Genomic DNA, 57,153 nt, shown 5'->3' with positions numbered 1-57,153 from the left:
CCTGAGCGTGCTGGGCGGCACCGGTCTGACGGCGTACGTCGCGCTGACCCGGATCGCCCGGCTGCGCGCGGGCGAGGACGTGTTCGTCTCCGGCGCGGCGGGCGGGGTCGGCACGGCGGCCGGACGCTTCGCCCGGCTGCTCGGCGCGGGCCGGGTGATCGGCAGCGCGGGCGGCCCGGAGAAGGTGAGGCACCTGACGGAGCAGGTCGGTTACGACGCGGCCTTCGACTACCACGGCGCTCCGGTCGCCGAGCTGCTGGCCGAGGCGGCCCCCCGCGGCGTCGACGTCTTCGTGGACAACGTCGGCGGCGACCACCTGGGCGCGGCGATCGGCGCGCTGCGCGAGCGGGGCCGGGTGGTGCGGGTCGGCACGATCAGCCAGTACAACACCCCGGACGCCCCGCCCGTCCTGTTCGATCACGCCGCTGTCGTGGAGAAGAGCCTGCGCATCGAGGGCTTCCTGGTGAAGGACCACCGGGACGCGCAGGAGGAGCTGTACGACTTCGCCGTACCGCATCTGCGCAGCGGAGCGCTGACGGCGGACGAGACGGTGGTGGACGGCTTCGAGCGGATCGTGGAGGCGTTCCTGCTGATGCTGCGCGGCGGCAACACGGGCAAGACACTGGTCCGAGCAATCTGACGATCCGTCAGGCGACGTCTCCGTCGCGCCAGTCCAGGACGAACTCCGCGGCGGGGTCGAGCGCCCCGGAGTGCGCGGGCCACACGTAGATGTCGCCTTCCTCCTCCGGCAGCCGTACGATCCCGTCCGGCGACAGGCCGTGCACCCGGCCTCCCCACTGCCGCCAGCCCCGGGCGGTGTAGAGCAGGGCGCCCTGCGGGCTCGCCGAGAGCGCGCCGAGGTCGTACGCCCGCTCGATCACCCGCTCCAGCTCGCCGAGCACCCGCCCGCCGAGTCCCTGGCGCCGGGCGTCGGGGCGCACGGCGACGGCCTCGACGTATCCGGCGCGCAGCCAGCGCCCCCGGTGCCGGACGCGCCGCATCACGACGGCCCCGTGTGCGGCGAGTCCGGCGTCGTCGTGGACGAGGGCGTGCAGACCGCCGAGCCCGTGGTCCCAGTCCTCGTCACCGAAGCCACCGTCGAACGCCGCGTCCAACAGGGCGCGGGCTGCGCGGAGTTCGCACGGATCGAGGTCGGCGGTGTGGGCGAGACGCAGTCCGATGGTCATGGCCCAACTATCCGTCATGAACCCGGTGGGACGGACGGAGACTGGCGACGGGCCGGGAAGCCCGCTCGTGCGGCGCGCTTCCCGGCCCGTGTTCGTGGGGGCTGGTCAGCCCATGTGCGGGTAGCCGTAGTCGGTCGGCGCGACCAGGGTCTCCTTGATGGCACGGGTCAGCGTCCAGCGCATGAGGTTCTGCGGGGCGCCGGCCTTGTCGTTGGTGCCGGAGGCACGGCCGCCGCCGAAGGGCTGCTGGCCGACGACGGCGCCGGTGGACTTGTCGTTGATGTAGAAGTTGCCGGCCGCGTAGCGCAGCTTCTCCATCGTGTACGCCGCCGCGGCGCGGTCGCCCGAGATGACCGAGCCGGTCAGGGCGTAGTCGGAGACCGACTCCATCTGCTCCAGCATCTCGTCGTAACTGTCGTCCTCGTAGACGTGGACGCCGAGGACGGGGCCGAAGTACTCGGTGCGGAAGACCTCGTTCTCCGGGTCGGTGGAGACGATGACGGTCGGGCGGACGAAGTAGCCCACCGAGTCGTCGTAGCTGCCGCCCGCGATGATCTCGCAGGTCGGGTCCGCCTTGGCGCGGTCGATCGCGGCCTTGTTCTTGGCGAAGGCACGGTCGTCGATGACGGCGCCGATGAAGTTCGACAGGTCGGTGACGTCACCCATGGTGAGGTAGTCGACCTCGGCGGCGAACTCCTCCTTGAAGCCCGAGTTCCAGATGGAGGCCGGGATGTAGGCGCGGGAGGTGGCGGAGCACTTCTGGCCCTGGTACTCGAAGGCACCGCGGGTCAGGGCGGTCTTCAGCACCGCGCGGTCGGCGCTCGGGTGGGCGACGAGGAAGTCCTTGCCGCCGGTCTCGCCGACCAGGCGCGGGTAGGAGCGGTACTTCTCGATGTTGGCGCCGACCGTCTTCCACAGGTACTGGAAGGTCTTGGTCGAGCCGGTGAAGTGGATGCCGGCGAGGTCGCGGTGGTGCAGGGCGACCTCGGAGACCTCGATGCCGTCACCGGTGACGAGGTTGATGACGCCCTTGGGCAGGCCCGCCTCCTCCAGCAGCTGCATGAGGAGGACGGCGGCGTGGGTCTGGGTGGGGGACGGCTTCCAGACCACCACGTTGCCCATGAGGGCGGGCGCGGTGGGCAGGTTGCCCGCGATGGCGCTGAAGTTGAACGGCGTGATCGCGTAGACGAAGCCCTCCAGCGGGCGGTGGTCCATGCGGTTCCACACGCCCGGGGAGTTCGCCGGGGGCTGCTCGGCGAGGATCTGGCGGGCGTAGTGGACGTTGAAGCGCCAGAAGTCGACCAGCTCGCAGGGGGTGTCGATCTCGGCCTGCTGGGCGGTCTTGGACTGCCCCAGCATGGTGGAGGCGGCGATCGTCTCGCGCCACGGGCCGGCGAGCAGCTCGGCGGCGCGCAGGATGATCGCGGCACGGTCGTCGAAGGACATCGCGCGCCAGGCCGGCGCGGCGGCGAGGGCCGCGTCCACGGCGTCCTGGGCGTCCTGCCGGGTGGCGTTGCGGAGCGTGCCGATGACGGACTTGTGGTTGTGCGGCTGCACCACCTGGAACGGCTCGCCACCGCCCATGCGCTTCTCGCCGCCGATGGTCATCGGCAGCTCGACCGGGTTCTCTGCCAGCTCCTTGAGCTTGGCCTCCAGACGGGCGCGCTCGGGCGAACCGGGGGCGTAGCCGTGCACCGGCTCGTTGACGGGGGTGGGGACCTGGGTCACAGCGTCCATGAGATCCTTGACTCCTTGATCTTGAGCGGGTGTTCGGTTCAGCCCTTGGTGATCATGCTGCGGACGAAGAAGCGCAGGTTGGCCGGCTTCTCGGCGAGGCGGCGCATGAAGTAGCCGTACCAGTCGGTGCCGTAGGCGGTGTAGACGCGCATGCGGTGGCCCTCGGCGGCCAGCCGCAGGTGCTCGTCGCCGCGGATGCCGTACAGCATCTGGAACTCGTACTCGTCGAGCTTGCGGCCGGCCTTGTGGGCCAGCTCCTGGGCGATGGCGATCAGGCGCGGGTCGTGGGACCCGATCATCGGGTACCCCTCGCCCTCCATGAGGATGCGCAGGACACGGACGTACGCCTTGTCTATCTCGTGCTTCTGCTGGTAGGCGACCTCGGCGGGCTCCTTGTAGGCGCCCTTCACCAGGCGCACGCGGCTGCCGGCGGCGGCGAGGCGGCGGGCGTCGGCCTCGGTGCGGAAGAGGTAGGCCTGGATCACGCAGCCGGTCTGCGGGAAGTCCTTCCGCAGCTCCTCGTGGATGGCGAACATCGAGTCGAGGGTGGTGTGGTCCTCGGCGTCCAGCGTCACGGTCGTACCGATGGCGGCGGCCGCCTCGACGACCGGGCGGACGTTGGCGAGGGCCAGCTCGTGGCCGCCGTCCAGCGCCTGGCCGAACATGGACAGCTTGACCGACATCTCGACCTTCTCGCCGAGCCGGAGCTGCTCGAGGTGGTCGATCAGCGCCAGGTAGGCGTCGCGGGCGGTGGTGGCCTGCTCGGGGGTGGTGATGTCCTCGCCGACGACGTCCATCGTCAGCTCCAGGCCCTTGGCCGTGAGGTCCTGGATGATCGGCACGATGTCGGCGACCGTCTCACCGGGGATGAAGCGGTCGACGACCTGCTTCGTCACCGGGGCCGCCGAGATCAGGCGTCGCATCCGGTCGCTGCGCGACGCGGCGAGAATCACGGGACCCAGCACGGGGCACCTCCACAGACAAGCACCGAATTCGGCCGTCACCCGACGATTCGGGTACGGCACGGAGAACCACCGTGAAACCTAAGGATCTCTCCGATCCTGAGCCATCGACAGCTGTCACGCATCCGTGCCCTGGATCTCAGACAGATGTATGAAGACGCCCGGAAAATGAGGGAGAATGCCCGAGTGGCGGCGGATTTCAAGGCTTTCAAGGGTGACTACCAAGAGCTGGTCGACGAGATCTCGGAGTTGCTGGGCGTACCGGCGACCCTGGAGAACCGCGACTTCGAGCTGATCGCCTTCGGTGCGTACGACAGCGAGGACGAGCTGGATCCCATGGCCCTGGACCCGGTGCGCACCCGCTCGATCCTGACCCGGCGCTCCACGGCGACGGTCCGGGCCTGGTTCGAGGGCTTCGGCATCACCCGCGCGAGCGGCCCGGTGCGGATCCCGCCGAGCCTTGAGGCCGGGGTCTACCGCGGCCGGATCTGCCTCCCGGTACGCCATCGGGGTGTGGTGCTCGGCTACGTCTGGCTGCTGGACGGCGATCCGGGGCCGACGGACGCCCAGCTGGCCGCCGCGCTGGAGGTGGCCGGCCGGATCGGCGCGCTGCTCGCGGACGAGGCGGAGGCCGGGGCCGGACTGAGCCGGGAGCTGCGGGCGGTGCTCACCGCGGAGCGCGGCTGGCAGCGGGACATGGCGGTGGCCGAACTGCGTGTCGCGCTCGGCCCGCGCGCCGACGGCCCCCTCACCCTGGTGTGCGTCGCCCCCTGGCCGTCGGCCGACCCGGACGACGCCCCGGCCGCCCGGACGATCCCCCATGCCGCGGCGCTGTGCACGCTTCCGTGGACGGCGGGCACCTCCACCGCTCCTCGAACGGTGGAGGATTCGGGGCAGAGCCTCGCGCTGCTGGTGCGACTGCGGTCCACGGAGGTGAGCGCCCCCGCACAGGCGGCGGCGCTGCGACTGCTGAAGGCGGCCGAGGGTGCGCGGACGGGCGCGACGCGCGGCGCCGGGGCCCGCGTGGCCGCGGCGGCCGCCGCGGGACTGACCGAGCCCGGCCGGGCCGCCGCCGTCGCGCACGCCGCCGGAGTCGGCGAGCCTCGCGCGGGTCTCGCCGATCTGGGGACGGTGTGGCAGGAGGCGTCCGCCGCCGCGCGGGCCGCGCTGGCCGAGCCGCGGCTCGGGCCGGTCGCCCAGTGGGCGGGCATCGGACCGTACCGGCTGCTGACCGCGCTGCCGCCGCGGGCCGCGCACGATCCCGTGGTCGGCGCGCTCCTCTCCCCCACCCATCGGGAGCTGGCCCGCACCGCCGAGGTCTACCTCGACCGCGCGGGGCAGGCCGGCCGCGCGGCCGCCGAACTCGGCATCCACCGGCAGACCCTGTACTACCGGCTCTCCCGGGTCGAGCAGCTGACCGGCCTGGACCTCGACGACGGCGAGGACCGCCTGCTGCTGCACATGGCGCTGAAGCGGGCGCGGCTGTAGGGCCTCGGCCTCCGCGCTCGGGGTCAGTCGGCGGGCCGGCCGGTGAGCGCGGCGAGGGCGTCGGGGAGGGTCGTGGCGGCCGGCGGGGCACCGGGCCAGCGGGCGGCGATGTGACCGTCCGGCCGGACGAGCAGGGCACCGCCCGGGCCGAGGCCGTAGGGCTCGGTGTGTTCGCGGGCCAGCGGTTCGACGCGCAGCGGCACGGGCACGGCGGCGCCGGGCACCCAGGCGGCGGGGTCCGGGGTGAGCAGGGTGAACCATGCGCCGACGGCGTCCAGCGTGGAGCGGTCGTCGGCGAGCCGGCGGTGGGGGAGGCGGTGGCCCGGCGCCACGGTGGGCACGTAGTCGGTGCCGGGGGCGGGCGGCTCGGGCGGGTCGTCGTCCCCGAGGAGCACGGCGGCGGAGCGGTAGACGACGCCCAGCGCCAGGCCGAGTTGGGCGAAGTACCGGTCCGTCCACGGCAGTTCGACCTGCTCCGGCGCCGACTCGCCCGCCCGCAGCTGTTCGAGCCTGCGACGCTGGACCCCGCGCAGCAGCTGGGCGTTGGCCACCGCCTGGCGGAGTGTCTCGCGGGCGACGGGGTGCCGCTCCGGCTCGTAGGTGGCCGGCAGTCCCGGTCCGGCCCAGCCCTGGAGCACGCCCGCCAGTTTCCAGCACAGGTTGTGCACGTCGGCCACGCCGGCGTTCATGCCGAGTCCGCCGATGACGGGAACCGCGTGCGCGGCATCGCCGGCCAGCAGGATCCGGCCGTGCCGCAGGCGTTCGGCGACGAAGGCGTCCATCACCCAGTGCTGGACGCGCAGCACATCGGGCCGTACACCGGCACCGGGGCCGAGGGCGTGCGCGACGACGTCGCCCCAGTCGGCGCCCTCGGCGTCCTCGGGCGTGGGGCCGAACCACGCCCAGCCGCCCTCGGGGTAGAGCGGCATGAAGGAGCCGTGCGCGGTGAAGTAGACCCCGGCGGGCTGCGGGGCGCACCAGCGGTCGAGGTCGGCGTCGAACACCACGGTGGTGACACCCCCGAGCGCGCCCGGACCCGTGGTGCCGATGCCCAGCAGCCGCCGCACGGTGGAGTGCGCGCCGTCGGCGGCGAGGACGTACCGGGCGCGGATCCGCCGCTCGGCACCGGTCCGGTGGTCGGCGAGCCGCGCGACGACCGCGTCGTCCTCCTCGGCCAGCGCGACGAGTTCGGCCCCGAACCGCACCGGCGCGTCCGCCGCGTCCAGCAGGACGGGTTCCAGCCGGTCCTGCGAGGTGACCACGCCGAGCGCGGGGCTCTCCGGCACGGGCGCGTGCACCCCGACCATCGACGCCGAGGCGAAGTCGGCGCCGTTCAGGGTGTCGCGGAAGCGGACGCGGGCGTACCGGGGCGCGAACGCGCGGGCGGTGATGCGGTCGGCGAGCCCGAGCCCGCGGAAGATCTCCATCGAGCGCACGTTGACCAGCCGGGACCGGGGGAAGGGCGACAACTCCCCGTGTTTCTCGACCAGCAGGGCCCGTACGCCCCACTGCTCCAGCAGGGCCCGCGCGGTGAGCCCGACCGGGCCGCCGCCGACGATCAGTACCGCCACCTCGGCGTCGGACATGAAGCCAATCTCCCCCGCCCCACCGCCGACCGCAATCCGCTCGTCGACGTACCCGGGAGCGATCCGGGGGCATGGGCACACACGGGGGGCGCCGGCCCTGATCAGCTCTTCGCGGCCCCCTGCGCATGCGCCGCGGCGCCTTCGACGATCTGCCGCAGCCCCTCGGTGAGCGCGTCGCCGTCCGGGGCGGTCTTCGCGTCGAACGTCCACTGTGCGATGAGGCCGGTCATCAGCGTCATGTAGAAGCGGCCGAGGGTGTCGGCCGTCTCGTCGGAGACCTCCTCCTCGGGCACGCCCTGGAGGATGGCGACGAGCCCGCGCCCGCCCTCGCGCTGGGCCTGGGCCAGATGCCCGCGCACCTCGGGCATGTCGATGGTCATGACCTCCATGCTGAGGCGCCACATCGAGTTCGGCTCCCGCATGGTGCCGACGATGTTGGACCACACCTGACGGAAGCGCTCCAGCGAACCGGGGGCGCCCTCGATCACGGCGGCGCCGCCCCCGTCGAAGGCGTCGGACATGTTCTCCACCATCGCGATGTAGGCCTGCGCGAGGAGCGCGTCCTTCGACCCGTAGTGGTAGCCGATGGAGGCCAGGTTGGTCCCCGAGGCCTTGACGATGTCGCGCGCGGTGGTGCGCGCGAAGCCCTTCTCCAGCAGGCAGCGTTTGGCGCCTTCGAGCAGATCCTCACGGTGTCCCATGTCCGTCACCCTACCCCGCGATCCATACGAGCGTCCTAGACGCATGGCTTATACAGTCGTTCTAGACAAGCGTTTAAGACGCGCGTACATTTCCCGGCATGACGAACTCGACGAGCACCACCGACTCCGTCGGCGCCGACCGCGCCGTCCCCACCCGCGCCGGGCGCCGCGAGTGGACCGCACTCGGCGTGCTGATGCTGCCGCTGATGCTGGTCTCGATGGACGTCTCCGTCCTGTACTTCGCGACGCCCGCGATCAGCACGGACCTGCACCCGAGCGGCACCCAGCAGCTGTGGATCTACGACATCTACGCCTTCGTGCTGGCCGGCCTCCTGATGACGATGGGCTCGCTCGGCGACCGCATCGGCCGCCGCAAGCTGCTGATCATGGGCGCCGTCGCCTTCGGCGGAGCCTCGCTCCTCGCGGCCTACGCGGACAGCGCCGGCACCCTGATCGCGGCCCGCGCGGTCCTCGGCATCGGCGGCGCGACCCTGATGCCCTCCACGATGGCGCTGCTGCGCACGATGTTCACCGACCCCTCCCAGCGGACGAAGGCGATCGGCCTGTGGTCCGGTGTGATGACCGGCGGTCTGGCGCTCGGCTCCGTGATGAGCGGCATCCTCGTCGAGCACTTCTGGTGGGGCTCGGTCTTCCTGGTCAACCTGCCCGCGATGGCGCTGCTGCTGCTCCTCGGCCCGGTGCTGCTGCCGGAGTCGAAGGACCCGAACCCGGGCCGCTTCGACTGGCTGAGCGTCCCGCTGTCGATGGCCGCCGTGCTCCCCGTGATCTACGGCCTGAAGGAGATCCCGTCCGAGGGCTGGCACCCGCTGTACGTCGTCTCGATCGCCGTCGGCCTGCTCTTCGCGGTCCTGTTCGTGCAGCGCCAGCGCACCGCGGCCTCCCCGCTGATCCCGCCGGCCCTGGTGAAGGGCCGCGGCTTCGCCCCGGCGCTGGTGCTGAACCTCGTCGCCGCCCTCGGCATGATGGGTTCGGCCATCTACACCACGCAGTATCTGCAGTCGGTCCTCGGCAAGAGCCCGCTGTCGGCAGCCCTGTGGAGCCTGCTGCCCTCGGTGTTCATCGGCCTCGCCGGCCCGATCACCGCACAGCTCGTCCAGCGGGGCGCCAACCGGGGGTACGTCGTCGCCGGCGGCTTCGCGGCCATGGCGGGCGGCTTCTCGATGCTCGCCCTCCTCGGCACCGACTCGCTGTGGCTGCTGCTGGCCGGGGCCGGCGTCCTCGCCTGCGGGATGGTCGCCATCTCGTCCCAGCTGGTGGACCTGGCGATGAGCAACGCCCCGGTGGAGCGGGCGGGCACGGCCGGCTCGCTGATCGAGACCAGCACCGAGTTCGGCGGCGCCTTCGGCATGGCGGTCCTGGGCTCCGTCGGTACGGCGCTCTACCGCCACGAGATGCCGGCCACCGCCCCGGCCGGGGCCCGCGAGACCCTCGGCGGCGCTCTCGCCACGGCCGACCGGCTGCCCGCCGGGGCGAGCCGGTCCCTCCTCGTCACGGCCCGGGAGGCGTTCACCACCGGGATGAACGGCGCGGCGATCGCCGGGGCGGTCATCCTCGCGGTGGCCGCGGTGGGCGCGGCGCTGACCCTGCGCAGGATCGAGGTCAGGGACGCGTAGCAGGGCGCAGAAGAACGCCGGACGGGCTGACGAAAGTCAGCCCGTCCGGCGTTGTCCCCCTCTGGGGGAGTTCGAGCAGGGGCCCAGCCCTTCAGCCGACCGAGCCGGGTGGGCTGAAGGGCTGAAGGGCGATCAGACCAGGTTGACCGAGCGGGCGGACGTCGCACCGATCTCGGAGGCGACCTCGGCCAGCACAGCGGCGGCCACCGTGTCGTCGACGGTGAGCACGGCCAGCGCCTCGCCACCCACGTCCGCGCGAGCGACCTGCATGCCGGCGATGTTGATGCCCGCCTCGCCGAGGATGCGGCCGACGGTGCCGACGACACCGGGACGGTCCTCGTAGCGCAGGACGACCATGTGGTCGGCGAGCGCGAGGTCGACGTCGTAGTCACCGACCGCGACGATCTTCTGGACGTGCTTCGGTCCGGCCAGCGTGCCGGAGACCGACACCTCCTCGCCGCCCGCGAGCGTGCCGCGCACGGTGACCACGTTGCGGTGCTCGCCCGACTCGGAGCTGGTGGTCAGCCGCACCTCGACGCCGCGCTCCTGCGCGAACAGCGGGGCGTTGACGTACGACACCGTCTCGGCGACGACGTCCTCGAAGACGCCCTTGAGCGCGGACAGTTCCAGCACCTTCACATCGTGCTGGGTGATCTCGCCGTAGACCTCGACGTCGAGACGGTGCGCGACCTCGCCCGCGAGCGCCGTGAAGATACGGCCGAGGCGCTCGGCGAGCGGCAGACCGGGCTTGACGTCCTCGGCGATGACACCGCCCTGGACGTTGACGGCGTCCGGGACCAGCTCGCCGGCGAGGGCGAGGCGCACGGACTTGGCGACCGCGATGCCGGCCTTCTCCTGGGCCTCGTCGGTGGAGGCGCCGAGGTGCGGGGTGCACACGACCTCGTCCAGCTCGAACAGCGGGGAGTCGGTGCACGGCTCCTGCGCGTACACGTCGAGACCGGCGCCGGCGACCCGGCCCTCCTTCAGCGCCGCGTACAGCGCCTCCTCGTCGACGATGCCGCCGCGGGCGGCGTTGACGACGCGCACGTTCGGCTTGACCTTGCGCAGCGCCTCGTCGCCGATCAGGCCGAGGGTCTCGGGGGTCTTGGGCAGGTGGACGGTGATGAAGTCGGAGACCTCGAGCAGCTCGTCCAGGGACAGCACCTTCACGCCCATCTGCGCGGCCCGCGCGGGCTGGACATAGGGGTCGTAGGCGACGACCTTCATGCCGAAGGCGGACATCCGCTGGGCGACCAGGGCGCCGATACGGCCGAGGCCGACGACACCGAGGGTCTTCTCGGCCAGCTCGACGCCCGTGTACTTGCTGCGCTTCCACTCGCCGTTCTTCAGCGCGGCGTTGGCCTGCGGGATGTTGCGGGCGGTGGCGAGGATCAGACCGCAGGCCAGCTCGGCGGCGGTCACGATGTTGGAGGTCGGCGCGTTCACGACCATCACGCCGGCCTTGGTGGCGGCGGAGACGTCGACGTTGTCCAGGCCGACGCCGGCGCGCGCGACGACCTTGAGCTTCTTGGCGGCGGCGATGGCCTCGGCGTCGACCTTGGTGGCCGATCGGATCAGGATCGCGTCGACATCGGCGAGGGCGGGGAGCAGTTCGGCTCGGTCCGCTCCGTTGGTGTGCCGGATCTCGAAGTCCGGGCCGAGTGCGTCCACGGTCGCGGGCGACAGCTCTTCAGCGATGAGTACGACGGGTTTCGAGCTCACGTGAGGTCCTCACAAGTCCAGTGCATGCGGACGGCCGTCCCGACGGCCGCAGGCGGAGGAGGGGGGCTAGCCGCGGAAGACGCACGACGCTGTGGGCCTGACGCGTGTTGTGCAGCAGTGTAGTGGCGCGGTGGGCGCCGTCCTGCTCCACTGCGGAAGGATCACCCGTCCGGTGCTGGACGAGGTGGACAACAGACGGGCGTCGGGGGCCGGAGCAGTGCGCTCCGGCCCCCGGCATGAGGCTTACGCCTCCTCGTTCACCCAGCTCATCAGCTTGCGGAGCTGCTTGCCCGTGGTCTCCAGCAGGTGCTCGGAGTCCTGCTGCTTGTACTCGTTGTACTTCTTCAGACCACCGTGGTACTCGTCCATCCAGTTCTGGGCGAACGAGCCGTCCTGGATCTCGGCGAGGACCTTCTTCATCTCGGCCTTGGTGGCGTCGGTGATGATGCGCGGGCCCGTGACGTAGTCGCCCCACTCGGCGGTCTCGGAGATGGACCAGCGCATCTTCTCCAGGCCGCCCTCGTACATGAGGTCCACGATCAGCTTCAGCTCGTGCAGGCACTCGAAGTAGGCGATCTCCGGCTGGTAGCCGGCCTCGGTCAGGGTCTCGAAGCCCGCCTTGACCAGCGCGGCCGTACCACCGCAGAGGACGGCCTGCTCGCCGAAGAGGTCGGTCTCGGTCTCCTCGGTGAAGGTCGTCTTGATGACGCCGGCACGGGTGCCGCCGATGCCCTTGGCGTAGGACAGGGCGAGACCGAAGGCGCCACCGGAGGCGTCCTGCTCGACGGCGACGATGCAGGGCACACCGCGCCCCTCCTCGTACTGGCGGCGGACCAGGTGGCCCGGGCCCTTCGGGGCGACCATGCAGACGTCCACGCCGGCCGGGGGCTTGATGAAGCCGAAGCGGATGTTGAAGCCGTGGCCGAAGAACAGGGCGTCGCCGTCCTTCAGGTTCGGGGCGATGGACTCCTCGTAGACCTGGGCCTGGATCGGGTCCGGGACCAGGATCATGATGACGTCGGCCTCGGCGGCGGCCTCGGCCGGGGTCACCACGCGCAGGCCCTGCTCCTCGGCCTTGGCCTTGGACTTGGAGCCCTCGTGCAGACCGACGCGGACGTCGACACCGGAGTCACGCAGCGACAGCGCGTGGGCGTGGCCCTGGCTGCCGTAGCCGATGACCGCGACCTTGCGGCCCTGGATGATGGACAGGTCGGCGTCAGCGTCGTAGAACAGCTCGGCCACTTTGGGTTCTCTCCTTGGTGTGCAGGTTGTGCGTCCCACCGTATGCCGGTGAGGGGACGGGAGGTCTCAGGGTCTCGGCATCCGGGCGGCCGGTGGCGCGCCGACCACCCGGATTCGGCCGTACTTCAGCTTTACGCGGTTCGGTCGAGAGCGCGCAGCGAGCGGTCGGTGATCGAACGGGCGCCGCGGCCGATCGCGATCGTCCCGGACTGCACCAGTTCCTTGATGCCGAACGGCTCCAGCATCTTGAGCATGGCGGACAGCTTGTCACTCGAACCGGTGGCCTCGATGGTCACGGCCTCCGGGGAGACGTCGACGGTCTTGGCGCGGAACAGCTGGACGATCTCGACGATCTGGGAGCGGGTCTCGTTGTCGGCACGGACCTTCACCAGGACGAGTTCGCGCTGCACGGCCTGGCCGGGCTCCAGCTCGACGATCTTCAGCACGTTGACCAGCTTGTTGAGCTGCTTGGTCACCTGCTCCAGCGGGAGTTCCTCGACGCCCACCACGATGGTGATGCGGGAGATGTCGGGGTGCTCGGTGACACCGACCGCGAGCGAGTCGATGTTGAAGCCGCGCCGCGAGAACAGGGCGGCGATCCGGGCGAGGATGCCCGGCGTGTTCTCCACCAGGACGGAGAGCGTGTGCTTGGACATGGTGTTCTGCTCTTCCTTGCCTGTTGAAAGTCAGTCGTCTTCGTTGTCGCCGAAGTCGGGGCGGACGTCCCGGGCGGCCATGATCTCGTCGTTGGAGGTACCGGCGGCGACCATCGGCCACACCATCGCGTCCTCGTGGACGATGAAGTCGACGACGACCGGGCGGTCGTTGATGGAGTTCGCCTCTTCGATGACCTTGTCCAGGTCCTCCGGGCGCTCGCAGCGCAGGCCCACACAGCCCATCGCCTCGGACAGCTTCACGAAGTCCGGCACGCGCGTGCCCTTCGCGTCCGGGTTGACGTCCTCCGGGCCGCTGTGGAGCACGGTGTTGGAGTAGCGCTGGTTGTAGAACAGGGTCTGCCACTGGCGGACCATCCCGAGGGCGCCGTTGTTGATGATGGCGACCTTGATCGGGATGTTGTTCAGGGCGCAGGTGGTCAGTTCCTGATTGGTCATCTGGAAGCAGCCGTCGCCGTCGACCGCCCAGACCGTCTGGTCCGGCGCGCCGGCCTTGGCACCCATCGCGGCCGGGACCGCGTAGCCCATCGTGCCCGCGCCGCCGGAGTTGAGCCAGGTGGCGGGCTTGTCGTACTGGATGAAGTGCGCGGCCCACATCTGGTGCTGGCCGACGCCCGCCGCGAAGATCGTGCCCTCGGGGGCGAGCCGCCCGATGCGCTCGATGACCTGCTGGGGCGACAGGGAGCCGTCCTCGGGCTGGTCGTAGCCGAGCGGGTAGGTGTCGCGCCAGCGGTTCAGGTCGCTCCACCAGGCGGTGTAGTCGCCCTGGTGGCCCTCGCTGTGCTCCTTCTGCACGGCCTGGACCAGGTCGGCGATGACCTCGCGGGCGTCGCCGACGATCGGCACGTCGGCGGCGCGGTTCTTGCCGATCTCGGCCGGGTCGATGTCGGCGTGGACGATCTTGGCGTACGGGGCGAAGCTGTCCAGCTTGCCGGTGACGCGGTCGTCGAAGCGGGCACCGAGGGCGACGATCAGGTCGGCCTTCTGCAGCGCGGTGACGGCGGTGACCGCACCGTGCATGCCCGGCATCCCCACGTGCAGCGGGTGGCTGTCGGGGAATGCGCCGAGCGCCATCAGGGTGGTGGTGACGGGCGCTCCGGTGAGTTCGGCGAGGACCTTCAGCTCGGCGGTGGCCTGCGCCTTGAGGACGCCGCCGCCGACGTAGAGGACCGGCCGCCGGGCGGAGGTGATCAGCTTGGCCGCCTCGCGGATCTGCTTGGCGTGCGGCTTGGTCACCGGGCGGTAGCCGGGCAGGTCCATGGTGGGCGGCCAGGTGAAGGTCGTCCTCGCCTGGAGGGCGTCCTTGGAGATGTCGACCAGGACCGGGCCGGGGCGGCCGGTGGAGGCGATGTGGAACGCCTGCGCGATGATCCGCGGGATGTCCTCGGCCTTGGTGACGAGGAAGTTGTGCTTGGTGATCGGCATGGTGATGCCGACGATGTCCGCCTCCTGGAAGGCGTCCGTACCGATGGACGACGACGCCACCTGGCCCGTGATCGCGACCAGCGGGACGGAGTCCATATGGGCGTCGGCGATCGGCGTGACCAGGTTGGTGGCGCCCGGTCCGGAGGTGGCCATGCAGACGCCGACCTTGCCGGTGGCCTGCGCGTAGCCGGTGGCCGCGTGGCCGGCGCCCTGCTCGTGGCGGACCAGGACGTGGCGCACCCGCGTCGAGTCCATCAGGGGGTCGTACGCCGGCAGGATCGCGCCGCCGGGAATGCCGAACACCGTGTCCGCGCCGACCTCCTCGAGGGAACGGATGAGGGACTGCGCACCCGTGACGTGCTCGACGGGGGCGGACTGATGTCCTCCGGATCGGGGCCGCGGCTGCGGATGGGCCCCGGTGGCCTGCTCGGTCATCGGCATTCTCTTCTCGATGCTGAGGGTTTTTGCGAGGTTTGTACGGAGTTCAAGCGCTGCACGATCGGTGCTCGTGCAACAAAAAACCCCTCGTGCCGAAAGGCAAGCGAGGGGAGCGCGCCGGTGAGGTCGCTGGGGATTCCGGATCGTCCTCCGGTGGGTCCCAGCTCAGCCGACGCGCTGTCCAAGTACGAGAATTCGGGTGCGCATGGAACTGACCCTCCCTCCGGCGCGCACCAGGTGTCAAGTGGGTGGGACAGGAGTCTCAGAATGTGAGCGAAGGGCACTGCCGCCTCCCAGGACAGCGGGGACACCCCCTGTGTACACCCCCGCGCGCCCCTGCGGCTCCCTGAGACTGCCGGCGAACGCCGGTTCGGCCGGTGCGTGCGGCACCGGGTAGTGGCCGGCCCCCAGCGCCCGGCGCAGCCGGTACTCGTCCAGCGGCCCGGCGAAGGCCATGCCCTGCCCGTGTGTGCAGCCCATCGCGCGCAGCGCGACGACCTGCTCCGGCAGGTCCACGCCCTCGGCCACGGACTGCAGCCCGAGATCGCCGGCGATCCGCAGCAGACCACTGGTGATCTTGTGCAGCCGCGCGGACTCCACGACACCCTCGACCAGACTGCGGTCGAGCTTCAGGATGTCGACGGGGAGCCTTCGCAGGGCCGTGATCGCCGCGTAGCCGCTGCCGAAGCCGTCCAGCGCGATCCGCACCCCGAGCCGGTTGAGCGCGGTCAGCCTGCGCTCCAGCTCCTCCAGGGAGATCCGCGGATCGGCTTCGGACAGCTCGACGACCAACGCGCCGGGCGGCAGCCCGTGCCGGGTCAGCAGCGCCTCCACCGAGCCCAGCGGCATGGAGCGGTCCAGCAGCCGCCGGGCGCCCATGCGTACCGTCACCGGGACGACGACCCCGGTGGCCGCTCGCTCGGCGGCCTGTTCGACGGCCTCCTGGAGGATCCAGCGATCCAGCTCGGCGGTCTTGTCACCGTCCTCGGCCATCCGCAGGAACTCGGCCGGGGTGAACAGCACCCCCTGCGAGGAGCGCCAGCGCGCCTGCGCCGAGACCGCCGTGATCCCGCCGCCGTCCAGGCACACCACCGGCTGGTGCAGCAGCGCGAACTCGCCGTCGTGCAGCGCCGCGCGCAGCCGGGTGGCCAGCTCCGCCTTGCGTACGACGTCCTGCTGCATCTGCGGCTTGTACAGCTCGACCCGGCCCTTGCCGGCCGATTTCGCGCGGTACATCGCGAGGTCGGCGTTGCGCAGCAGCTCGCCCGCGCCGAGGCCCGGTTCGGCGAAGGCGACGCCGATGGAGGCGTTGACCCGGACGTCGCTGCCGTCGATGGCGTACGGCTGGGAGAGGGTCAGCCTGAGGCGGTCGGCCAGCTCCAGGATGTTCCGCTCCCGGGCGGCACGGTCACGGGTGCCGTCCCCGACGATCAGGGCCGCGAACTCGTCGCCGCCCAGCCGGGACGCGGTGTCCCCGTGCCGGACCGCGTCCTGGAGCCTGCGGGCGGCCTGGACGAGCAGCTCGTCCCCGGCCTGGTGGCCGATCGTGTCGTTGACCGCCTTGAAGCCGTCCAGGTCGATGAAGAGCACGGCCGTGTTGCGCAGGGCGGCGCCCCGGTCGGTGGCACGGCGGCCGGACAGGGCCTGCTGCACGCGCCGCGTGAACAGCGCGCGGTTGGGCAGGTCGGTCAGCGGGTCGTGCTCGGCGTTGTGCTGCAACTGCGCCTGCAGGCGCACTCTCTCGGTCACGTCCCGGCTGTTGAAGATCAGCCCGCCGTGGTGGCGGTTGACGGTCGACTCCACGTTGAGCCAGCCTCCCCCACCACCGGACCGGAAGCGGCACTCGATGCGAGTGGTGGGTTCCTCCAGTGGGCTGGCGGCGAGGAAGCGGCGCACCTCGTGCACCACACAGCCCAGGTCCTCCGGGTGGATCAGACTGGCCAGTTCGCTGCCCACCAGGTCCTCGGCGGGCCGGCCGTAGACCCCGGCGGCGGCCGGGGAGACGTACCGCAGGACGCCGTTGGGTGCGGCGATCATGATCACGTCGCTGGAGCCCTGCACCAGGGAGCGGAAGTGGTTCTCCTTCTGCGCCAGCTCCTGGGTGAGGGTGATGTTGTCCAGCAGCATGATGCCCTGGCGGATGACGAGCGCGAGCACGACGGCGCCCGCGGTGATCAGCACCACGTGGTCGGGTCGGCGGCCGTTGAGGACGTTGTAGAGGATGCCCAGAGTGCACACGGCGGCGGCGAGGTACGGGGTGAGTGCGGCGATGGAGCCGGTGAGGGGCCGACCGGACGGGTACCGGCTGTGCTCGCCTCCCGGGGCGGGCACGGACACGTGCTGGTGGCCCGTGCCGCGCTGTCCCGGCAGGTGCTCGTGGACCACGCGCGTGTGCCCGTCCGGCACGTGCGCGTCCTGCGCTCCCCTGCCGCGCGGCGCGGCCCAGGGGGCGTAGGCGAGGAGCAGCGAACCGGCGAACCAGCCCGCGTCCAGCAGCTGCCCGGAGCGGTAACTGCTGTGCAGCAGCGGCGAGGTGAACAGCGCGTCGCACATCACCGTGAGCGCGAGCGCGCCGATCGCCGTGTTCACGGCGGTGCGGTTGCCCGGGGAGCGGCGGAAGTGCAGCGCGAGCACCATGCTGACGAGCGCGATGTCGAGCAGCGGGTACGCCAGCGACAGCGCGGTGTGCGCCACGCTCCGTCCGCCGGAGTGGGCCTCCTGGGCGAGCGCGAGGCTCCATGACAGCGTGAGCAGCGAGCCGCCGATCAGCCAGGCGTCCAGCCCCAGGCAGATCCAGCCGGCCTTGGTCACCGGCCGCTTGGCGAGCACCAGCAGGCCCACGATGGCCGGCGGTGCGAAGCACAGGAAGAACAGGTCGGCGTAGGAGGGGCTGGGCACGTCCCGCCCGAGGACGACCTCGTACCACCCCCAGACAGCGTTGCCGAGGGCCGCCATCGCCGAGGAGAGGGCGAACAGCAGCCAGGCCGAGCGGAAGCGGACGCGCGGATTGCGGGCGTACAGGAAGCACGAGACGGCGGCGGTGCCCGCCGCGGCGCTCAGCCCGAAATCGCCCATGACCAGTGCCACTTCGCCCGCACCCCAGTCGAACGCGGCCCCGACGGCGTAGGCCGCGCAGACCAGGGCGAGAACGAGTTGCTCCAACGTGCGGGTGCCCTCGCCGGCGACCGGCCGGCGGGGCGGCGGCGCCTCCTGTGTGAGCGGTGCGCGCACCGCCGCGTCGAGGGCGGTCGTCATCGAGGACGGCGCGCTCACCGGGGCCTCCCGGTCCGCGCCGCCCCCGGGTCCCGACGGTCCCGGTGCGCTGGGTGCGTGTGCCTCCTGCGGCCGCTCGGCCTCCGCTGGTGATGACTGGTGTGGTGGTCGCGCCTGCGCGCGGCGGTGCGCAAGGGCCGCCGTCGGCGGCTCCGCCGCGTCGGATCGTTCGTCCATAGGCCGTGCATCGCCCGTCGCCCCCCTCACAAATCTGAAATGTCCATCCCCGGCGCCGAAAGTTCGCGGCGCAGCCCCTGTCGGGACGATACACCAGGATCGTCACTCAGGGACATAGCTTCTCTACGCTCCGTGACGACCAGCGAGTATGCGGGCACAGGCCGCGTCCGAGAGGTTGCGGAGGGTGCCGGACGGAGCTCCCTGCGGGTCTAACGAGGCCGGGCGCCCGGGAGTATCACGCCCCGGTCGTCAGGATCACGTTGCGCAGCGGTTCGTGGTTCACGAACCGGGTCAGCTGGTCGACGAGCAGCCGCTTGGCGCGCGGCAGGAAGGCCGAGGAGGGGCCGCCCACGTGCGGGCTGATGAGGACGCCGGGGGCCTGCCAGAGCGGGTGCCCGGGCGGCAGCGGTTCGGGGTCGGTGACGTCGAGGGCCGCGCGGATACGGCCGCTCTCCAGCTCCGCGAGCAGCGCCTTGGTGTCGACGACGCCGCCCCGCGCCACATTGACCAGCAGCGCACCGTCCTTCATCCGCGCGAGGAACTCGGCGTCCACCAGCCCTCTTGTCTCGTGCGTCAAGGGCGTGGACAGGATCACGACGTCGGCGTGCGGGAGCAGGGAGGGCAATTCGGTGAGCGGGTGCACCGGACCGCGCGCCGTGGTGCGCTCAGAGCGCGCGACGCGCGCCACCCGCGCGAGTTCGAAGGGCACGAGCCGGTCCTCGATGGCGGCGCCGATCGAGCCGTAGCCGACGATGAGGACGGTCCTGTCGGCGAGGGCGGGATGGAACGCGCTCTCCCAGCGCTCCTGTTGCTGGGCGCGGACGAATCCGGGGATGCCGCGCAGGCAGGCGAGGGTCAGGGTGAGCGCGAGTTCGGCGGTGCTCGCCTCGTGCACCCCGCGCGCGTTGCACAGCTGGACGCCGGGCGGGATCGAGGACAGCCGCGTGGTGACGTCGTCGACGCCGGCCGTGAGCGTCTGGATGACCCGGACGTTGGTCAGCTGCCCCAGCGGACGGACCCGCACCGACAACCGCTTCATGTACGGCACCACGTACAGGACGCAGTCGGCGGGGTCGCCGGGATAGGGCTGGTCGCCGTCCTCGCCGCCGTCCCAGAACAGGTACCGGGGCCCTTCGGGAAGGCCGTCGATCTCCTCCGGCTCTATGGGAAGCCACACGTCTGCAGTCATGGCATGGAGGCTATGGCCTGCCCGGTGGATCCGGTCGGTCCGCCCCCGGGAAAGTCCGCACCGGCCGACCACCACGGGTGAGTGCGGGCGCGGGTCCGCCGAGCAGGCCCTCGGTCGGGCACGCGCGCGTGCAGAGGTTAGGTTGGGGGCCGGGCAGAGGGAGGTTCACGAGCAGGTGGAGCGCAGGACGATCGGCGCGGGGGCGCTCGGGGTGGGGGCGGTCGGACTCGGGTGCATGCCGATGAGCTGGGCGTACAACGGATCGCGGCAGCGCGGCGACGCATCGCTCAGAACCGTGCACCGGGCACTGGACCTGGGCTCGACCCTCCTGGACACGGCGGACATGTACGGCCCGTTCACCAACGAGCTGCTCCTGGGCCGGGTGCTCAAGGAACGGCGCGCGGACGCCTTCGTGTCCACGAAGGTCGGGCTGCTGGTGGGCGAGCAGCACATCGTGGCCAACGGCCGCCCCGGCTATGTGAAGCGGGCCTGCGACGCCTCGCTGCGGCGCCTGCAGACGGACGTCATCGACCTCTACCAGCTGCACCGCGCCGACCCCGAGGTCCCCGTCGAGGAGACCTGGGGTGCGATGGCCGAGCTGGTGCGGGCCGGCAAGGTGCGGGCGCTCGGCCTGTGCGCCGTGGGCGCGCGCGGTGGCCGCCGCTCCGGGACCGGGATGCACGACACCACCCTGCGCCAGCTGCAGCGGGTCCAGCAGGTGTTCCCGGTGGCCGCCGTGGAGGCGGAGCTGTCGGTGTGGTCGTCGCAGGCCCTGCGGGCGCTGCTGCCGTGGTGCGCGGCACGGGGCGTGGGCTTCCTCGCGGCGATGCCGCTGGGCAACGGCTTCCTGACCGGCACGCTGACGCCCGGCGAGGGCTTCGAACGCGACGACGTCCGGGCCCGCCACCCCCGCTTCACCGCGGAGATGATGGCGGCCAACCAGCCGATCGTCGCGGGCCTGCGCCGGATCGCGCGCCGCCACGGCGAGCGCGTCACCCCGGCTCAGGTGGCCCTGGCCTGGGTCCTGGCCCAGGGCCGTCATGTGATCGCCCTCCCGGGAACGAAACAGGAGCGCTGGGCCGTGGAGAACGCGGCGGCGGCCGAGGTCCGCCTCACCGAGGAGGACCTGACGGAGGTGTCCAGGCTGCCGGCGGCACAGGGGTCGTGGGACTGAGGGGGCCGACCGGCACGGGCTGGAACCGGCCGGGACCGTGGGATTCGCGGAGTCGGTGGCGGCGGAACGGGGACCCGGGCGGGGCGGGAGGTGTATGAGAGAGAGCACCTGCCGCTGGACCACCGCCTCGAAAGGACCATGATCGTGCAACGTCGAGCTGTGCCGGCCGCGTTGGCCGTGGCCGCCCTCCTGCTCGCGGCCGGCTGCTCCTCCGACGGAGGGGTGTCCCCGAGCGCCGCCGGGGGCACGCCGCCCACCGGGACGGCCGCGGGCACGGCCCCCTCGGGCCGGGCCACCGAGCCGGTTCCACCCGCCAAGGGCTCGGTGCAGGTGCTGCGCACCGTGGCCGAGGGTCTGAGGACACCGTGGGGACTGGCCCCACTGCCCGGCGGCGCTCTGCTGGTGTCCTCGCGCGACGACGGGACGATCACCCGGATCGACGAGAAGACCGGCCGCAGGACCGTGCTGGGCCAGGTCTCCGGGGTCTCTCCGGCCGGCGAGGGCGGTCTGCTGGGCATCGCCCTCTCCCCCGACTACTCCTCGGACCACATGATCTACGCCTATTTCACCTCCGCCTCGGACAACCGCATCGTCCGCATGCTGTACGACGAGCGAAAGCCGGCCGGTGAGCAACTGGGCGCTCCGGACACGGTGTTCAAGGGCATCCCCAAGGGCCGCATCCACAACGGTGGCCGGATCGCGTTCGGCCCGGACGGAATGCTGTACGCGGGCACCGGGGAAAGCGGCCGGCGCGGCCTGGCCCAGGACCGGAATTCCCTGGGCGGCAAGATCCTGCGCCTGACCCCGGAGGGCGACCCGGCTCCGGGCAACCCCTTCCCCGGCTCCCCGGTGTACTCGTACGGCCACCGCAATGTCCAGGGCCTGGCCTGGGACGACCGGCAGCGCCTGTTCGCCTCGGAGTTCGGTCAGGACACCTGGGACGAGCTGAACGCGATCAAGCCGGGCGGGAACTACGGCTGGCCGCGGGCCGAGGGCAGGTCCTCCGACGCCGCCTTCCAGAACCCGCTGGTCCAGTGGCACACCGACGACGCCTCCCCCAGCGGCATCGCCTGGGTCAAGGGCGTGATCTGGACGGCCGGGCTGAAGGGCCGGCGCCTGTGGCGCGTTCCGCTGCGGGGCACGCAGGCCTCGGCGGCACCCGAGGCCTTCCTCGGCGGACGGTGCGGCCGGCTGCGCACGGTGGTCGCGGCGGGCGGCGACCGGGTGTGGCTGGTGACCAGCAACACGGACGGCCGGGGACACCCGGAGAAGGGGGACGACCGAGTGCTGGAGGTGGCGGTGAGGTAGCGCCCGACCGGAACCGCTCACGCCTCGTCGGCGCCCTCCTGCCGGCCGTCCGTCGGGGCGTCCTCCGCGGGCGGTGGTCCGGAAAGGCGTATGACCGCCTTCCCGGACGCCAGATCTATGGGTCCGCGCCCCGGGTCCGCGTCCCCCACGTCCTCGCGGGTCAGTTCCAGACGGTTCTGCTCGTCCCGGGTGTGCTTGCGGCCGGGCGCGAACAGTTCCTCGAAGGCGTTGAACACGGCCCCTCCCCCGCTTTCTCCCCCTTGCGGCTTTTCTCCAGCGTAGGTCTCGGCCCGCGCTTTCCGGCAGTGCGGACCTGGCCCGCGGCCACCCCGGTGAAGGAGTGGGGTCTAGGGGGTGGCTCCGGCGGGGAGTGTCTCGGCCGGGAACAGCCCCAGCCGGTGCGCCATCGCCGCCGCCTCACCCCGGCCCGAGACACCGAGCTTGCCCAGGATGTTGGAGACGTGGACGCTCGCGGTCTTCGGGGAGATGAACAGCTCCTCGGCGATCTGACGGTTGGTGCGGCCGGCCGAGACCAGGCGCAGGACGTCCCGCTCCCGGCTGGTGAGGCCGAGGGCCTCGGCCGGGTCGGCGGAGGCGAGGGCCGCACGGGGCGTGCGGGTCAGGGTGAGGCGGGCGCGCTGGGCGAGCCGGGTGACGGCGTCGGCGAGGGACCGGGCGTCGAGGTGGACGGCGACCACAGAGGCCAGCCGGAGCAGTTCGACCGCGCGGTCGCGTTCGTCGTCGCCGCCGACGGCGAGGAGTGCGGCGGCGAGGCGGTGGCGGACTCGGGCCAGCTGGTAGGGGCGGTCCAGGTGCTCGAAGGCGGTGACGACCGGCGACCAGTCGTCGACGGTGTCCATGCCCTGCGCGCGGCGCAGTTCGGCGCGGGTCCAGTGGTCGTAGGCCTGCCAGAGCGGGGCGCCGGTGGCCAGTGTCCGTGCGGCCTCGCGAAGGCGGTCGAGGATCTCGGCGCTGCCGGCCCGGGCGGCGGGCAGGGTGCGGGCCTCGGCCTCCACGGTGGCGGCGGCCCGCAGCAGCGGCCATCCGTAGCGCTGGGTGCCGGGTGGGAATCCGACGTCCAGGGCCCGGAGCAGTTCGGCGCGGGCGTCGGCGATGCGGCCCTCCTCGGCGGCGACGCCGAGGGCGACCCGGGTCAGCGGCAGGGACAGCTGGGGCATGGGGTCGTGGGTGCCCCAGTGGGCGCGGGCGGCGGCGAGCTGCCGGCCCGCCTCGGCGAGGTCGCCGCGGGCCAGGGCGAGATGGGCCAGGCGCAGGGCACCCGCGCCGCGGGGCTTGGCGCTGTGGCCGACGCCGGTCGCCCGGGTGGCGACCTCGGCGGCCTCGGTCCACTGGCCGAGCGAGTAGAGCGACTCGGACAGATTGCCCCGCATCCAGGCCTCGGAGTCCATCAGGCCGTAGGCGCGGGCGAAGACGATGCCTTCGCGCAGGAGCGGGGCGGCCTCGCCGTCGCGGCCGACGCTCTGCAGCTCGGAGGGGAGGTTCACATAGGCGCGGCCCGCGACGGCGTGCACGCCCTCCGCGAGCGTGTCCCGCAGCACCTGGCGCATCTCCGCCAGGCCGGTCTCGGTGTCGCCGGAGTGCACCTTGAGGCCGGCGAGGGTGAGGCGGGCGTGCAGTTCGATGTCGCGGGCGCCGACCATGCGCGCGTACTCCACGGCACGCTCGGCGGCGGCGAAGGCCTCGGGTCCGGGGCGGTGCACCATGGACCAGTTGGCGGCGAGGGCCAGCACCTCGGCGTGCACCTCGGACGGGGGCAGGCCGCGCACCAGGTCCTGGGCGGTGGCCAGTTCCTGCCAGCCGTCGCCGCGGGCCTGGGCCTGGACGAGCCGGGAGCGCTGGACCCAGAACCAGGCGGCGCGCAGGGGGTCCGGGTCGTCCTCGAGGAGGCGCAGCGCCCGCTTGGTGATCTTCAGTGCGCGTTCGCGTTCGCCGCCGAAGCGGCCCGCGACGGCGGCTTCGGCCATGAGGTCGAGATAGCGCAGCGGGGTGGTGGCCGGGTCGCAGCCGCACGGCGGGTAGACCTCGGCGCAGTCGACCGGGCGCAGGACGGAGCGGACCTCCGTCGGGGCGCTGTCCCACAGCTCCATCGCCCGCTCCAGGAGCCCGAGTTGCTCGGTGTAGGCGTGCCGGCGGCGGGCCACGACGGAGGCGTCCAGGACGGCGGGCAGGGCCTTGGCGGCGTCCCGGGCGTGGTACCAGTAGCTGGCCAGCCGCATCACGCGCGCGTCGGCCCGCACGAGTGTGGGGTCGGCTTCCAGGGCTTCGGCGTAGCGGCGGTTGAGCCGGGAGCGTTCACCGGGCAGCAGGTCGTCGGCGACGGCCTCGCGGACCAGGGAGTGCCGGAAGCGGTAGCCGTCGCCGGCCTCGGTGGCGGTGAGGATGTTGGCGCCGACGGCGGCCCGCAGTGCCTCGATGAGGTCGTCCTCGGTGAGCCCGGCGACGTCGGCGATCAGTCGGTACTCCACGGTGGAGCCGCCCTCGGCGACGACCCGGGCGACCCGCTGGGCGCTCTCGGGCAGTGCCTCGACGCGGACCAGCAGCAGGTCGCGCAGGGAGTCGGTGAGGCCGGTGCAGTTGCCGTCGCAGTCGGCGACGGCGAGTTCCTCGACGAAGAAGGCGTTGCCGTCGGAGCGTTCGAAGATCTGGTCCACGCGCGCGGGGTCGGGTTCGGCGGCGAGGATGCCGGCGATCTGGCGGCCGACCTCCTCGCGGGTGAAGCGGGCGAGTTCGATGCGGCGGACGGTGCGCAGCCGGTCGAGTTCGGCGAGCAGGGGGCGCAGCGGGTGGCGGCGGTGGATGTCGTCGGAGCGGTAGCTGGCGAGGACGAGGAGCCGGCCGGCGCGCAGCGTGCGGAAGAGGTAGGCGAGGAGGTGGCGGGTGGAGGCGTCGGCCCAGTGCAGGTCCTCCAGGACCAGCACGACCGGCTTTTCCGCGGCGACCTGCTCCAGCAGACGGGCGGTGAGTTCGAACAGGCGGGCCATGCCCTGTTCGTCATGGCGGCCGGCGCCGGCCTCGCCCAGGTCGGGCAGGAGGCGGGCCAGTTCCTCCTCCTGTCCCCGTGCGGCGGCGGCGAACTCCTCGGGCAGGGCGTCGCGCAGGGCGCGCAGGGCGGTGGAGAAGGGGGCGAACGGCAGCCCGTCGGCGCCGATCTCCACACAGCCGCCGACGGCGACGACCGCGTGCCGGCCGGCGGCCGTGGCGAACTCCTCGACGAGGCGGGTCTTGCCGACGCCCGCCTCGCCGCCGAGCAGCAGCGCCTGCGGCTCGCCGGCGCGGGCGCGGGCGAGCGTGTCGTTCAGGGTGTGCAGTTCGTCGGTGCGGCCGACGAACACGGGACTGACGGACCTGGTCTCCACGGGCCCGAGCATCGCACGAGGTCCGGGTGGCGGGGCAGCGGTTTTCCACAGGTCCGGTGCGATCGTCGTACCGGAGGCCGGGAGGGGCGTAGCGGCATTCGGAACGGACGCGAGGGTCGTACGACCGCGGCGGACGCTCGTACGACCCTGGCGGGGAAGGCGGCCGACCCCCGTGCGGCCGCCTTCCGGACGGCTGGCGTCCGGGCCGTCGCCGACCCGGTCCGCCGGCGCGGAGTTCACGCGGTGCGCGGGATCCGGTGCCGACGGGATCGGTCGCTATGGGACTCGGCGGCCGGGCCCTCGTGGCCGGCTGCCTCGTGGCGGGCGGCGCGCCGGGCCCGGCCGACCTCGCGGGCCAGGCGCTGCTCCTCGGCCTCGCGGATCAGCTGGGCGGAGCGCATCTTGTGGTACTCGAACTCGATCACGGCGTGTCCTTCGAGGAGAGTCGGTGTGGTGCGTCGCGTTCTGCGATGACTCCACCTTCGTCTCCCAGGGGGGTGTGCCGCATCGGGAGAGTTCCGCATCTTCGGGCGGTGCGGGGGCCGCACGCGCGCGTAAGGGGCCTCAGGGAGTCCATAAGGTGCTCATGGATTCCCTAAGGCCCCTGGGACCTGCGGGTTCTCAGCCGGCCGAGGGCAGGGCGAGCAGGGCGTCGGAGTACTTCAGGACGGCCAGCAGCAGGCCGATGACACCGAGCCAGACGCCCGCCCAGGCGACCGACTTGATCCAGGGCGCCTGCGGGCGGCCGGGCGCGCCGAAGGAGGGGCGGGCGAGCACGACCACGCCGGTGAGCAGCGCGGCCAGCGCGAACAGGCCGGCCCACAGCGCGGTGGTGTGCCAGGCGTTGCCGTACACCGCCTTGATCTGGCTGGCGACGCTCGCCGTGGAAGAGGTCCGCAGTTGGCCGACGAGCTGCTCGCGGGCGCCCGCGACGGTTCCGATCCAGCCGCCGCTGAGCGAGACGAGGCCCAGCGCGGCCGAGACGACGGCACCGGCACCCTGACCGACCCCGGAGGGCGCCTCGGCCTCCGGCTCCGAAGCCTCGGCGTCCTCCCCGGCGGCCTCGTCCTCAAGGGCCGCTTCAGCGGTCTCGGCCTCTGCGGCTGCCGCTTCGGGCGCTGTCGCGTCCTTCGTCCCGGTTGCCCGCTGCTCCTCGGCGGTTCGGGCGTCCGCCCTCGTCTCGTCGGTACGCGCCTCGGCGCCTTCCTCTGTCTTCGTAGCCATGCGAGGCACCGTACGGACGCTGTCTGAGAGGTCCCTTAATGATCGTCAATGATCGTTGTGCTCCGTACGCGCGCGTGCCGCCCGCCACTCCGGGGCGAGCAGGGACCAGATCTCGGTGCTGGTGCGCACGCCTCGGTGCGGGAAGTTCTCGCGGAGCACGCCCTCGCGGGTCATGCCGAGCCGCCGGGCCACGTTGATGCTGGGCTCGTTGGCGCAGGACACGTGCCACTCCACGCGGTGCATGCCGCGCTCCTCGAAGGCCCAGTCCAGCAGCACCCGCATGCCCCGTGCGACCAGTCCGCGCCCGGCCGCCGCCGGCTCCAGCCAGCACCCGGCCTCGCAGACTCCGCTCGCGGTGTCCCACACCCGGAACAGCACACCGCCGACCAGGGTCCCGTCGAGCCAGATGCCGTGCAGGCTCCCGCCGTCGACGGCGCGCCGGTCGGCGTACGACTTCACCCAGGAACGGGCGCCCTCCAGGTCGGCCACGACGTCCGGCAGCCCGATGTGCCGCCCGATGAAGTCCCGGCCCCGGTCGATCGTGGCGAGGACCTCCTCGGCGTGCCAGACCTCCAGGGGCCGCAGCTCGGCGCCGTCGTCACCCAGGGATATCGCGTACATCGCGGTGCTCTTCCTTCCGCAGTTCTGTCACCGGGACCTCCCCGAGACTCTCATGTGCGGCGCGGCACTCCGGCGGCTCGATGCTGACGCGGGGCAGCCGCCGCTTAAGCCAGCCGGGCAGCCACCAGTTGGCGGCGCCGAGCAGATGCATCAGCGCGGGCACCAGCAGGGTGCGCAGCACGAAGGCGTCCAGGGCGACGGCGGAGGCCAGCGCGATGCCGAACATGGCGATCACGCGGTCGCCGCTGAGTACGAAGGCGAGGAAGACCGAGATCATGATGATCGCCGCGGAGTTGATGACCCGGCTGGTCTCGGCGAGGCCGACGCGCACGGCGCGCCGGTTGTCGCCGGTCTCCAGCCACTCCTCGTACATGCGGCTGACCAGGAAGACCTGGTAGTCCATGGAGAGGCCGAAGAGGACGGACACCATGATCACGGGGAGGAAGGGTTCGATGGGTCCGGCCCGGCCGAGGCCGAGCAGTTCGCTGCCCCAGCCCCACTGGAAGACGGCGACGACGACACCGAACGCGGCGGCCACGGCGGCGATGTTCATCACGGCGGCCTTCAGCGGGATGCCGAGCGAGCGGAACGCGACGAGGAGCAGGAGGCAGCCGAGCCCGATGACGACGCCCACGAACAGCGGCAGTTTGCCGACAATCACATCCGCGAAGTCGTCGTAGCCGGCGGTGACCCCGCCGACCTGGATGTCGAGGGAGGTGCCGGTCTGCGCGCGCGGCAGCACCTCGGTGCGCAGCCGGTCCACGAGGGTGCTGGTGTCCTGTGACTGCGGCGCGGAGTCGGGGACGACGGTGAGGTAGCCGGTGCCGCCGCCGGCGGCGTAGGTGACCGGGGTGACGGAGGCGACGCCCCGGGTGGCGCGCAGGGTCTCGTCGAGGTTGTCCAGGGCGAGTCTGTCGGCCCCGTCGCTCACCCGGCTGACCAGCGTGAGCGGTCCGTTCACTCCGGGTCCGAAGCCCTCGGCGAGCAGGTCGTAGGCCTTGCGGGTGGTGGCGGTGCGCGGGTCGTTGCCCTGGTCGGAGGTGCCGAGGTGGAGGGAGAGGGCCGGCAGGGCGAGTACGGCGATGACGGCGACGGCGAGCGCGGCCAGCAGCTTGGGGCGGCGTTCGACGAGCGCCGACCAGCGGGCGGCGAGACCGGTGGGCAGTTCAGGACGCGGCCCCTGCTCGGCGAGCCGGCGCCGCTCGCGGCGGCTGAGGGCGCGGGGGCCGAGCCAGGACAGCAGGGCGGGCAGCAGGGTGACCGAGGCGGCGACGGTGAGCACGACCGTCAACGAGGCGGCCACGGCGACCCCGTTGAGGAAGCTCAGGCGCAGGGTCAGCATCCCCAGCAGGGCTATGCACACCGTCGCACCCGCGAACACGACCGCGCGTCCGGTGGTGGCCACGGCGTTCACGGCCGCCTCGGTGACGCTCAGGCCGCGTTTCAGACCGCGCCGGTGCCGGGTCACGATGAACAGCGCGTAGTCGATGCCGACACCGAGGCCGATCAGCATGCCGAGCATGGGCGCGAAGTCGGCGACCGTCATGGCGTGTCCGAGCAGCCCGATGCCGGCGTAGGCGGTGCCGACGCCGACCAGCGCGGTGGCGATCGGCAGGGCGGAGGCGGCGAGCGAACCGAAGGCGAGGAACAGCACGACGGCCGCGACGAGGATGCCGACCAGCTCGGCGGTGTGCTCGCGCGGGGTCTCCGTGAGCCCGATCGCGCTGCCGCCCAGCTCCACCTGGAGTCCGTCGCGCTCGGCGGCCTTGGCGGTCTGCACCACGGCCCGCGCCTCGGACGCGCCGATGTCCTCGGCGGGCCGGGTGAAGGTGACGGTGGCGTAGGCCGTGTGGCCGTCGGCGCTGATCCGGTGCGTGCCCCGCTCGCCGTAGGGGCCGGTCACCGAGGCGACGCCGGGCAGCGCGGCGATCCGGTCCAGGGCGGTGGTCATGGTCTGTTCGACGCCGGCGGCCCGGACGGTTCCGGTGCCGGTGTGCCAGACGACGGTGTCGCTGTCGCCGCCGAGGCCCGGGAAGCCCGCTTCGAGCAGCTGCGTGGCACGGCCGGACTCGGTGCCGGGGACCTCGTAGTCGTTCGAGTACGACGCACCGGCCGCAGCGGCGGCAGCGGTGACCCCACCGAAGGCGATCAGCCACAGCAGCACGGCGATCAGCCGATGCCGGACACACCAACGGGCGAGGTCTGCCACGGACGTGCTCCCAGAAGAAGATTCGTGGATCTTTGACCGGGATTCGTCGTCCATGAACTGAAAAGCCCGCAAAGAACGTATGAGCAATCGCAGGACACTCTTGCAGGCGAAAGTGATCGTTTGCCGTGATCGTGGGGTTATTCACAGGACTGGGAGGGACGTCACAGGAAAGCGGTACGGCCCCGGAGGGCATGCCTTCCGGGGCCGTACGGTGCGTGCGTTCGGGCTCAGCCCTCGCTCACGCCCAGCTTCTCCAGGATCAGTTCCTTGACGCGGGCGGCGTCGGCCTGGCCGCGGGTCGCCTTCATGACCGCTCCGACCAGGGCGCCGGCCGCGGCCACCTTGCCACCGCGGATCTTGTCGGCGATGCCCGGGTTGCCGGCGATGGCCTCGTCGACGGCCGTACCGAGCGCCGAGTCGTCCGAGACGACCTTCAGGCCGCGCTTGTCGACGACCTCGTCCGGGGTGCCCTCGCCCGCGAGGACGCCCTCGATGACCTGACGGGCCAGCTTGTCGTTCAGATCGCCCGACGACACCAGCTCGGTCAGGCGCGCGACCTGCTCCGGCGTGATGGCCAGCTCGTCCAGCGCCTTGCCCGACTCGTTGGCGCTGCGCGCCAGTTCGCCCATCCACCACTTGCGGGCGGAGGCCGCGTCGGCGCCGGCCTCGATCGTGGCGACGATCGGGTCCAGCGCACCGGCGTTGAGGATCGCCTGCATGTCGGTGGCGGAGATGCCCCACTCGGCGAGCAGCCGGGTACGGCGGGCCAGCGGCATCTCCGGCAGCGCGGCGCGGATCTCCTCGACCCACTCGCGCGACGGGGCGACCGGCACGAGGTCGGGCTCCGGGAAGTACCGGTAGTCCTCGGCCTCCTCCTTCACGCGGCCCGAGGTCGTGGACCCCGTGTCCTCGTGGAAGTGCCGGGTCTCCTGGATGATCGTGCCGCCGGAGGAGAGCACGGCCGCGTGCCGCATGATCTCGAAGCGGGCCGAACGCTCCACCGAGCGCAGCGAGTTGACGTTCTTCGTCTCGCTGCGCGTGCCGAACTTCTCGCTGCCCTTGGGCATCAGCGACAGGTTCACGTCACAGCGCATCTGGCCCATCTCCATGCGGGCCTCGGACACGCCGAGGGCACGGATGACCTCGCGCAGCTCACGGACGTACGCCTTCGCCACCTCGGGGGCGCGCTCGCCGGCGCCGACGATCGGCTTGGTGACGATCTCGATGAGCGGGATGCCCGCGCGGTTGTAGTCCAGCAGGGAGTGGGACGCGCCGTGGATACGGCCGGTGGCGCCGCCGACGTGCGTCGACTTGCCGGTGTCCTCCTCCATGTGGGCGCGCTCGATCTCCACGCGGAAGGTCTCGCCGTCCTCCAGCTGGACGTCGAGGTAGCCGTTGAAGGCGATCGGCTCGTCGTACTGGGAGGTCTGGAAGTTCTTCGGCATGTCCGGATAGAAGTAGTTCTTCCGGGCGAAGCGGCACCACTCGGCGATCTCGCAGTTCAGCGCGAGACCGATCTTGATCGCGGACTCGACGCCGGTCGCGTTGACGACGGGGAGGGCGCCGGGCAGGCCGAGGCAGGTCGGGCAGGTCTGCGAGTTGGGGTCGGCGCCCAGCTCGGTCGAGCACCCGCAGAACATCTTGGTCTTGGTGCCGAGTTCGACATGGACCTCAAGGCCCATGACGGGGTCGTACGACGCCAGCGCGTCCTCGTACGACACCAGGTCGGTCGTGGTGGTCACGGTGAAAACTTCCCTCTCAGCCCAGCAGGACGTCGTCGTCGCCCAGCCGCCTCAGCTCGCGGTAGAGGATCGCGAGGCCGGTCACGATCGCCACGGCGGACACCGTGGCGTCGATCAGCCGCAGCGTGTCGTGCTCGGCGCGAGCCTTCTTGATCTGCTTGGCGACACCGATCGCGCCGAACGCGGTCGTGCCCATGGACAGGTACGTGCCGGACTTCGACTTCTTGAAGCCCTTGGCCTTCGACAGTGCGTTGCTCACAGCGACGGAGCCTCCTCCAGCAGCGGGTGCCCCCACTTTTCCACGAAGGCGGCCTCGACGGCGGCGCCCACCTTGTACAGGCGGTCGTCCTGCATCGCCGGGGCGATGATCTGCAGGCCCACCGGGAGGTTGTCCTCCGGGGCGAGACCGCAGGGCAGGGACATGGCCGCATTGCCCGCCAGGTTGGTCGGGATGGTGCACAGGTCCGCGAGGTACATCGCCATCGGGTCGTCGGCGCGCTCGCCGATCGCGAAGGCGGTGGTCGGGGTCGTCGGGGAGACGATCACGTCGACCTGCTCGAAGGCCTTCTCGAAGTCCCGCGTGATGAGCGTGCGGACCTTCTGGGCGGAGCCGTAGTAGGCGTCGTAGTAGCCGCTCGACAGCGCGTACGTGCCGAGCATGATCCGGCGCTTGACCTCCGGGCCGAAGCCCGCCTCACGGGTGAGGGAGGTGACCTCCTCCGCCGAGTGGCCGCCGTCGTCGCCGGTGCGCAGGCCGTAGCGCAGGCCGTCGAAGCGGGCGAGGTTGGAGGAGCACTCGGAGGGCGCGATCAGGTAGTACGCCGACAGGGCGAGGTCGAAGGACGGGCAGTCCAACTCGACGATCTCGGCGCCCAGCCCCTTCAGCAGCTCGACGGACTCGTCGAAGCGCTGGATGACACCGGCCTGGTAGCCCTCGCCGCGGAACTGCTTGACGACGCCGACGCGCATGCCGGCGACGGAGCCGTTGCGGGCGGCCTCGACGACCGCCGGGACCGGGGCGTCGATGGAGGTGGAGTCGAGCGGGTCGTGCCCGGCGATCACCTCGTGCAGCAGGGCGGCGTCCAGGACCGTGCGGGCGCAGGGACCGCCCTGGTCAAGGGAGGACGAGAAGGCGACCATGCCGAAGCGGGAGACCGCGCCGTACGTCGGCTTCACACCGACCGTGCCGGTGACGGAGGCAGGCTGGCGGATGGAGCCGCCGGTGTCGGTGCCGATGGCGAGCGGCGCCTGGAAGGCGGCCAGCGCCGCCGAGGAGCCACCGCCGGAGCCACCGGGGATCTTGGTGAGGTCCCAGGGGTTGCCGGTCGGGCCGTAGGCGCTGTTCTCGGTGGAGGACCCCATGGCGAACTCGTCCATGTTGGTCTTGCCGAGGATGACGACGTCGGCGGCCTTGAGCCGCTTGGTGAGCGTCGCGTCGTACGGCGGGATCCAGCCCTCGAGGATCTTCGAGCCGACGGTGGTCGGCACGCCCTCGGTGGTGAAGATGTCCTTGAGCGCGAGCGGGACGCCGGCCAGCGGGCCGAGCTTCTCGCCGCGGGCCCGCTTCTCGTCCACGGCACGGGCCTGGGCGAGCGCGCCCTCGCGGTCGACGTGCAGGAAGGCGTGCACCTTCTCGTCGACGGCGTCGATCCGGGCGAGGTGGGCCTCGGTGACCTCGACGGCCGTCAGCTCGCCGGAGGCGATCTTCTCGGCGATCTGCGCGGCCGTGAGCTTGATGATGTTGCTGTCCGTCATGTCGGTCACTCCTCTCCCAGGATCTGCGGCACCTTGAAACGCTGCTGCTCCTGGGCCGGGGCGCCGGAGAGCGCCTGCTCGGGGGTGAGCGAGGGACGGACCTCGTCCGCGCGCATGACGTTCGTCAGCGGCAGCGGGTGCGAGGTCGGCGGTACGTCTTGGTCGGCGACCTCGCTGACGCGGGCGACCGCGCCGATGATGTCGTCGAGCTGGCCCGCGAAGTGGTCGAGTTCTTCGGGTTTCAGCTCCAGACGCGCCAGCCGGGCGAGGTGGGCGACCTCCTCGCGCGTGATGCCAGGCATGCAGCGATCCTCTGGGGTGAGTGTGTGTGGTTTGGGGCCAATCCTATGGGGCGGGGCCGGGTGCCCGTGAAACGGTTTCCCGGGCACCTGTTTCCGCGTCCCGCGTCCTCACCGGCGCCGGCCGTCCCAGGCGTCGCTCCGCAGGAAGTGGTTGTCGTACAGCTCCTGCACCTCCAGCAGGCTCTCCGGGGTGGACTCGCCGAGGCGGACGCGCTGGAGGTGGCGGAAGTACTCGAAGCGTTCGACGCCGGGCGTGATCACGATGAGCAGATCGGCGTCGGCTCCCGGTACGGCCGCGAAGGCGTGCGGCTTGCCGGGCGGCACGACGACGAGGTCGCCGGGGCCCGCGGTGACGACGTCGTCGCCGGAGAGGATGTCGGCGGCGCCGTCGAGCAGGAAGAACATCTCGGCGGAGTCGTCGTGCCAGTGCGGCTTGGCGCCGTCGGCGCCCTGCGCGAGGGTGACGCGCTGGGTGGACAGGGCGCCGCCGGTGTCACTGCTGTCGGCCAGCAGGCGGACGGTGACGGGTGCGCGGCCGACGACCTCGGCCTCGGCGGCGCGGACGATCACGGACTCGTCGAAGTCGGGTACGAACAGCGACATGAGGCTCCCCCAGAGAGTGATCCGGCGGTGAGTCGTTCGGTGGCGGGGCGTCCAGCGACCGGTACAACGACCGCGGCGGCGAAGTGGATCCCGAAATCGACCGCTTTCACTCTGCGCCGACCTCTTTCACGCAGCGCCGACCTCGCGGCGGAGGAAACACCGGCGCCGGTGGCTACTCCGCGGCCGGCAGAGCCGCCCGCGGCCGCTGCCACCCCCGGGACCCCCGCGCCCGCAGCCACGCCGTCGTCTCCTCGGGCGGCATCGCCGCGGCGACCAGCCAGCCCTGTACGGCGTCGCAGCCCAGGTCCCGCAGCCGCTCCCAGGTCTCGTCGTCCTCGACGCCCTCGGCGACGACCAGCAACCCCAGCGAGTGGGCCAGATCGACCGTGCAGCGGACGATCTCCGCGTCCTCGTTGTCCACGGCCAGCCGTGCCACGAACGACCGGTCGATCTTCAGCTCGCTCACCGGCAGCCGCCGCAGGTGCACCAGCGACGAGTACCCGGTGCCGAAGTCGTCCAGGGACATCTTCACGCCGTGCCCGGTGAGCCCGGCGAGGGTGTCGGCGGCCCGCTGCGGGTCCTCCAGCAGCACATGCTCGGTGATCTCCAGCTGCAGGGCGCCCGCGGGGACCCCGTGCCGGGCCAGCCGCGCGGCCACCGACCCGGCGAAACCGGGCGTGTGCACATCGCGCGGCGAGACATTGACCGCCACCGGCACCCGCAGCCCCTGCGCGCGCCACCTGGCGACCTGGGCGAGCGCGGTCTCGAGGACGTACTCGGTCAGATGGGGCATCAGCCCGGAGGACTCGGCGATCGCGATGAACTCGTCCGGCGGAACCTTCCCTCGCTCGGGATGCACCCAGCGCACCAGCGCCTCCAGGCCCGCGACCTGTCCGTCGAACTGAACCTTGGGCTGGTAGTGCAGCTGCACCTCGTGCGCGTCCAGCGCACGGCGCAGATCGCCCAGCAGGCCGAGCCGGTCCGGGGTGTTGGAGTCCCGCTTGGACTCGTACACCTCCACGCCCGTACGGTCCCTTTTCGCCTGGTACATCGCCACATCGGCGCGCCGCAGCAGCCCTTCGGCGTCCAGCGCGTGGTCGGGGAAGACGGCGACGCCCGCGCTGGCTTCCAGGACGAGGGTGAGTCCGTCCAGGTCCAGGGGGGAGCTGAGGGCGGTGACCAGGCCGCGGGCGATACGCGTCGCCGACGTGGTGGAGTCGGCGACGGGCAGTAAGACCGCGAACTCGTCACCGCCGAGCCGGGCGGCCTCCGCTCCGCGCGGCAGGGCGAGCCGCAGCCGGTCGGCGATCTGGAGCAGCAGCCGGTCACCGGCGAGATGACCGAGGGTGTCGTTCACCGACCGGAACCGGTCGAGGTCGATCAGCATGAGGGCGGAGCGGGCGCCGATGCGTTCGGCGTCGTCGAGAGCCGTCCAGATCCGCTCCAGCAGCCACTGCCGGTTGGGCAGCCCGGTCAGCGGGTCGCGCAGTTGCTCCTCGGCACGCGCGCGGGCCATCCACAGGGTGGAGTCGAGGGCGACGAGGGGGATGGCGAACAGCGGGAGCAGGATCGGCTGGGCGTCGGCGACGACGCACAGCAGCGGTGCGATGCCGAGCAGGGCGACGGCGACCAGGCCCTGTCTCACCAGGGCGGTACGGGCCACGGTGGGCACTTTGCCGCCGCGCGGGGCGTACAGGTACCACTGCAGGCCGCGGCTGACCGCGAGGTAGGCGACGGCGGTGAGGACGACCTCGGGTGCGGTGGCGATGCTCCAGCTCTGCGTCCGCCAGGGCGACTCGACGCTCGGGACGCGCCCGAACGCGCCGAGCAGCAGCGCTCCGGCGCCGATGCCGAGGATGTCCACCGCGCCCTGCAGCACACCCTGCCGCCAGCGGTGGCGCCGGGCGATTCCGACCAGGACGACGACGGTGAGGCTGACCATGCCGGCGGGCACCCAGCCGTAGAGCAGCAGGACGGCGAGGGTGAGGGCGGCGCCGGAGCCGGTGCCGCCCCACCAGCGGGCGCGGCCCAGCATCACGAGGTGGCCGACGATGACGCCGGTGAGCAGGGCCAGCGACCAGCCGACGGTGCCGCTCGGGAAGAGGGCGTGATGGCCGCTGAAGCCGCGGTAGAAGCCGGCGCCGAGGACGAACGCGGCGGCGGCCACGACGCCGGCGGGCAGCGCGGGCCAGGACAGATGCCGTTCGGAGTCGGCGTCGGACAGGCCGGGGGCCGGCTCGATGGCCAGGGGTATCGGCGGGTGGGCGTCGGCGGCGGTGCCCGGTCCGGCCGCGCGGGCACGACCGCCCGTGCGGCCATGGCCCCGTCCCGTCCACCGGGTGCCCCGCCAGATGACCGCGCCACGGCGCAGGCGTGGCCGTGAGTCCGGGGCGACGCTCTCGGTCGGTTCCATTCCCGTCCCTCTCACAGCCGGCGGTGCCCACGCCACGCGGCCCGATGTCCGACACCCATCAGCAGCTCCGCGTTGAAGAAACCCTCCCCGCGCCATGGGAGCGCGCGGGGATGCCCCCAACCGCAGCGGGGCACGGCAGGTGCACGTCTCAACAGTAGGCCGCGGAAGGCTTCCACGGGCACCGGTCGTCGACGGTTGCCCGAATGAGCCCGGGCCACCCGTATGCAACTGATATGCGCCGAACGGGTGGCCTTCAACCGCTACTCCTCGGTCGGAAGCGCGACTTCGGCCGCCGCTTCGGGGCCCTGCTCCAGGAGGACGGTGAAACCGTCCTCGTTCAGAACCGGAACCTTCGCCTGCACGGCCTTGTCGTACTTCGATCCAGGGTTGTCACCCACAACGACGAACGAGGTCTTCTTCGACACCGATCCGGTCACCTTCGCGCCTCGGCTCTGCAGGGCCTCCTTGGCGCCGTCCCGGGTGAAGTGCTCCAGCGTGCCGGTGACGACGACCGTGAGGCCCTCCAGCGGGCGCGGGCCCTCGTCCTCGCCGGTCGACTCGTCCTCCAGCGGGACACCGGCGGCCTTCCACTTGCGGACGATCTCGCGGTGCCAGTCCTCGGCGAACCACTCCTTGAGCGCGGCGGCGATGATCGGGCCGACGCCGTCGGTGGCCGCCAGCTCCGCCTCGGTGGCCTGTTCGATGCGCTCGACGGAGCGGAACTCGCGGGCGAGGGCCTGCGCGGCCACCGGTCCGACGTGCCGGATCGACAGGCCGTTCAGGAACCGGGCCAGCGGGCGCTGCTTGGCCGCCTCGATGTTCTCCAGCAGGGCGAGGGTGTTCTTCTTCGGCTCGCCCTTCTGGTTGGCGAAGACCGTGACGACCTTCTCCTCGCCCGTCTTCGGGTCCCGCTTGGGCAGCCCGCTGTCGGAGTCGAGGACATAGGCCTTGATGGGCAGCAGCTTCTCCACCGTCAGGTCGAACAGATCGCCCTCGTCCACCAGCGGCGGATCGGCCGGCTCCAGCGGGCGGGTGAGCGCGGCGGCGGCCACCGCGCCGAAGTGCTCGATGTCCAGGCACTCGCGGCCCGCGAGGTAGGACACGCGCTCGCGCAACTGGGCCGGGCAGGTGCGGGCGTTGGGGCAGCGGAGGTCGATGTCGCCCTCCTTCATGGGCCGCAGCGGTGTGCCGCACTCGGGGCACTCGCCCGGCATCACGAACTCCCGCTCGCTGCCGTCGCGCAGGTCGACCACCGGGCCGAGGATCTCCGGGATGACGTCGCCGGCCTTGCGGATGACGACCGTGTCCCCGATGAGGACGCCCTTGGCCTTGACGACCTCCTGGTTGTGCAGGGTGGCGAACTCCACCTCGCTGCCCGCGACCGTGACCGGCTCGACCTGGGCGTACGGCGTGACACGACCGGTGCGGCCGACACCCACCTTGATGTCGACGAGCTTGGTGTTGACCTCCTCCGGCGCGTACTTGTACGCGATCGCCCAGCGGGGCGCACGCGCGGTGGAGCCGAGGCGGCCCTGGAGCCGGATCTCGTCCAGCTTGATGACCGCGCCGTCGATCTCGTGCTCCACGGAGTGGCGCATCTCGCCGTCGTAGTAGGCGATGAACTGCCGTACGCCGTCGAGGTCGTCGACCACGCGGTTGTGCGAGGAGGTGGGCAGGCCCCAGGTCTTCAACAGGTCGTAGGCCTGGGAGAGACGGGTCATGCCCGTGAAGCCCTCCAGGGCGCCGATGCCGTGGACGACCATGTGCAGCGGGCGGGTGGCGGTGACGCGCGGGTCCTTCTGGCGCAGCGAACCGGCGGCGGCGTTGCGGGGGTTGGCGAACGGCTTGTCACCGGCGGCGACCAGGCGTTCGTTCAGTTCGAGGAACTTCTCCATCGGGAAGTAGACCTCGCCGCGGATCTCCACGAGGTCCGGGACGTCCTCGCCCTTCAGGCGGTCCGGGATCTCCGCGATCGTACGGACGTTGGGCGTGATGTCCTCGCCGGTGCGGCCGTCGCCGCGGGTCGCCGCGCGCGTGAGCCGGCCGTGCTCGTAGGTGAGGTTGACGGCGAGGCCGTCGACCTTCAGCTCGCACAGGAAGTGGTATTCCTGGTCGCCGAGTTCGCGCGCGATGCGCTCGGCCCAGGCGGCCAGCTCCTCGTCGTTGAAGGTGTTGTCGAGCGACAGCATGCGCTGGCGGTGCTCGACGGCGGTGAACTCCGTCGCGTACGACCCCGCGACCTTCTGGGTCGGCGAGTCCGGGGTGCGCAGCTCCGGATACCGCTCCTCCAGGGCCTCCAGAGTCTTCAGGAGCCTGTCGAACTCGGCGTCGCTGATGACGGGAGCGTCCTTCACGTAGTACCGGAAGCGGTGCTCCTCGATCTGCTCAGCGAGCTGCGCGTGCTTCTCACGTGCCTCGGCGGGCACTGCCGTCTCCGCCTGCTGCTTGTCGCCGGCCACCGTGTTGTCCTCCCGTTACTCTGGGTTGTCCGCGAGGGATCTCGCCGCCCGGACGCAGTGGGCGAGCGCCTGGCGTGCATAGGCGGGGGAAGCGCCCGCCAGACCGCACGCCGGGGTGAGAGTGACCGCCTGGGTGAGCAACCCCGGATGCAGCCCCAGCCTGCGCCACAGCGTCCTGACACCCATGACGCTACCGGCAGGGTCTGACAATGGGCCGTCCGTGCCCGGCACGACACCGGCGAACAGCCGCGTACCGCCTTCGACGGCCTCGCCGATCGTGTCGTCGTCACGTTCGGTGAGGAGCGCGAAGTCGAAGGAGACACCGGCCGCACCGGCCCGGCGCAGCAGCGCGAACGGCACGTCGGGGGCGCAGGAGTGCACGACGACGGGCCCGCCGCCGTGGGCCGCGATCACTTCCCGCAAGGTGGCCTCCACGAACTGCCGGTCCGCGGCGCGGTGCGTGCGGTAGCCGCTGGCGGTACGCACCTGGCCGCGCAGTACGGCGGTGAGGGAGGGCTCGTCGAGCTGGAGGACGAGCCGGGCCCCGGGGACTCGGCGCCGGACCTCGTCGAGATGGAGCCGCAGTCCCTCGGCGAGCGAGGCGGCGAGATCGCGGCAGGCGCCGAGGTCGGACAGGGCGGACTCGCCGTTCCTCAGCTCCAGCGCGGCGGCCAGCGTCCACGGCCCGACCGCCTGCACCTTCAGATCGCCCTCGTACCCCTGTGTGAACTCCTCCAGGGCGTCCAGGTCCTCCCCGAGCCAGGAGCGGGCCCGCTTGGTGTCCCGGCCCGGCCGGTCCCCGATGCGCCAGCCGCTGGGCTCCACGCGCGCGTACAGCTCGACGAGCATTCCGGCACTGCGGCCGATCATGTCGGCGCCGGGGCCGCGCGCGGGCAGCTCGGGCAGGAAGGGGAAGTCCTCGAAGCTTCCGGTGACGGTCTTGACCGCCTCCCGTGCGTCGCCGCCCGGCATGGACCCGACCCCGGTGGCCCCCGGGAACCTGAACTGGCTGTTCTCACTCACCCCGGCAGGGTATGCCGACATCCCGGCACCACGTGCCGGGTCACCGACCCGGGCGCACCGTGAGGTCGTTGACCTCCGCGTCCCCCGGGAGGTCCAGCGCCATGAGGATCGTCGTGGCGACCGACTCGGGGTCGATCCACTTCCCGGCGTCGTACTCCTTGCCCTCCTGCTGGTGGACCTTGGCCTGCATGGGGCTGGCCGTGCGGCCGGGGTAGACCGAGGTGACCCGGACGCCGTTCGCGTGCTCCTCCTGCCGCAGGGAGTCGGCGAGGGCCTTCAGGCCGTGCTTGGAGGCGGCGTACGCGGACCAGCCGGCGTGGGCGTTGAGACCGGAGCCGGAGTTGACGAAGATCACATGGCCGCGGGCCGCGCGGAGCTGGGGCAGGAAGTGCCGGGTCAGCTCGGCGGGGGCGATCAGGTTGACGTTGAGCTGGTGGCGCCAGGACTTGGGCGTCAGGTCGCCGACCTCGCCGAGGTCGACGACGCCCGCGATGTGCAGCAAGGAGTCCACGCGGTCCGGGAGCGTCTGGTGGGAGAACGCCCAGGACAGCTTGTCCGGGTCGGCCAGGTCGCCCACCAGCGTCCGGGCGCCGGGGAACTCGGCCGCCAGTTCCTTCGCGCGGCCCGCGTCGCGCGCGTGCAGGACGAGTTCGTCCCCGCGCGCGTGCAGACGGCGGGCGACGGCCGCGCCGATGCCGGAACCGGCACCGGTGATCACATGAGTAGCCATGTGCGCCATGCTCGCATCAGCGGCCGGACGAGGACTCCTCGAGGTAGGCCAGCGCGGCCACCGGCTCCTCGGCGAAGAACACCAGCTCGGCCAGCGGGCGGGGCAGGAAGCCCTCGTCCTCCATGCGGCGGAACTGCTGCTTGAGGCCGTCGTAGAAGCCCGCGGTGTTCAGCAGGACGACCGGCTTCTCGGTGCGGCCGTGCTTCTTCAGTTCCAGGATCTCGGTGGCCTCGTCCAGCGTGCCGGTGCCGCCCACCATGATCACCACGGCGTCCGCCTTCTCCAGCAGCAGCTTCTTGCGTTCGGCGAGGTCGGCGGCGATGACCATCTCGTCGGCGCCGGGCCGCGTCTTGCCCGCGAGGAACTCCACGGAGACGCCCAGCAGTCGGCCGCCCGTCTCCTGCACCCCGTCGGCGACGACCTTCATCAGACCGACGTCGGAACCGCCCCACACCAGGGTGTGACCGGCCTTGCCGATCAGTTCCGCGAACTCGCGCGCGGGGCGCGTGTATCGCTCGTCGAGGTCGGCGGCGGACAGGAAGACGCAGATGTTCATGGCTCCCACCGTACGGCTCCCGCCGTATGCGGGAAGAAGCGCGGGTCCACCGGTGCTGTCCAGGTATGGGCCAAGGACACACGATCACCATCGACAAGAGCGAGCAGCACGTGCGCGTGGTGCACGGCGACCAGGTGCTCGCGGAGACCGACCGACCGCTGGTGCTGCGCGAGACGGGCAGTCCGGTGCGGTACTACATCCCCGCCGAGGACGTACGCCTCGACCTGCTGACCCCCTCCGGCACACACACCGTGTGCCCCTTCAAGGGCACGGCGTCCTACTGGTCGCTGCCCGACGCGCCCGACCTGGTGTGGGCGTACCCGGAGCCGAAGCCGGACGTCACGGAGATCAAGGATCACTTCTGCTTCTACGACGTCGACGTGTCGTGAGCGATGAGTCCATGCCGGTACGGCAGTCTGCACCGGCATGGACAAGAAGACGACTTCGCACGACGGCACCCGCCTCGCCTACGGCGTGACCGGCCGGGGGCCGACGGTGATCCTGGTGAGCGGGGCGATGTCCACCGGGGGCACCCTCGCGCCCCTGGCGCAGCAGCTCGCGGACCGCTGCACGGCCGTCGTCTACGACCGCCGAGGCCGTGGCGCGAGCGGTGACACGGCGCCGTACGCGGTCGAGCGCGAGATCGAGGACCTGGCCGCGCTGATCGACGTCGTGGGCGGTGACGCCGTGCTGTTCGGGGTCTCCTCGGGCGGCGCGCTGGTGCTCCGGGCGGCGGCGAGCGGGCTGCCGATCCCCCGGGCGGCCGTGTACGAGGTGCCGTACGCCGACACGCTGGAGGGCGGCGCCGAGCAGGAGGCCGCGTACAAGTCGAGCCTGCGCGAGGCGCTCGCGGACGGCCGGCGCGGGGACGCGGTGGAGCTGTTCCTGCGGCTCACCGGCCTCGGCGAGGAGATGATCCAGGGCGCCCGGCAGTCGCCGATGTGGGCCGGGATGGAGGCCGTCGCGCCCAGCCTCGCCCACGACGACACGGTCATGGGCGACGGCCTGCTCCCGCGCGAGCGGCTCGCGGCGATCTCCGTACCGGTGCTGTCGGTGGCGGGCGGGGCGAGCCCGGGGTGGATGCGCGACGCCTCCCGCGCGGTCGCCGAGAGCGTGCCGCAGGGCACGTACCGGGTCCTGGAGGGGCAGACCCACATGGTGGAACCGCAGGTCCTGGGGCCGGTGCTGGCGGAGTTCGTCGCGGCGTGAGCGGCCGCTACACCGCCGCGACCGGCGCGCGCGTGGTCGTCGCGATCGTCGCCGAGCCCACCACGCGCGTGCCGTCGTACAGGACGATCGCCTGGCCGGGGGCCACGCCACGGACCGGCTCGGTGAAGGTCACGCGCAGCTCGCCGCCGACCGGTTCCGCGGTGACCTCGCTCTCGCCGCCGTGGGCGCGCAGCTGGGCGGTGTACGTGCCGGGGCCGACGGGGGCGGTGCCGCACCAGCGGGGCTTGACCGCGGTGAGGGCGGTGACGTCCAGGGACGCGGCGGGGCCGACGGTGACCGTGTTGGTGACCGGGGAGATGTCGAGGACGTAGCGGGGCTTGCCGTCGGGGGCCGGGGTGCCGATGCGCAGGCCCTTGCGCTGGCCGATGGTGAAGCCGTACGCGCCCTCGTGCGTGCCGAGCCGGGCGCCGGACTCGTCCACGATGTCGCCCTCGGCCTTGCCGAGCCGCTGGGCCAGGAAGCCCTGGGTGTCGCCGTCGGCGATGAAGCAGATGTCGTGCGAGTCGGGCTTCTTGGCGACCGCCAGGTCCCGGCGCTCGGCCTCGGCGCGGATCTCCTCCTTGGTGGTGACCGTGTCGCCGAGCGGGAACATGGCGTGGGCGAGCTGCCTGTCGTCCAGGACGCCGAGCACGTACGACTGGTCCTTCGCCATGTCGGAGGCGCGGTGCAGCTCGCGGGAGCCGTCCTCGCGCACGATCACCTGCGCGTAGTGGCCGGTGCAGACCGCGTCGAAGCCGAGGGCCAGCGCCTTGTCGAGCAGGGCGGCGAACTTGATCTTCTCGTTGCAGCGCAGGCACGGGTTGGGGGTGCGGCCGGCCTCGTACTCGGCGACGAAGTCCTCGACGACGTCCTCGCGGAAGCGGTCGGCGAGGTCCCAGACGTAGAACGGGATGCCGATGACGTCGGCCGCGCGGCGGGCGTCGCGGGAGTCCTCGATGGTGCAACAGCCCCGCGCGCCGGTCCGGAAGGACTGCGGGTTCGCGGAGAGCGCGAGGTGGACGCCGGTGACGTCGTGGCCGGCTTCCGCGGCACGCGCGGCGGCGACGGCGGAGTCGACTCCACCGGACATGGCGGCGAGGACGCGGAGGGGGCGCTGCGGGGTCTCAGTCATAGCCCTTCCAGGGTAAGGGGCCGCGGGAACCCGGGCCGCCGGTCGTCCGTTCACGATCACAAGGGCGGGGGCACGGGCGGGGGCGGGCATGAGCGACACGGATCGGCGGCTGGGGCGGCGGGCCCTGTTCGTCGGCGGCACGGCGGCCGCCGTGGGCACGGCCGCGCTGGCCCGCGAGGAGCTGAGGCACCTGTGGTGGCGGCTGCCCGGAGTGGAGAGGCCCCGGGTGGCGGGGGCCGTGGACTTCCGTGGCGCACGCTGGGTGGCGGCCTCCTCGGCCAACTACCGCCGGGCGGACCGGCCGGACGACTACCCGGTCGACCGGGTAGTCGTCCATGTCACACAGGGCAGCTACGCGAGCGCGGTGAAGGTCTTCCAGGACCCCGCGCACGGGGCGGCGGCTCACTACATCGTGCGCAAGGACGGCCGGATCACCCAGCTGATACGGGAGCTGGACGTGGCCTTCCACGCGGGCGAGCGGGCGTACAACGAACGCAGCGTCGGCATCGAGCACGAGGGTTTCGTGGACGACGCCTCCTCCTTCACGGATGCCATGTACTCGTCCTCGGCTCGGCTGACGGCAGCGATATGCGGGCGCTACGGCATCCCCGTGGACCGTGAGCACATCATCGGGCACGTGGAGGTGCCGGGTACGGACCACACCGATCCGGGGCCGCACTGGGACTGGGAGCGGTATCTGCAAAAAATCAAGAGCTAGGCCCTTTTTGTCTGGTATGGGTGGACCTATGCTGAGAACAGACCTACGGGACGAGTGAGGGAGTCCAAGCGGAGTAGCCGACTTCAGCGAGAGATACCTGTTCTCTTCAACGAGAGGTACATCGTCTCCGCTGGTGCCGACGTCGACGCTCGGGCTGAGAGGCTGGAAGGTCGCAAGGACTGGACCGGAAGGCGACCCCCAACTACCTGATCCGGACAATACCGGCGAAGGGAACCCGCCTCGTAGGTCGCCTCTGTGCCCGGGCCGCGCGCCCGGGCCGTCCCCTTTTTCGGGCCGTGCCGCCCGCCCCCGCTCTCGCCTCAGCTGAGTCCGGCCGCCCGCGCCCGCTCCACCGCCGGACCGATCGCCCTGGCGACGGCCGCCACGTCCGCCTCCGTGGAGGTGTGGCCGAGCGAGAAGCGCAGGGTGCCGCGGGCCAGATCCGGGTCCGTGCCGGTGGCCAGCAGAACATGGCTGGGCTGGGCGACGCCCGCGGTGCAGGCGGAACCGGTCGAGCACTCGATGCCCTGGGCGTCCAGCAGGAGCAGCAGGGAGTCGCCCTCACAGCCGGGGAAGGTGAAGTGCGCGTTGGCCGGCAGCCGGCCCTCGGGCGCCGGGTCGCCGCCGAGGACGACGTCCGGGACGGCACCGCGGACGGCCTCGATCAACCGGTCGCGCAGGGCGCCGATCTCGCGGGCGAACCACTCGCGCCGCTCGGTGGCCAGCCGGCCGGCGACGGCGAAGGACGCGATGGCGGGGACGTCGAGGGTGCCGGAGCGGACATGCCGCTCCTGGCCGCCGCCGTGCAGCACGGGTACGGGGGTGTGGTCGCGGCCGAGCAGCAGCGCACCGATGCCGTACGGGCCGCCGATCTTGTGCCCGGAGACGGTCATCGCGGCGAGGCCGGAGGCGGCGAAGTCGAGCGGGACCTGACCGAAGGCCTGGACCGCGTCCGCGTGCATCGGGATGCCGAACTCGGCCGCCACGTCGACGAGTTCACGGACCGGCAGGATCGTGCCGATCTCGTTGTTGGCCCACATCACGGTGACCAGGGCGACGTCGTCGGGGTTGCGGGCGATGGCCTCGCGCAGGGCGCCCGGGTGGACCCGGCCGTAGGAGTCGACCGGGAGGTACTCGACCGTGGCGCCCTCGTGTTCACCGAGCCAGTGGACCGCGTCCAGGACGGCGTGGTGCTCGACGGGGCTGGCGAGGACGCGCGTGCGGGCCGGGTCGGCGTCGCGGCGGGACCAGTACAGGCCCTTGACGGCGAGGTTGTCGGCCTCGGTGCCGCCCGAAGTGAACACGACCTCGCTGGGGCGGGCGCCGAGCGCTTCCGCGAGGCTCTCGCGGGATTCCTCCACCGTGCGGCGTGCCTGGCGGCCGGATGCGTGGAGGGAGGAGGCGTTGCCCGTGATGCTCAACTGGGCGGTCAGAGCCTCTGCCGCTTCCGGGAGCATCGGGGTTGTCGCGGCGTGGTCGAGGTAAGCCATGGTGAGCCCGATTCTACGGGGCCCCTGCAGTCGGCCTGGGCGGCGGATGCGCCTTGCCGGGGTCGCACCCGGGCTCGGCGGCGCAGTGCCCGGGCGTGCACGGCGGCCGGATGCCCCGTCGTCCTCGGGGGCCGGGCCGTCGGCCGGTGTTCGGCTCTCCTGGTCACAGACTCCAGGACAGTGTGTGGGACAGCTCCATGGCGATCCCGAGGACGGCCAGGTCGGCGATGCCCAGGGTGAGCCCCAGCAGAGCCCGGCCGCGGCGGGCGGTGCCGCGCCAGAGGGAGACCGCGGCGAGGACGATGGCGATCGGGCCGAGGAAGATGTTGAGGACGAGCAGGCCGAGAAGGCCGAGGATGAAGGACGCCACGGCCATGCCGTCGGCGTCACGCGCGGCCGGACGGGACTCGTCGCCTGTCGTGACCGGTGCGGTGAGTTGCATGGTGCTCAGCTCCTGAAGGACGTGACGGACGGTCAGTTGGCCGGCGTGCGGCGCCGGCGGCCGTGGCGCTCGCGGATCGCGAAGACGCCGAGCCAGACGGCGATGACGGCGGCGACGACAGCGGTGGCGGTCAGCGGCATGTGGGCCACGGTGCCCAGCACGACACCGAGCAGCATGAGCGCGGCGACGAGAAACAGCATGGGATCAGATCCCCCCTCCGGGATGCCTCGTATTTCAGGCCGGTGTGAAGTTTCGGTGAACAGTTGTAGTAACAGTTGTTCACTGACTTCTACTCTAGCGCGCCGCACGGCTTTCTAATTCCGGAGAACAGTTGTTAACTGGATGACATGAGTCACACCCTCGGCATCCGGCAGGCGCAGAAGCAGAAGACCCGGCAGGCGTTCCTCGACGCCGCGCTCGCGCTGCTGGAGGAGCAGAGCCTGAGCAGCCTGGGTCTGCGCGAGGTCACCCGGGCCGTTGGCGTCGCCCCGACCGCCTTCTACCGGCACTTCCGCTCGACCGCCGATCTCGGCGTCGCGCTGGTCGACGAGGCGCTGGGCAGTCTGCATCCGATGGTGCGGACGACGGTGTCCACGGCGGGCGGCAGCGAGGAACGCATCGCGCGCGCCATCGAGTTGATCGCCCGGCACGTGGACACGCACCCCGCGCACGTCCGGTTCATCGCCCGGGAGCGGCACGGCGGGGTGCAGCCGGTGCGGGAGGCCATCCGGGCCCAACTGGTCCGGTTCGCCGAGGAGGTGAAGGCCGAGCTGGCCAAGGACTCCGAGGCGGCGGGCTGGAACGACGACGATCTGCTGATGCTCGCGCACCTCTACGTCGACCAGATGCTCATCACCGCCTCCCTCTTCCTGGAGGCCCTGGAGGCCCCGGCGGAGCAGCGGGAACGCGTCACCCAGCTCGCCGCCCGCCAGCTGCGCCTCATCACCGTCGGCCGCCGCCACTGGCTGGACTGAACCGCCCCGCACGGACGGCGTACCGCCCGGACGGCGGCACCCGGCGGCGCCGGTGGGCAGGCCGGAAGGACTCCGGCAGCTCGGCTCCCGACCCGCGGCGAGGACGAGGCGGGCGCGCCTCGTGGACCGGACCCCAGGGGCGCACCCACCGTGCCCCGGGGTCTCGTTCAGGCGAGGCGGGCGCGGGCCAGTTGGCGGGACTGGGCGACCAGGCGGTCCTCGGCGTCCCAGACCTCGGCGTCCTCCTCCAGGAAGCCGCCGGCCAGATTGCGGGTGGTGATGGACACGCGCAGCGGGCCGGGGGCGGGGCGGCGGCGGACATGGACGGTGAGTTCCACCGTGGGGACCCAGCCCGCGATGCCGATCTCGAAGGCGGTGGGCGGCAGCGCGTCCACCGCCAGCAGCAGCGAGAAGGGGTCCGCGTCGCGGCCGTCGGCCAGACCGAACCAGGCGCGCATCTCCCCCTTGCCGGAGGGCGCGCCGAGCGCCCAGCCGAGGGTCGACGGGTCGAGCTTGAGCATCAGCCGGTCGGCGATGGCAGAGCCGCCCGGCACCGGAGCAGGTGCGTCGTCCGCGCCGAAGCACTGCTCCAGCGGCGGGATCGCGGGGGGTGTCGCCGTCGTACGGACGTCGTCGGGGAGGTCCGCGAGGTCGCCGTAGGAGGCGAGGACGCGGATGCGTTCGACCTTGTTGCCCTCGTCGTCGTACTGGAAGAGCGAGGCCTGTCCGGTGGAGAGGGTGCGGCCGGTGCGGACCACCTCGGTGCGCACGAGGGCCGGGCCGGGCCGGGAGGCGGTCAGATAGTGCGCGGAGACGGCGAAGGGGTCCGGGTGCGGGAGGGCGTCCGCGAGGGCCCGGCCGAGGACGGCCAGCAGAAAGCCGCCGTTGACGGCACCGAAGATGGTCCAGCCGGCGGACAGGTCGATGTCGTAGACGCCGGGCTCGCGCCGGGTGACCGCGGTGTCGCGGTCGAACTCGCTGTCGCCGATCACGGCCCGCGAGGAGGAGGGTGCGGAAGCTGCTTCTGGCATGGATGAACGGTACAACAGGAAACTACTAAGCGGTAGCTTTGTGTGGTGCGCGGGTGAAGGAGTAGGCTTGGATCCCTCGGTCGAGTGAGGTTCCGGCAATTTCTCGGTAAGTGTCCGGACACGTCCACAACCTCGAAGCCCTGATTCCCCTCTATGGGGACATGAGCCTCACCGGGACTCCGTTCCTCTACACGACCATCGTGCTGGCCGTGGTCGCATTGATACTGCCGCTCGTGCTGTGGTCGCGAGTGCGCGGGCCCAAGCCCCTGCGCGCCGCGGCCCGGCTGGTCATGCTGCTGTTCGCCCAGGGCACCGCCGTCACACTGATCTTCGTTCTGGTCAACAACCAGAACAACCTGTACGACAACTGGGCCGACCTGCTCGGCACCGGCAACCACGTCCAGCAGGCCCAGGACCTGGGCCGGGACGGGACCGGTGGCATAGCGGTGAAACGGTTGCCCAAGGTCAAGCAGAACTTCACGTCGGCCTCCGGGCCCGCCATGGGTCAGGCCGGCGGAGTCCGCGTCACCCAGCTCAAGGGCCGGGTCTCCGGGGTGAACGCCGAGGTCTACGTCTGGCTGCCGCCGCAGTACAACGACCCGGCCTACCGCAACAAGAAGTTCCCGGTGGTGGAGCTGCTCCCGGGCTACCCCGGCTCGGCCAAGGCCTGGTTCGGCTCCATGAAGACGCACGAGCAGCTGCTGCCGCTGATGAAGAGCGGCCAGGTGGCGCCCTTCATCCTCGTCGCCCCGCGCACCAACCTGCTGGCCGGCGTCGACACCGGCTGCGCGAACATCCCCGGTCAGGTCAACGCCGACACCTGGCTCAGCATCGACGTGCCGAAGATGGTCACGGACAACTTCCGCGCCCAGCCGGCGCCGCAGGGCTGGGCCGTGGCCGGATACTCGGCGGGCGCCCACTGCGCGGTCAAGCTGGCCGTGGCGCACCCGGACCGCTACCGCGCCGCGGTCAGCCTGTCCGGTTACAACGACCCGATCGGCGAGCGCAACTCCCTCGCCGCGCAGAACCCCGCCCTGCGCAACGAGAACAACCCCTACCTGCTGCTGAAGAAGGCGGCCGCGCCGCCGCGGATCGCGCTCTACGTCTCCGGCGAGTCGGGCGACGGCTACCAGGCTGGCGTGGCGCTGGAGTCCATCGCCAAGGCGCCGACGACCGTGCACGTGGTGTTCCTGCCGCGCAGCGCGGGCGGCCACAACATGGCGCTGTGGAAGCCCCAGGTCGACGCGGTGTTCCGCTGGCTGACCCTGCAGATGGGCCAGAACCACGCCAAGGGCCAGGACCGGTCGCTCAACGGGTCCCCGGGATCCCTCACCGGGAACGCCGCCGGGACGACCGGCACTACTCCTCGGTCACCGTCGAACGCCGGTTCCACGCGCGCGGAGCTCGCCAGTGGAACCGCATCGCGAGCAGGCGCAGCACGAAAGCCGTGACGGCGGCGACTGCGCTGGTGAACGGGGTGAGGACGTCGTAGCGCAGGCACAGCACCACCATCGTGGCGCCGACGATCGCTGGGACCGCGTACAGATCGCGGTCCCAGCGCAGCAGTGAGGGAACCTCGTTGGCGAGTACGTCCCGGAGCACACCGCCGCCGACCGCGGTGGCGAGGCCGAGCGTCGCCGACGCGGTCAGGTTGAGGCCGTAGCTGTACGCCTTCGTCGTACCGCTGACGCAGAACAGGCCGAGGCCGGCCGCGTCGAAGACCAGCACCGCCGCCTGGATGCGCTCCACGTGCGGATGCAGGAAGAAGACGACCAGCGCGGCGATCAGCGGGGTCACGAAGTACCCGAGGTCGGTGAAGGCGGCCGGGGGCACGGCTCCGATGACCAGGTCGCGGAACAGCCCTCCGCCCAGCGCGGTCACCTCGGCGAGTACGGCGATGCCGAACACGTCGAAGTTCTTCCGGACGGCCAGCAGCGCGCCGGAGATCGCGAACACGAAGATGCCGATGACATCGAGCGTGTGCTGGACGGAGGGGCTGAAGATCTGCTGGAGCTGCACCCCGACATTCTCACCTGCCGAAGGGCAGGAACCTTACAAAGCCAGGCTCACAGTGCAGGTTTCCCTGTGGTGAAGAGCCAGGTGTCGAAGAGATCGCCCAGTTGCTGTCCACTGACGCGCTCGGCGAGGCGGATGAAGTCGGCGGTGTCCGCGTTGCCGTACCGGTGGAGCCGCGTCCAGGCGGGCAGCAGCGTGAAGAAGGCCTTGTCGCCGATCCGCTCCCGGAGCATCTGCAGCGTCATCGCGCCCCGGTCGTACACGGCGGAGGCGAACATCGTGTCGCGCTGCGGGTCGGCCACCTCGGTCTTCCAGAAGGAGGACGTGGCGGGGACGGAGTTGTAGTCGGCGAGGAAGGAGTCATGGGCCGAGCGGGCGCCCTGGTGCTCCGCCCACAGCCACTGGGCGTACGTGGCGAAGCCCTCGTTGAGCCAGATGTCCTTCCACCGCGCCACGCTCACCGAGTCGCCGAACCACTGGTGCGCCAGCTCGTGCACGATCGTGGTCTCGTTGCGCACCGCCGAGTAGGCGGGTTTGCTCTGCACCTCCAGCGAGAACCCGGCCTCGGGCATGTCGTCCACGATCGCGCCGGTCTCCTCGAACGGGTACGGCCCGAAGACCTTCGACCAGTAGTCGGTCGCGGCGGCCGTGACGGCGTACACATCGACCTTGTTGCTGTTCTTCAGGACGGGGTCGATCGCCACGTAGATCGGGATGCCGCCCGGGGTCCGCCCGGTGCGCACGTCGAACTTCCCGATGGTGGCGGTGGCGAGATAGGTCGCCATGGGCTTCGACTCGCGCCAGTGGGTGTACGTCGAGCCGCCCTTGTCGTACGTCGACACGAGCCGGCCGTTGGAGACCCCGGTCAGGCCCGCGGGCGCCTTGATCCGGATGTCGTAGGTGGCCTTGTCGGAGGGGTGGTCGCTGGACGGGAACCAGGTGGAGGCGGCGTTGGGTTCACAGGCGACGAAGACGCCGTCGGCGGTCTTCATCCAGCCGTACTTGGAGCCGAACACGATGGGCCCGCTGAGGGGCTGCGGTACGCCGCCGTAGGTGACGGTCACCCGGAAGTGCCGGCCCCGGGCGAGGCTGTGGCGCGGGGTGATGACGAGTTCGTCCCCGGTGCGCGTGAACTCGGCGCGTCTGCCGTCGACTTCGACACCGCTGACGTCCAACTGCTGCAGATCCAGGTCGAAGGACGACAGGTTCTGCGTGGCGCGGGCGGTGAGGGTCGTACGGCCGTCCAGACGGCCGGTGTCCGGGGCGTAGGCGACGGAGAGGTCGTAGTGGAGGGCGTCGAAGCCGCCGTTGCCGAGGTCGGGGAAGTACGGGTCACCGATGCCGGGGGCGCCATGGGTGGGAGCGGGCGCGGCGGCGATGACGAGAAAGGAGACCGCCGCGGTCGCGAGGGTCCCCAGACGTGCCGAACGGGAGAGTGCCATCAGTCGTCCCTTTCGAGCGTGTACCGATCACTGGTCGGACACGGACGACTGTGCGCTCTCCCGTTCATGCGCGTACATGACTTTGCCCAGTTGTCATGTGCTACTTGTCGGTTGACTCCTGGGACTCGGTCTCGGAGCCGGTGGCCGATCCCGCCTCGGAGTCGGATCCGGCGTCGGAGGCCTCGGCCGGGGTGTTCTCCCGCGCGGACTCTTCGGCGGTGTCCGCCGGGGTGTCCGCCGCGCTCGCCTCGGCGCTCGCCTCCGCGGTCTCTTCCGCCAGCTCCGCCGCCACCGCCGCCGACGTCTCCGCCGACTCGGCGAGAACCTCGTCCGCGACCAGCTCCGCCGCCTCCTTCGCGGCGGTCAGCAGGACCGTGTCCTGCGGGGCCTGGTCCTCGAAGTTCTCCGGGTGGTGGCAGGCGACCCGCTGACCGGGCTGCAGCTCCAGCAGCACGGGCTCGGTGGTCCGGCAGATCTCCGTCGCCTTCCAGCACCGGGTGTGGAAGCGGCAGCCCGAGGGCGGCGCGATCGGCGACGGCACGTCGCCCTTGAGCAGGATCCGCTCGCTCTTGGCGCTCTTGCGCCTCGGGTCCGGGATCGGCACCGCCGACATCAGCGCCTTGGTGTACGGGTGCATCGGCGCCCTGTACAGCGAGTCGCGGTCGGCCAGTTCGACGATCTTGCCGAGGTACATCACCGCGATGCGGTCCGAGACGTGCCGGACGACCGAGAGGTCGTGCGCGATGATCACATACGTCAGGCCCAGTTCCTCCTGGAGGTCGTCCATGAGGTTCACGACCTGCGCCTGGATCGACACGTCCAGCGCGGAGACCGGCTCGTCCGCGACGACCAGCTTCGGCTTCAGGGCGAGCGCGCGGGCGATGCCGATGCGCTGGCGCTGACCGCCGGAGAACTCGTGCGGATAGCGGTTGTAGTGCTCGGGGTTGAGGCCGACGACCGACAGCAGCCGCTGGACCTCCTTCTTGACGCCGCCCTCGGGCTCGACGCCCTGGAGCCGGAAGGGAGCCCCGACGATCGTGCCGATGGTGTGCCGCGGGTTCAGCGACGAGTACGGGTCCTGGAAGATCATCTGCACATCGCGGCGCATGGGACGCATGCCGCTCACGCCGAGGTGCGTGATGTCCTTGCCCTCGAACTCGATCTTCCCCGCGGTCGGTTCGAGCAGCCGGGTGATCAGCCGCCCCATCGTCGACTTGCCGCAGCCCGACTCGCCCACGACGCCGAGGGTTTCGCCGGAGCGGACCTCGAAGTCGAGCCCGTCGACCGCGCGCACGGCGCCGACCTGCCGCTGCAACAGGCCCTTCTTGATCGGGAAGTGCTTCTGCAGCCCGGTCACCTTCAGCAGGGTCTCGCCGGGTGCGGCGTCCTTGCTGAGCGTGGCCGTACCGGAGGCCTTGGTGTCCGTCGAAGAGGCCTCGGCGCCGTCGCTCTGTGCAGGGATGCTCACTGCTTTGTCCTCTGCGTTCTCACTCACAGCTTCGGCGCAATCTCTTCGGTCCAGATCCGTTCCCGCTGCTCCTGCGACATGTGGCAGGCGGCCCAGTGCTTGTCGGCGACCTCGGTCAGCTCCGGACGGACCGTGCGGGTCAGGTTGTCCTTCGGGACGTCGGCGTACGGGCAGCGCGGGTTGAAGGCGCAGCCGGACGGGATGTTGATCAGCGAGGGCGGGGAGCCCTTGACCGGGATCAGGCGCTCCTGCTGGTCGCGGTCCAGACGCGGCATCGAGCCGAGCAGACCCCAGGTGTAGGGGTGGCGGGGCTCGTAGAACACCTTCTCGGCCGGACCGCGCTCGACGCAGCGGCCGCCGTACATCACCAGGATGTCGTCGGCGAGTTCGGCGACGACGCCCAGGTCGTGGGTGATGATGATGACCGCGGAGCCGAACTCCTTCTGCAGATCGCGGATCAGGTCCAGGATCTGCGCCTGGACCGTCACGTCGAGCGCGGTGGTCGGCTCGTCCGCGATGAGCAGCTCGGGGTTGTTCACGAGCGACATCGCGATCATGGCGCGCTGGCGCATACCGCCGGAGAACTCGTGCGGGTAGCTGTCCACCCGCTTGTCGGGCTGCGGGATGCCCACCCGGTCGAGCATCTCGACCGCACGGCGCTTGGCGGTCTTCTTGTCGACGTCGTGGTGGATCCGGTAGGCCTCCACGATCTGCGCGCCGATCGTGTAGTACGGGTGCAGCGCCGACAGCGGATCCTGGAAGATCATCGCCATCTCGCGGCCGCGCATCCGGCGCACGTGGTCGGGGTCGGCGGAGAGCAGCTCGGTGCCGTTCAGCCAGATCTCGCCCGAGATCTGCGCCTTGCGCTTGCCGTACTGGCCGGCGGTGTGCAGGCCCATGATGCCGAGCGAGGTCACGGACTTGCCGGAACCCGACTCGCCCACGATGCCGAGGGTCTTGCCCTTCTCCAGCTTGAAGCTCAGGCCGTCGACGGACTTCACCAGGCCGTCGTCGGTCGGGAAGTGCACCTTCAGGTCGCGCACTTCGAGGAAGGAGGTCGGTGCGGACGAGGCGTCCGTGGGCTCGCCCACGGCCGCTCCGGTCTTGCTGAGTTCGGTCATGAAAGCCTCACTCGGGGGTCGATCACGGCGTAGAGGACGTCCACCGCAAGGTTGGCGAGGAGCACCGCGAGAGAGGTGATCAGGGTGACGCCCAGGATGATGGGGAGGTCCTGGTTCTTGATGGCGGTCAGCACGGCCTGGCCGAGGCCGGGGATGCTGAACGTGGTCTCGGTGAGGATCGCGCCGCCGATGAGGGCGCCGAGGTCCATGCCGAGCATGGTCAGGATCGGGGTCATCGTCGAGCGCATGGCGTGCTTGCTGATGACGACCCGCTCGGTGAGGCCCTTGGCGCGGGCGGTGCGGATGTAGTCCTCGCCGAGGATCTCCATCATCGTCGCGCGGGTGATACGGGCGTACATCGCCGCGTACAGGAAGGCGAGGGTGATCCAGGGCAGGATCATGCCTTCGAAGTAGCCGGAGAAGCTGTCGCTGATCGAGACGTACTGGCCGTTGAACCACTTCAGTCCGAAGACGAAGATCGCCGAGGCGAGCAGGCCCGTGAAGTAGATCGGCAGGGAGACACCGCTGAGGGCGACGACCATCGCGCCGCGGTCCCACAGGCTGCCCCGCTTGAGGGCGGAGAGCACACCCGCGGCGACACCGAAGACCAGCCACAGCACGGCGGCACCGAGCGCCAGCCCCAGGGTCACCGGGAAGCGGTCGGTCAGCACCGGCCAGACGGCCTGCTCGCTGCGGAAGGAGTAGCCGAAGCACGGAGCGGCACAGTGGGTGACATCGCCGCCGGCCGAGTAGGTGCGGCCTACGAAGATGCCCTTGAAGAAGTGCCAGACCTGCGCGTAGATCGGGTCGCTCAGACCCAGCTTCTCGCGCACCGCCGCGACCGCGTGGGGGTCTGCCTGCTTGCCCACGAAACTCGTGGCGATGTCCACGCCCGCCCACTTGGGGACGAGGAAGAAGATGCTGAAGACCACCAGAATGATGACTACCAGCATCACTGCGGCGGCGAACAGCCGCCTGATGAGGTAAGCGAGCACAGCTAACGGCCCGCCGCGGACCGCGGGCCCCCGGAGATCTTCCGGTGGGCCCGCGGCTCGCCGCGCCGGCCTTCACCTGCCTTTCGTGCCGTTCGGCGGGTGTGCCGGGATTACTTCGTGGACTTCAGACCGAGGTTGACGAAGTCGTAGTAGCCGCTGTACGCGTTCGTCGTGTACACGTTGGCCACACGCGAGGAGCGGATGTTGAGCAGCCGCTCGAAGGTGAAGGGCAGGTAGTACGCGCCCTCCATGACCTTGTGGTTGATCTCCGTGGAGATCTGGGTCTTCTTCGCCTCGTCCAGCGTGCTGGTGTACTGGTCGAACAGGCCGTCGATCGACTTGTCCTTGATCAGGGCGTAGTTGTTGTTACCGCTCTGCAGGATGTAGCTGCTGCTCCACAGCGGGATGCCGTAGCCCTGGACGGTCGGGAAGTCCGGACCCCAGCCCATGATGATGATGCCGAGCTTCTTCTTCGCGACGTTCGAGGGCGAGCCGATGATGCCCGGGCTCTGCGAGCCGTCGTACTGGTAGATGTCGGCGTTGATGCCGACCTTCTTCAGCGAGGCCTGCAGGGACTCGGCCGTGGCCACTTCCTGCTGCTTGTTGTTGCGGACCGCGATGGTGGTGCTGAAGCCGCTCGGCTTGCCGCAGGCCTTCAGCTCCTGCTTGGCCAGGGCGACGTTGCCGTTCTTGTTCTTGGTCGCGATCTGGTACGGGTCGTACTTCTGGCCCTCGCCACCGGCGACCGACGGCGGGAGCATGTTGGTGCCGATGTCACCACCGGCGATGGGGCCACCGCGGGCGGTCTGCAGCGACACGTGGTCGGCGGCGTAGATCACGGCCTTGCGGCAGTGCTCGTTGTCGAACGGCTTGACGCTCTGCGGGAAGACCGCGTAGCGGATGAAGCCGGAGACCGGGTTGTCCAGGTTGGCCTTGTGCTGCTTCAGGGCGATCTGACGGCCCTGCGAGCCGAGGCCCGTCTGGGAGGCGTCGATGTCGTAGTCGCCGTTGATCAGACGCTGGTCCGAGTCGGCCTGGTTGGTGGAGATGTCCAGGGTGATCTTGTCCGGGTACGCCTTGCGGACCGGGTCCGAGGACGCCTTCCAGTTGGTGTTGCGGACCAGGACCAGGTTCTTGCCCGGGCTGTAGGAGTCGAACTTGTACGGGCCCGAGGAGAACGGGTGCAGACCGTACTTGGACTTGGTGTCCTTGTCCTGGCGGACCGGGGAGGCCGCGGTCATCGCCAGCACCTGGAGGAAGTCCGAGTTGGCCTTCGGCAGGTGGAAGACGATCGTCTTGGCGTCCGGCGTGTCGATCGCCTTCAGACCCAGGTGGTCCTTCGCGGTGTCCTTGTACGGACCCTTGTAGGTGTTCTTCGGGTCCAGCATCTGCTGCAGGTAGATCGGACCGCCCGACAGGACGTCCTGCGCCCAGACGCGCTCGATGCCGTACTTGATGTCCTGGGAGGTGATCGCCTTGCCGTCTTCCCAGGTACCGCCGTCACGCAGGGTGAAGGTGTAGGTCTTGCCGCCGTCCGTCACCTTGCCCATGTCCGTGGCGAGGTCCGGGGTGACCTTCGCGCCCTCGGCGCCCGGCTCGGTCTTGTAGGTGAGCAGCTGGCGGCTGTAGTAGCGCGAGAAGTCCCACATGAACCCGTAGTAGCCGCGCGTGGTGTCCCACGAGTCGGCGTCCTGCGTGCTCACGAACTTCAGCGTGCCGCCCTTCTTGGCCTGGTCGGCCTGGGCCACCTTGTTGTTCGCCGCGTCGAAGCCGGCTGCACCGTTCTTCGAGCCGCCGTCGTTGCCTCCGCCGCACGCCGCCGTGGTCAGCAGCCCGGCGACCACTGCGGCAGCGGCAAGGGCCTGCTTGCGCCGCCCTGAGGTGCGTTGGGTAGTCACGATCTCGGATCCTCCGGAATTGATGAGAGACCCCGTGGATGAGCACACGGGACGCTTGGGGTACGGCACTTCAGCGGGAACCCTTCGGGTCGAGCGCGTCCCGCACGCCGTCGCCGAAGAGGTTGAAGGCAAGAACCGTGATGAAGATCGCCACGCCGGGGATCACCATGTACATGGGGTCCGAGTCGTAGTAGTCGATCGCGCTCGAGAGCATCTGCCCCCAGGAAGAGGTGGGCGGCTTGACGCCCACGCCCAGGAAGCTGAGTGCCGCCTCGGTGAGGATGTT

49 protein-coding genes (2 of these 49 running past the window's edge) are annotated in these 57,153 nt (G+C 71.2%); 10 read left to right on the top strand and 39 right to left on the bottom strand.

The genetic code is table 11. From position 1 onward, the window contains the following. Positions 1–640: the 3' portion of an NADP-dependent oxidoreductase gene (locus AQI95_RS29680; RefSeq protein WP_067130602.1), read on the top strand. It extends 353 nt beyond the left edge of the window; the window shows 640 of its 993 coding nt (coding positions 354–993); its start codon lies off the left edge, out of view; the stop codon is at positions 638–640. Positions 641–647: 7 nt separating this feature from the next. Here the strand turns inward: AQI95_RS29680 and AQI95_RS29675 are convergent, their stop codons facing one another. The 3 genes from AQI95_RS29675 to AQI95_RS29665 all read right to left on the bottom strand — a co-directional run bounded on the left by AQI95_RS29675 (position 648) and on the right by AQI95_RS29665 (position 3,889). Next, complete coding sequence (locus tag AQI95_RS29675; protein WP_067130599.1) at positions 648–1,187, bottom strand: GNAT family N-acetyltransferase; 540 nt, start codon at positions 1,185–1,187, stop codon at positions 648–650. A 105-nt stretch (positions 1,188–1,292) separates the two neighbouring features. Continuing rightward, positions 1,293–2,924 carry an L-glutamate gamma-semialdehyde dehydrogenase gene (gene pruA, locus AQI95_RS29670; protein WP_067130596.1) on the bottom strand — a complete coding sequence of 544 codons (1,632 nt, stop codon included), beginning with the start codon at positions 2,922–2,924 and terminating at the stop codon, positions 1,293–1,295. Between the two features lie 38 nt (positions 2,925–2,962). Beyond that, complete coding sequence (locus AQI95_RS29665; protein WP_067130593.1) at positions 2,963–3,889, bottom strand: proline dehydrogenase family protein; 927 nt, start codon at positions 3,887–3,889, stop codon at positions 2,963–2,965. 144 nt (positions 3,890–4,033) lie between these two features. On the opposite strand from AQI95_RS29665, the gene AQI95_RS29660 reads away from it, so the two are divergent. Then, positions 4,034–5,374, top strand: coding sequence for a PucR family transcriptional regulator (locus AQI95_RS29660; protein ID WP_208614296.1), 1,341 nt, complete (start codon positions 4,034–4,036; stop codon positions 5,372–5,374). Between the two features lie 23 nt (positions 5,375–5,397). Here AQI95_RS29660 and AQI95_RS29655 read toward each other — a convergent pair whose 3' ends face one another. Together AQI95_RS29655 and AQI95_RS29650 are read right to left on the bottom strand one after the other, a co-directional pair. Next, the gene (locus AQI95_RS29655; protein WP_067130586.1) at positions 5,398–6,960 is read right to left on the bottom strand and encodes an FAD-dependent monooxygenase; all 1,563 of its coding nucleotides are present in this window, start codon (positions 6,958–6,960) and stop codon (positions 5,398–5,400) included. 101 nt (positions 6,961–7,061) lie between these two features. Further along, positions 7,062–7,661, bottom strand: coding sequence for a TetR/AcrR family transcriptional regulator (locus AQI95_RS29650; protein ID WP_067130583.1), 600 nt, complete (start codon positions 7,659–7,661; stop codon positions 7,062–7,064). 98 nt (positions 7,662–7,759) lie between these two features. Here AQI95_RS29650 and AQI95_RS29645 point away from each other — a divergent pair, with 98 nt between their 5' ends. After that, positions 7,760–9,295: an MFS transporter gene (locus AQI95_RS29645; RefSeq protein WP_067130580.1), complete on the top strand. Its 1,536-nt coding sequence runs from the start codon at positions 7,760–7,762 to the stop codon at positions 9,293–9,295. A gap of 132 nt (positions 9,296–9,427) precedes the next feature. On the opposite strand, the gene serA is transcribed toward AQI95_RS29645, so the two are convergent. The 6 genes from serA to AQI95_RS29615 form a co-directional block, all read right to left on the bottom strand. Next, positions 9,428–11,017: a phosphoglycerate dehydrogenase gene (gene serA / locus AQI95_RS29640; RefSeq protein WP_067130577.1), complete on the bottom strand. Its 1,590-nt coding sequence runs from the start codon at positions 11,015–11,017 to the stop codon at positions 9,428–9,430. A gap of 243 nt (positions 11,018–11,260) precedes the next feature. Continuing rightward, positions 11,261–12,259 (bottom strand): ketol-acid reductoisomerase, encoded by a 999-nt coding sequence (gene ilvC, locus AQI95_RS29635; protein WP_067130574.1) that lies wholly within the window; start codon positions 12,257–12,259, stop codon positions 11,261–11,263. A gap of 131 nt (positions 12,260–12,390) precedes the next feature. Continuing rightward, entirely contained in the window at positions 12,391–12,915 is a 525-nt protein-coding gene (ilvN, locus tag AQI95_RS29630; RefSeq protein ID WP_067130571.1) for an acetolactate synthase small subunit, read from the bottom strand. A 30-nt stretch (positions 12,916–12,945) separates the two neighbouring features. After that, a complete protein-coding gene (locus AQI95_RS29625; protein WP_208614295.1) occupies positions 12,946–14,793 on the bottom strand; it encodes an acetolactate synthase large subunit in 1,848 nt (615 codons plus the stop codon). Between the two features lie 243 nt (positions 14,794–15,036). Beyond that, complete coding sequence (locus AQI95_RS29620) at positions 15,037–18,069, bottom strand: putative bifunctional diguanylate cyclase/phosphodiesterase (RefSeq protein WP_067130565.1); 3,033 nt, start codon at positions 18,067–18,069, stop codon at positions 15,037–15,039. 412 nt (positions 18,070–18,481) lie between these two features. Next, entirely contained in the window at positions 18,482–19,435 is a 954-nt protein-coding gene (locus tag AQI95_RS29615; RefSeq protein ID WP_208614294.1) for a 2-hydroxyacid dehydrogenase, read from the bottom strand. Between the two features lie 175 nt (positions 19,436–19,610). On the opposite strand from AQI95_RS29615, the gene AQI95_RS29610 reads away from it, so the two are divergent. Next, the gene (locus AQI95_RS29610) at positions 19,611–20,609 is read left to right on the top strand and encodes an aldo/keto reductase (RefSeq protein WP_067130559.1); all 999 of its coding nucleotides are present in this window, start codon (positions 19,611–19,613) and stop codon (positions 20,607–20,609) included. Positions 20,610–20,747: 138 nt separating this feature from the next. After that, on the top strand, positions 20,748–21,917 hold the full coding sequence (locus AQI95_RS29605) for a PQQ-dependent sugar dehydrogenase (RefSeq protein WP_107121787.1): 1,170 nt from the start codon (positions 20,748–20,750) through the stop codon (positions 21,915–21,917). A gap of 17 nt (positions 21,918–21,934) precedes the next feature. Here the strand turns inward: AQI95_RS29605 and AQI95_RS29600 are convergent, their stop codons facing one another. The 16 genes from AQI95_RS29600 to AQI95_RS29525 form a co-directional block, all read right to left on the bottom strand. Continuing rightward, positions 21,935–22,153, bottom strand: a complete 219-nt coding sequence (locus AQI95_RS29600; protein ID WP_067130553.1) for a DUF6191 domain-containing protein — start codon at positions 22,151–22,153, stop codon at positions 21,935–21,937. A 111-nt stretch (positions 22,154–22,264) separates the two neighbouring features. Then, on the bottom strand, positions 22,265–25,306 hold the full coding sequence (locus AQI95_RS29595) for a helix-turn-helix transcriptional regulator (RefSeq protein WP_107121786.1): 3,042 nt from the start codon (positions 25,304–25,306) through the stop codon (positions 22,265–22,267). Positions 25,307–25,530: 224 nt separating this feature from the next. After that, positions 25,531–25,719, bottom strand: coding sequence for a hypothetical protein (locus tag AQI95_RS29590; RefSeq protein ID WP_067130550.1), 189 nt, complete (start codon positions 25,717–25,719; stop codon positions 25,531–25,533). A 196-nt stretch (positions 25,720–25,915) separates the two neighbouring features. Then, positions 25,916–26,518 carry a hypothetical protein gene (locus AQI95_RS29585; protein WP_067130547.1) on the bottom strand — a complete coding sequence of 201 codons (603 nt, stop codon included), beginning with the start codon at positions 26,516–26,518 and terminating at the stop codon, positions 25,916–25,918. Positions 26,519–26,563: 45 nt separating this feature from the next. After that, a complete protein-coding gene (locus tag AQI95_RS29580; protein WP_067130544.1) occupies positions 26,564–27,139 on the bottom strand; it encodes a GNAT family N-acetyltransferase in 576 nt (191 codons plus the stop codon). Next, on the bottom strand, positions 27,117–29,348 hold the full coding sequence (locus AQI95_RS29575) for an MMPL family transporter (RefSeq protein ID WP_067130541.1): 2,232 nt from the start codon (positions 29,346–29,348) through the stop codon (positions 27,117–27,119). Before AQI95_RS29575 ends, AQI95_RS29580 begins: the two co-directional genes overlap by 23 nt. A 227-nt stretch (positions 29,349–29,575) precedes the next feature. After that, a complete protein-coding gene (gene gatB, locus AQI95_RS29570; protein WP_067130538.1) occupies positions 29,576–31,090 on the bottom strand; it encodes an Asp-tRNA(Asn)/Glu-tRNA(Gln) amidotransferase subunit GatB in 1,515 nt (504 codons plus the stop codon). A 16-nt stretch (positions 31,091–31,106) separates the two neighbouring features. Next, the gene (locus AQI95_RS29565) at positions 31,107–31,349 is read right to left on the bottom strand and encodes a hypothetical protein (RefSeq protein WP_067130535.1); all 243 of its coding nucleotides are present in this window, start codon (positions 31,347–31,349) and stop codon (positions 31,107–31,109) included. After that, positions 31,346–32,845: an Asp-tRNA(Asn)/Glu-tRNA(Gln) amidotransferase subunit GatA gene (gene gatA / locus AQI95_RS29560; protein WP_067130533.1), complete on the bottom strand. Its 1,500-nt coding sequence runs from the start codon at positions 32,843–32,845 to the stop codon at positions 31,346–31,348. Before gatA ends, AQI95_RS29565 begins: the two co-directional genes overlap by 4 nt. Before the next feature lie 5 nt (positions 32,846–32,850). Beyond that, positions 32,851–33,147: an Asp-tRNA(Asn)/Glu-tRNA(Gln) amidotransferase subunit GatC gene (gatC, locus tag AQI95_RS29555; protein ID WP_006130840.1), complete on the bottom strand. Its 297-nt coding sequence runs from the start codon at positions 33,145–33,147 to the stop codon at positions 32,851–32,853. Positions 33,148–33,255: 108 nt separating this feature from the next. Then, positions 33,256–33,750, bottom strand: coding sequence for a cupin domain-containing protein (locus AQI95_RS29550; RefSeq protein WP_067130530.1), 495 nt, complete (start codon positions 33,748–33,750; stop codon positions 33,256–33,258). A gap of 172 nt (positions 33,751–33,922) precedes the next feature. Next, positions 33,923–36,163 (bottom strand): putative bifunctional diguanylate cyclase/phosphodiesterase, encoded by a 2,241-nt coding sequence (locus tag AQI95_RS29545; RefSeq protein ID WP_067130527.1) that lies wholly within the window; start codon positions 36,161–36,163, stop codon positions 33,923–33,925. A gap of 260 nt (positions 36,164–36,423) precedes the next feature. Beyond that, positions 36,424–38,622 (bottom strand): NAD-dependent DNA ligase LigA, encoded by a 2,199-nt coding sequence (gene ligA / locus AQI95_RS29540; protein ID WP_067130524.1) that lies wholly within the window; start codon positions 38,620–38,622, stop codon positions 36,424–36,426. Between the two features lie 15 nt (positions 38,623–38,637). Beyond that, complete coding sequence (locus AQI95_RS29535) at positions 38,638–39,645, bottom strand: methionine synthase (RefSeq protein ID WP_079071541.1); 1,008 nt, start codon at positions 39,643–39,645, stop codon at positions 38,638–38,640. 40 nt (positions 39,646–39,685) lie between these two features. Beyond that, positions 39,686–40,375 carry an SDR family oxidoreductase gene (locus AQI95_RS29530; protein WP_208614292.1) on the bottom strand — a complete coding sequence of 230 codons (690 nt, stop codon included), beginning with the start codon at positions 40,373–40,375 and terminating at the stop codon, positions 39,686–39,688. Between the two features lie 16 nt (positions 40,376–40,391). After that, the gene (locus tag AQI95_RS29525; RefSeq protein ID WP_067130519.1) at positions 40,392–40,931 is read right to left on the bottom strand and encodes an LOG family protein; all 540 of its coding nucleotides are present in this window, start codon (positions 40,929–40,931) and stop codon (positions 40,392–40,394) included. Between the two features lie 65 nt (positions 40,932–40,996). On the opposite strand from AQI95_RS29525, the gene AQI95_RS29520 reads away from it, so the two are divergent. Further along, positions 40,997–41,320, top strand: coding sequence for a DUF427 domain-containing protein (locus tag AQI95_RS29520; protein ID WP_067130516.1), 324 nt, complete (start codon positions 40,997–40,999; stop codon positions 41,318–41,320). Positions 41,321–41,357: 37 nt separating this feature from the next. Continuing rightward, positions 41,358–42,140: an alpha/beta fold hydrolase gene (locus AQI95_RS29515; RefSeq protein WP_067130513.1), complete on the top strand. Its 783-nt coding sequence runs from the start codon at positions 41,358–41,360 to the stop codon at positions 42,138–42,140. Between the two features lie 7 nt (positions 42,141–42,147). Here AQI95_RS29515 and mnmA read toward each other — a convergent pair whose 3' ends face one another. After that, complete coding sequence (mnmA, locus tag AQI95_RS29510; RefSeq protein WP_067130510.1) at positions 42,148–43,272, bottom strand: tRNA 2-thiouridine(34) synthase MnmA; 1,125 nt, start codon at positions 43,270–43,272, stop codon at positions 42,148–42,150. Positions 43,273–43,360: 88 nt separating this feature from the next. On the opposite strand from mnmA, the gene AQI95_RS29505 reads away from it, so the two are divergent. Continuing rightward, on the top strand, positions 43,361–43,990 hold the full coding sequence (locus AQI95_RS29505; protein WP_067130507.1) for an N-acetylmuramoyl-L-alanine amidase: 630 nt from the start codon (positions 43,361–43,363) through the stop codon (positions 43,988–43,990). A gap of 320 nt (positions 43,991–44,310) precedes the next feature. Here AQI95_RS29505 and AQI95_RS29500 read toward each other — a convergent pair whose 3' ends face one another. The 3 genes from AQI95_RS29500 to AQI95_RS48085 all read right to left on the bottom strand — a co-directional run bounded on the left by AQI95_RS29500 (position 44,311) and on the right by AQI95_RS48085 (position 46,122). Beyond that, positions 44,311–45,480: a cysteine desulfurase family protein gene (locus AQI95_RS29500; protein WP_067130504.1), complete on the bottom strand. Its 1,170-nt coding sequence runs from the start codon at positions 45,478–45,480 to the stop codon at positions 44,311–44,313. Positions 45,481–45,643: 163 nt separating this feature from the next. Beyond that, positions 45,644–45,922, bottom strand: a complete 279-nt coding sequence (locus tag AQI95_RS29495) for a DUF4190 domain-containing protein (protein WP_067130501.1) — start codon at positions 45,920–45,922, stop codon at positions 45,644–45,646. Between the two features lie 32 nt (positions 45,923–45,954). Continuing rightward, the gene (locus AQI95_RS48085) at positions 45,955–46,122 is read right to left on the bottom strand and encodes a hypothetical protein (protein WP_167361974.1); all 168 of its coding nucleotides are present in this window, start codon (positions 46,120–46,122) and stop codon (positions 45,955–45,957) included. 147 nt (positions 46,123–46,269) lie between these two features. Between AQI95_RS48085 and AQI95_RS29490 the strand changes: the two genes are divergently transcribed. After that, positions 46,270–46,896, top strand: coding sequence for a TetR family transcriptional regulator (locus AQI95_RS29490; RefSeq protein WP_067130498.1), 627 nt, complete (start codon positions 46,270–46,272; stop codon positions 46,894–46,896). Positions 46,897–47,063: 167 nt separating this feature from the next. Here the strand turns inward: AQI95_RS29490 and AQI95_RS29485 are convergent, their stop codons facing one another. Beyond that, the gene (locus AQI95_RS29485) at positions 47,064–47,927 is read right to left on the bottom strand and encodes a thioesterase family protein (protein ID WP_067130495.1); all 864 of its coding nucleotides are present in this window, start codon (positions 47,925–47,927) and stop codon (positions 47,064–47,066) included. 161 nt (positions 47,928–48,088) lie between these two features. On the opposite strand from AQI95_RS29485, the gene AQI95_RS29480 reads away from it, so the two are divergent. Next, positions 48,089–49,378, top strand: coding sequence for an alpha/beta hydrolase (locus AQI95_RS29480; protein WP_067131033.1), 1,290 nt, complete (start codon positions 48,089–48,091; stop codon positions 49,376–49,378). On the opposite strand, the gene AQI95_RS29475 is transcribed toward AQI95_RS29480, so the two are convergent. The 7 genes from AQI95_RS29475 to AQI95_RS29445 all read right to left on the bottom strand — a co-directional run. Next, a complete protein-coding gene (locus AQI95_RS29475; RefSeq protein ID WP_067130492.1) occupies positions 49,287–49,946 on the bottom strand; it encodes a trimeric intracellular cation channel family protein in 660 nt (219 codons plus the stop codon). The two genes, AQI95_RS29480 and AQI95_RS29475, sit on opposite strands and share 92 nt — an antisense overlap. Positions 49,947–49,993: 47 nt before the next feature. After that, on the bottom strand, positions 49,994–51,385 hold the full coding sequence (locus AQI95_RS29470; RefSeq protein WP_067130489.1) for a M1 family metallopeptidase: 1,392 nt from the start codon (positions 51,383–51,385) through the stop codon (positions 49,994–49,996). 100 nt (positions 51,386–51,485) lie between these two features. Next, positions 51,486–52,853, bottom strand: a complete 1,368-nt coding sequence (locus tag AQI95_RS29465; RefSeq protein ID WP_067130487.1) for an ABC transporter ATP-binding protein — start codon at positions 52,851–52,853, stop codon at positions 51,486–51,488. Between the two features lie 23 nt (positions 52,854–52,876). After that, positions 52,877–53,974 (bottom strand): ABC transporter ATP-binding protein, encoded by a 1,098-nt coding sequence (locus AQI95_RS29460; protein WP_067130485.1) that lies wholly within the window; start codon positions 53,972–53,974, stop codon positions 52,877–52,879. Continuing rightward, positions 53,971–54,969 (bottom strand): ABC transporter permease, encoded by a 999-nt coding sequence (locus AQI95_RS29455; protein ID WP_067130482.1) that lies wholly within the window; start codon positions 54,967–54,969, stop codon positions 53,971–53,973. Before AQI95_RS29455 ends, AQI95_RS29460 begins: the two co-directional genes overlap by 4 nt. Positions 54,970–55,079: 110 nt before the next feature. Next, positions 55,080–56,867, bottom strand: coding sequence for an ABC transporter substrate-binding protein (locus tag AQI95_RS29450; RefSeq protein WP_067130479.1), 1,788 nt, complete (start codon positions 56,865–56,867; stop codon positions 55,080–55,082). Between the two features lie 70 nt (positions 56,868–56,937). Then, positions 56,938–57,153 carry the final stretch of an ABC transporter permease gene (locus AQI95_RS29445; RefSeq protein ID WP_067130476.1) on the bottom strand. The gene runs 792 nt beyond the window's last position, so only the last 216 of its 1,008 coding nucleotides appear in the window; its start codon lies beyond the right edge, outside the window; it ends in the stop codon at positions 56,938–56,940.

It is taken from the genome of Streptomyces yokosukanensis (assembly GCF_001514035.1).
Taxonomy (GTDB): domain Bacteria; phylum Actinomycetota; class Actinomycetes; order Streptomycetales; family Streptomycetaceae; genus Streptomyces; species Streptomyces yokosukanensis.
Note: the sequence above shows the minus strand (reverse complement) of the source record. Positions and strands in the feature narration are given on the sequence as shown.

Excerpts from the sequence above, each read along its gene's own strand:
- AQI95_RS29675 (WP_067130599.1), bottom strand. The coding sequence starts at position 1,187 with ATGACCATCGGACTGCGTCTCGCCCACACCGCCGACCTCGATCCGTGC.
- pruA (WP_067130596.1), bottom strand. The coding sequence starts at position 2,924 with ATGGACGCTGTGACCCAGGTCCCCACCCCCGTCAACGAGCCGGTGCAC.
- AQI95_RS29660 (WP_208614296.1), top strand. The coding sequence starts at position 4,034 with ATGTATGAAGACGCCCGGAAAATGAGGGAGAATGCCCGAGTGGCGGCG.
- AQI95_RS29655 (WP_067130586.1), bottom strand. The coding sequence starts at position 6,960 with ATGTCCGACGCCGAGGTGGCGGTACTGATCGTCGGCGGCGGCCCGGTC.
- AQI95_RS29650 (WP_067130583.1), bottom strand. The coding sequence starts at position 7,661 with ATGGGACACCGTGAGGATCTGCTCGAAGGCGCCAAACGCTGCCTGCTG.
- AQI95_RS29645 (WP_067130580.1), top strand. The coding sequence starts at position 7,760 with ATGACGAACTCGACGAGCACCACCGACTCCGTCGGCGCCGACCGCGCC.
- ilvN (WP_067130571.1), bottom strand. The coding sequence starts at position 12,915 with ATGTCCAAGCACACGCTCTCCGTCCTGGTGGAGAACACGCCGGGCATC.
- AQI95_RS29625 (WP_208614295.1), bottom strand. The coding sequence starts at position 14,793 with ATGACCGAGCAGGCCACCGGGGCCCATCCGCAGCCGCGGCCCCGATCC.
- AQI95_RS29615 (WP_208614294.1), bottom strand. The coding sequence starts at position 19,435 with ATGACTGCAGACGTGTGGCTTCCCATAGAGCCGGAGGAGATCGACGGC.
- AQI95_RS29605 (WP_107121787.1), top strand. The coding sequence starts at position 20,748 with ATGATCGTGCAACGTCGAGCTGTGCCGGCCGCGTTGGCCGTGGCCGCC.
- AQI95_RS29595 (WP_107121786.1), bottom strand. The coding sequence starts at position 25,306 with ATGCTCGGGCCCGTGGAGACCAGGTCCGTCAGTCCCGTGTTCGTCGGC.
- AQI95_RS29585 (WP_067130547.1), bottom strand. The coding sequence starts at position 26,518 with ATGGCTACGAAGACAGAGGAAGGCGCCGAGGCGCGTACCGACGAGACG.
- AQI95_RS29580 (WP_067130544.1), bottom strand. The coding sequence starts at position 27,139 with ATGTACGCGATATCCCTGGGTGACGACGGCGCCGAGCTGCGGCCCCTG.
- gatA (WP_067130533.1), bottom strand. The coding sequence starts at position 32,845 with ATGACGGACAGCAACATCATCAAGCTCACGGCCGCGCAGATCGCCGAG.
- gatC (WP_006130840.1), bottom strand. The coding sequence starts at position 33,147 with ATGCCTGGCATCACGCGCGAGGAGGTCGCCCACCTCGCCCGGCTGGCG.
- AQI95_RS29550 (WP_067130530.1), bottom strand. The coding sequence starts at position 33,750 with ATGTCGCTGTTCGTACCCGACTTCGACGAGTCCGTGATCGTCCGCGCC.
- AQI95_RS29545 (WP_067130527.1), bottom strand. The coding sequence starts at position 36,163 with ATGGAACCGACCGAGAGCGTCGCCCCGGACTCACGGCCACGCCTGCGC.
- AQI95_RS29530 (WP_208614292.1), bottom strand. The coding sequence starts at position 40,375 with ATGGCTACTCATGTGATCACCGGTGCCGGTTCCGGCATCGGCGCGGCC.
- AQI95_RS29525 (WP_067130519.1), bottom strand. The coding sequence starts at position 40,931 with ATGAACATCTGCGTCTTCCTGTCCGCCGCCGACCTCGACGAGCGATAC.
- AQI95_RS29520 (WP_067130516.1), top strand. The coding sequence starts at position 40,997 with ATGGGCCAAGGACACACGATCACCATCGACAAGAGCGAGCAGCACGTG.
- AQI95_RS29515 (WP_067130513.1), top strand. The coding sequence starts at position 41,358 with ATGGACAAGAAGACGACTTCGCACGACGGCACCCGCCTCGCCTACGGC.
- mnmA (WP_067130510.1), bottom strand. The coding sequence starts at position 43,272 with ATGACTGAGACCCCGCAGCGCCCCCTCCGCGTCCTCGCCGCCATGTCC.
- AQI95_RS29505 (WP_067130507.1), top strand. The coding sequence starts at position 43,361 with ATGAGCGACACGGATCGGCGGCTGGGGCGGCGGGCCCTGTTCGTCGGC.
- AQI95_RS29500 (WP_067130504.1), bottom strand. The coding sequence starts at position 45,480 with ATGGCTTACCTCGACCACGCCGCGACAACCCCGATGCTCCCGGAAGCG.
- AQI95_RS29495 (WP_067130501.1), bottom strand. The coding sequence starts at position 45,922 with ATGCAACTCACCGCACCGGTCACGACAGGCGACGAGTCCCGTCCGGCC.
- AQI95_RS48085 (WP_167361974.1), bottom strand. The coding sequence starts at position 46,122 with ATGCTGTTTCTCGTCGCCGCGCTCATGCTGCTCGGTGTCGTGCTGGGC.
- AQI95_RS29490 (WP_067130498.1), top strand. The coding sequence starts at position 46,270 with ATGAGTCACACCCTCGGCATCCGGCAGGCGCAGAAGCAGAAGACCCGG.
- AQI95_RS29485 (WP_067130495.1), bottom strand. The coding sequence starts at position 47,927 with ATGCCAGAAGCAGCTTCCGCACCCTCCTCCTCGCGGGCCGTGATCGGC.
- AQI95_RS29480 (WP_067131033.1), top strand. The coding sequence starts at position 48,089 with ATGAGCCTCACCGGGACTCCGTTCCTCTACACGACCATCGTGCTGGCC.
- AQI95_RS29470 (WP_067130489.1), bottom strand. The coding sequence starts at position 51,385 with ATGGCACTCTCCCGTTCGGCACGTCTGGGGACCCTCGCGACCGCGGCG.
- AQI95_RS29460 (WP_067130485.1), bottom strand. The coding sequence starts at position 53,974 with ATGACCGAACTCAGCAAGACCGGAGCGGCCGTGGGCGAGCCCACGGAC.